The sequence below is a fragment of the Enterobacter sp. BNK-34 genome (assembly GCF_048684445.1).
In the GTDB taxonomy this organism is placed as follows: Bacteria; Pseudomonadota; Gammaproteobacteria; order Enterobacterales; family Enterobacteriaceae; genus Enterobacter; species Enterobacter pseudoroggenkampii.
Genome location: NZ_JBLQUA010000001.1, coordinates 1364522 through 1421729 on the forward strand (window position 1 = coordinate 1364522; position 57208 = coordinate 1421729).

Sequence of the window (57208 nt, forward strand, 5' to 3'; positions counted from 1 at the left end):
GCATCTTTCGATGCCCCTGCTCAGCCCACCATTGAGATGTAGCAAAGCATGCTGCACAAAATGTGCCGCCGATAAGATAAGCCGGGATGCTAAACCCGGCACCTGATTTTGCAGGTGCGAAGAGAACTTACTGCTCATCAAAACAGGCGGCAACAGATTTGAGCTATGCCACTGAGGATATTACCATTTCTGGAAAGAGACTCGCAAAATTACCGCAATGAAAAGCATACTGCGGGCAGAGGTCTTACAGCGACGCTATGGTCCGGCTGTAAATCGCTGAGGCGTTTCCTGTAGGCCGGGGCGAGGCGCATGGATGCGCCGAGAGGGCGGGCTTTACAGGGATGTTACCTCCGCCCGTCCCCGATAAGCCGGAAGGAATAAGCCGAAGGTACCGCGTAGCGGCGATTTACCGCCGGGAGCCCGGGTAGCCAGGGTGGTGGCGACTGAGCCACCCTGGCACGTTCACGGGTATTGTCGTTACAGAGTAGCAAGGAACATAAAGTGAACGGAATGACCACCAGAGCCGTATGCTCCCCCTCACCCTAACCCTCTCCCCAAAGGGGCGAGGGGATTGTTCACTGCTCGCATTAATTTGTGGGGATCCCTCAGCCCAAAGGGAGAGGGAGTATAAGTCGTCCAAAATTTAACCTTGAAACCGTCAACACATTACCGCTATCCTTATCGCGTTAACTTTCTCGCGCTGGAGCGCCCCCCAAAAATGAACAAACACGACTGATGAATTTCGATCCTTGCTAAACGCCATCGCGTCGGCAGGGGATGTTTTGATTTCATTCAGGAGTGCTTATGGCTCATTTTGCGCAGCCCCCTTCTTTTATTTTGCATCAGGTCACCTGTCAGTTTCCGACGGGCGATATTCTTTTTGGTCCGCTGAATCTCACGCTGGAACCCTCCCTGTGCGCGCTGGTTGGCCGCAACGGCAGCGGGAAAACGCGTCTGCTGCGTCTGCTGGCGGGGATGGACGAACCGGCTACCGGTCATATTGAACGCTTTGGCTCGCATGCCTGGGTGGCGCAGCAGCACGCTATTTCTCCGCAGACGGCGCTGGCTGAACTGCTCGGGTATGACGCGATTTTTAAGGCGCGTAAGCGCATCGACAGCGGCGATTACCAGCCTGACGATCTGGCGTTGCTCGATGGCCACTGGGATGTCGCTGAGCGCCTGGGCGAGGCGTTTATGAATGCGCAGCTCCCACCGTTTGATCCGGATAAGCCCGCCATTGAACTCAGCGGCGGCGAGCGCATTCGCGCCCTGCTGTGTGGGGCGTTTACGGCGAAAGCGGATTTCCTGCTGCTGGACGAACCCACTAACCATCTGGATCGACAAGGCCGGGCGTGGTTCTACGACCAGTTGAGTCGGTATCAGGGCGGAGTACTGGTGGCCTCCCATGACCGTGAGTTACTGGCTCAGGTACCCCGTATCCTTGAGCTGAGCGCCTCGGGTCTGCGCAGCTACGGCGGGAATTATGCGGATTATCAAACCCAGCGCGATGCCGAACAGCAGGCGGCCCGCGCGGCGCTGGAGCATGCTGCAACCGAGCGAAAACGCACTCGGGTACGCATGCAAAAAGAGCATGACGACAGCCAGCGGCGTTCGGCAAAGACATTGCGCACCGTCGATACCCTGAATATCGCGTCGTTCGAGCGGGTCAAATATAAAGGCGCGGCAAAGGAGCGGATCGGCTCCTGGAAAAAACAGCACAGCGAGCAAAATGAAGCGCTGAACGCCGCGGTTAACAAGGCGCGTGAACGCGTTGAAGACGATAACCCGGTCATGTTCACCCTGCCGGGGAGTCAGATCCCGGAGGGGAAGCAGGTATTGGTGCTGGAGGATCTGGTGCTGCCGCATGTGCCTGTTCCTCCGCTCAACTGGCGGATGGATGGACCGATGCGCGTGGCGTTAAAGGGGCCGAACGGCTGCGGCAAATCGACGCTGTTAAAAACCCTCCTCGGCGAGATTGCTCCCCGTTCGGGTACCTGTAAGGTATCCGTCAGCTGCGCTTATCTCGACCAACATCTGTCCCGGCTCGATCTTTTGCAGTCGGTCATGACGCATCTCAACCTGAGTCATACGCCTCTGGAAGAGGGGGTATTACGAACCCGTCTGGCGCAGCTTCAATTGGGAGCTGACAAAGTGATGCTCCCGCTGGCGGAGCTCAGCGGCGGCGAGCGTCTTAAGGCCGCCCTGGCCTGCGTGCTGTGGCGCGCGGAGGCCACGCAGCTTCTGCTGCTGGATGAACCGACCAACCATCTGGATCTGGCCTCGGTCCAGGCCATTGAAGCCGCGCTGGCCGGTTTCCCCGGGGCTCTGCTGGTGGTATCACACGATGAGGCTTTTCTAAGAGGATTAACATTAACGCATGAGCTGGTGTGGGAAGAGGCGGGCTGGCGTTGTGATAGCCTTTAAAACACAAGCCCCCGCAAAGGCGGGGGCATTCAATCTTCACTACGCTATCTGTTTGCTGAGTGCAGGGTTGGCCTGAATCAGGCGCATCAGCCTTAACTCGGTTGGGGTGGGTTTCTCACGTTTTGACTCCCACTCCTGCACCATAGCCACGCTGACACCCATCGCTCTGGCGAATTCTTCCGTTTTCAGTCCTGTCCCTTTGCGCAATTGCTCATATTCTGTAAAGGGATTGGATTTTTGTTGCAGGGTAATCGTCTGCGGTACATCTTTAAAAATGATCTGTTCCAGACTGCTCAGCAGTTCAAACTCAGGATCTTTATATTCCATTGAGGACTCCTCTTAAATCTCACATCGTGATCAAGAACATCAGAGAGCCAATTAAGAATAGTCCCTAATACCAACCCAGGATCGTCACGGGTGTGATTAATCGTGCGGTCAAGCTCGCTTTACCCGATTCAGCGATATGGATAGTTATGCTAATTCCCTGATTAGTCATATGTCGGCTTCGCCAGGTATTTTTTTGTAAATGGTAAGAAATAAATCGGCAATAGCCGTTTTGCATGAAAAGAGTATCTTGCAAGGCTGACCTGGACTATCCTTGTCAGCGTCGGGCACGCGTGTGCCGGTGTGCGCTTTTTTGGGTGAAAGGAGTAATAAAATGGCGACAGGAAAGTCCTGCTCTCGCTGGTTTGCGCCTATTGCGGCGTTGTTGATGGTTGTTAGCCTGAGTGGGTGTTTTGATAAAGAAGGCGATCAGCGCAAAGCGTTTATCGATTTTCTGCAGAATACAGTGATGCGCAGCGGCGAACGGTTGCCGACGCTGACTGCGGATCAGAAAAAACAGTTTGGCCCCTTCGTGTCCGATTACGCCATTCTATATGGTTATTCACAGCAGGTGAGCCAGGCGATGGATTCCGGTATCCGTCCCGTGGTGGATAGCGTGAACGCCATTCGCGTTCCGCAGGATTATATGACGCAGCGTGAACCGCTTCGCCAGTCCAACGGTGCGCTTGGCGTGCTGAGCCAGCAGTTGCAGAATGCGAAAATGCAGGCTGACGCGTCACGTTCTGCGCTGAAGCAGGGCGACGATCTCAAACCGGTCTTCGACAAAGTGTATGAGAAAGTGGTGACCAAGCCGTCTGAAGCGCTGCAACCGCTGATCCCGGCCGCGCAAATCTTCACGCAGCAGCTGGTCCAGGTGGGTGACTTTATCGCCCAGCAGAATACGCAGGTGAGCTTTGTTGCCAACGGTATTCAGTTCCCGACCTCGCAGCAGGCAAGCCAGTACAATACGCTGATTGGGCCGCTGGCCTCCCAGCATCAGGCCTTTAGCCAGGCCTGGAGTGCCGCAGTCACTGCCACAGAATAAACCGAAAAACCCCGCTTCTGGCGGGGTTTTTTATGCATAGCGAAAATAACGCTTGTCATTCCTCTACCACATCGGTATAACTATCCCCGTCGGTTTGTTACACAGACCTAAAGCAGTTTAGTAAAGCAGTCCAGATTGTTATCCATAGATACCCTTCGTTGTGACCCTTCCTTCATCGCTTAAAAATCTGTAACGCAATCCATCAAGCCGGAAGGCACAATATATTTGTTAATAAGGTAATTTCTATGTCTGCTAAAATGACTGGTCTGGTTAAATGGTTCAACGCTGATAAAGGTTTCGGCTTCATCACTCCTGACGATGGCTCTAAAGACGTGTTCGTACACTTCTCTGCTATCCAGAACGATGGCTACAAATCTCTGGACGAAGGTCAGAAAGTGTCTTTCACCATCGAAAGCGGCGCTAAAGGCCCAGCAGCTGGTAACGTTGTAAGCCTGTAAGCTTCCAACCCAGTAGCACAAAATTCAAAAACCCGCCTTCTGGCGGGTTTTTTCGTTTCTATCGTTGCACCTGCGGGTTCACGCAGTTTATCTCCACCTTTCCGCTAAGGGCGGCGATGAGATTATCGACCGCAGTGGCCGCCATGTTGTAGCGCGTCTCATGGGTGGCTGAGCCGATGTGCGGCAGCGCAACCACGTTAGGCAGCGAAAGCAGTGGCGAATCCACCGGCAGCGGCTCCTGCTCAAAGACGTCCAGACCTGCTGCATGGATCTCACCTTTCTGCAGGGCCTCAATCAGCGCCTTCTCATCTACCACCGGGCCACGACCCGCGTTGATGAAAATGGCTGACGTCTTCATCTTTTCAAAAGCCTCTTTGCCAATCAGATGACGGGTTTCGTCCGTCAGCGGCAGGACAAGGCAGACAAAATCGGCCTCCTGCAGCAGGGTATCCAGCTCGCAGTAACGGGCGTTGAAGCGTTCTTCGGCTTCACTGTGGTGGCGACGCGCGTTATACAGAATCGGCATGTTAAAACCAAAATGCGCGCGCTGCGCCAGTGCCAGCCCGATACGCCCCATACCGACAATGCCCAGCGTTTTACCGTGAACGTCCACGCCGAACCAGTCCGGACCAATGCTTTTTGTCCACTCGCCCGCTTTGACGCGCTCGGCGACTTCCACTACGCGACGGGCCGTGGTGAGCATCAGCGCCATCAGCGTGTCGGCCACGGTTTCCGTCAGGGCATGCGGCGTATGCATCAGCAGGATCTTGCGGACGTTAAGGGCGTCCACATCAAAGTTGTCGTAACCCACGGAAACGGTAGAGGTAGCACGAAGCTTCGGCATTTTCTCCAGCAGGGCGACATCCACTTTCTCGCTTGAACCCAGCAGGCCTTCGGCGCTGGCGAACGCGTCGGCGTGCTGCGCCACGGTTTCCGGGCGCAGGTTCTTCACCTGGGTGACGGTGAAGTGTTCTTCAAGACGTTTCTGCAGATCTTCCGGCAGTGCTTTATACAAAATGACGGACGGCTTCATGCTAATCTCCGTTGATTTTTAAGGATTCAGGCGTGTCGAGCGCCGACAGGGTGTTGTTGATTATTAGCAGGCTTAACAACCAGAGTAAGCCACACAGAGGCGAAAAGCGCCACCCCCATAAAGATGTACGATGCGGACGGACTGCCGGTGGCACCGTTCAGGTAACCGACGAACCAGGAGCCGCAGAACGAGCCCAGTGCACCCATGCTGTTAATCAATGCCATTGCACCACCCGCAACGTTACGCGGCAGCATCTCCGGGATGATGGCAAAGAACGGTCCGTAAGGGGCGTACATGGCCGCACCGGCAATCACCAGCAGGGTATAAGAGGCCCAGAAATGGTTTGCGCCCACGGCCCAGGAGCCAATAAAGGCGAAGGCAGCAATCAGCAGCAGCGGCCAGACAAACAGCTTGCGGTTCTGCAGCTTGTCCGACGCCCAGGAAACGATAATCATCGCGATGGTTGCCGCCAGATACGGTACGGATGACAGCCAGCCTACTTCGACCATGCCGAGGTTTTCACCGCCGCTGCGGATAATGGACGGCAGCCACAGCACAAAACCGTACACGCCAATGCTCCAGGTAAAGTACTGCGCGCAGAGCAGGATCACGTTGCGCGAGCGGAAGGCTTCACCATAGTTACGTACCGCCTTCAGACCTTGCTGTTCTTTGTCCAGCTGCGCCTGCAGCGCCGCTTTTTCATCTTCGGAAAGCCATTTCGCCTGGGCAGGTTTATCTTTCACCAGCACCCACCAGCAGAAGGCCCAGATAATCGCCGGCACCCCTTCGATGATAAACATTTCGCGCCAGCCGAAGGACTGGATCAGGTAGCCGGACACCACCGACATCCACAGTACCGTGACCGGGTTACCGAGGATCAGGAAGGTATTCGCGCGCGAGCGTTCAGATTTGGTAAACCAGTTGCTGATGTAGATCAGCATCGCGGGCATAACCGCCGCCTCAACGACGCCGAGGATAAAGCGAATGGCGGCCAGGGCAGGAATATTGTTCACCATGCCGGTCAGTGACGCGCAGGCGCCCCACAGGATCAGACAGATGAAGATCAGCTTACGCACGCTGCGGCGTTCCGCATAAATCGCGCCGGGGATCTGGAAGAAGAAGTAGCCCAGGAAGAAAAGGGCACCCAGCAGGGAGGAGATACCTTTTGTGATGCCAAGGTCCTCTGTGATCCCCGCCGCGGACGCGAAGCTGAAGTTGGCACGGTCAAGGTACGCCAGGCTGTACGTGATAAACACGATTGGCATGATGTACCACCAGCGTTTTACTGCATTGGTCGAACTGTTCATAGGCTTGCCTCTGTTGTTGAGGTTGTTACCGCCGTTGTCTGTAGGGTACACGGTGGCTTAATTATCTGGTGCGGCTTGTTGCCCTCACCCTGGCCCTCTCCCACCGGGAGAGGGAATTCATACTCCGAGCTGTGCTCGGGTGGGTAATCCTTCGCTGTCGCCCTGCACCTGAATGGCCAGCGAGCCAATCTTGTTGCCCCGCGCGACGGCCTTCTGCAGCGTTTTGCCTTCCAGCAGGGCGCTAATTACGCCAACGGCAAAACCGTCGCCCGCGCCGACCGTGTCGACAACGTTCTCAACCTTCACCGCCGCGACCGCGCCCTGTTCGCCGTTGGCCGTCTTGAACCATGCGCCATCGGCACCGGTCTTCAGCACTACCGCTTTTACCCCTTTATTCAGATAGAAATCAGCAATGCCTTCCGGCGTATTTTCACCCGTCAGGATCATCCCTTCTTTCAGCCCCGGCAGAACCCAGTCCGCTCTGAACGCCAGACGGTTCAGTTTCTCCACCATTTCCGCTTCGCTTTTCCACAGCACCGGACGCAGGTTAGGATCGAACGAGATCGTTTTTCCCTGGGCTTTCAGAGTGGCTGCCGCATGATCCAGCAGTTCATACGAGCTGGCAGAGAGCGCTGCCGCCACGCCGCTCAGGTGCAGGTGGCGCGCGGAGGCGAAATAGTCGGCGTGGTAATCCGCAACAGAGAGGTGGCTTGCGGCCGATCCTTTGCGGAAATACTCCACAATGGGATCGGTTCCATTTTCGACCTTGGATTTAAGCTGAAACCCGGTAGGGAAGCGTCCGTCAAGGGTGACGCCTGCAGCATCGATACCCTCTTTTTTCAGCGAATCGAGAACGAAATGGCCAAAGCTGTCATCCCCCACGCGGCTGACCCAGCCCACGTTCAGGCCGAGACGCGCCAGGCCGGTCGCGACGTTGAGCTCTGCGCCTGCGACGCGCTTGATAAAGTGCTCTACCGCGCTCAGTTCGCCCGTTTCAGTGGCGACAAACATCGCCATGGCTTCGCCGATCGTGATGACATCCAGCGTCTTGTGCATGATTTACTCCTCGCGCAGCAGGTTGACGTAATGGCGGGTAACGGCGGTTAAATCCGTCCCTTCCAGCGGGAACTCGATCCCGCGTGGGGCATCGGCAGGCAGCTGGCCGAGCAGATCCAGCCAGCGTGCATCGGCGTGGTCCGGTGCCACGGCGCGGAAGTTATCTTTATGCGGCACGGCGGCTTTAACGTGGATATAGCTCACCGCAGGGGCCAGATGACGTGCGGCTTCTTCAGGCGAATCGCCAACCCACAGCCAGTTGCCCATGTCGAAGGTCAGCGTGACGGGGAGCGCCATTTCCCGGCAGGCGGCCTGGAAGCGCTGCATGGGGGCGAGCTGTCCGCAGTCGGTCTGATCGTTCTCCACGACCAGCGCCATGCCGCTTGCGTTCAGCAGGCTACGCAGGGCGTCGAGAGGCTGCGCGTCGAGGAAATGGCCCAGGGAAACCTTCAGCCACAGGGCGTTCAGAGTGCTGGCCTCAGAGAGATAGCGGGTCAGGTCCGGGTTGAGGGTGCCGTCTGGCATAAACAGGGCGGCGGGGGCGGAGTAGCACGCCAGCAGGCCGAGCAGCTCAATGGATTCTCCCAGCGCCGGCAGCGCCAGCAGCTCGTCGCTGCTGAACAGTTCCCGGCGGATCTCCACGCCGTCTGCCCCTGCGCCTGCAATAACGGGCAGCATCGCCCGCTGACCGCCCGCCTGTCGCACCTGTTCCGCACCGTACGCGGCGGTGACCACCATAATTTTCCTGCCCATCTTCGGACTCCATCGCAACATATCAATACTATTACGCTAGATGGAACCGGTTCCAAAGAAAAGGTCAGGATGTTGAATTTATGATCGCTATCACAAGGGAAATTTAACGCGCGGTGGAGCCGCGAACGATCAGCTCGCCGGAGAAGACCTGCTCGCGAACGGCATCGCTGGTGCCTTCAATACGACGAACCACTTGTTCAACAGCGGCATAGCCAATCTGCCAGGTGGGTTGTTTGAGTGTCGTAATGCCGACGCCGGCCAGCTCCGCCCACTCCAGCTCATCAAACCCCAGCAGACCGATATCGCTGCCCCAGTGCAGGCCAATACGCTTGAGCGAGCGGGCGACCTGGAGCGTCAGCGCCCCGTTGGCGGAGATAACGGCTTTGCGCATCCCGCGATGGCGCGTATGGAACTGACGCAGGGTGTTGTCGAGCTGCCCCGCCTCGTGAAGCGGCGTTTCGGCATTTTCGGCGATCACGCCGGGATATCGCTCCAGCGTGGCACGAAATGCGCTCAGGCGCTCGCGACGGGTGTTGACCATCCCCAGCGGTTCACTCAGAAACAGAATGGCCTCGAAGCCCTGTTCGATCAGATGTTCGGTGGCGGTCGTGGCGGCCTGGGTGTTATCCAGCCCGACGACATCGCAGGCAAATTCCGGGATTTTACGGTCGATAAGGACCATCGGCAGGGAGGATTGCTGCAGGCGGTTTAACCCCTCTTCGCGCATGCCCACCGCGTTAACCACGATCCCTTCCACCTGATAGCTGCGCAGCAGGTCGAGGTAATGCAGCTCCTGATCGACTTCGTTGTTGGTATTACAGACCAGCGGCGTGAAACCCTTCTCGCGACAGGCGGCTTCAATACCGCTAAGCACGTTCACGGAATAGGGGTTGGTGATATCGGCGATGATAAGCCCGATAAGGCGGGTGCGACCACGTTTGAGCCCGCGCGCCATGAGGCTGGGACGGTAGTCGAGATCGGCAATGGCTTGTTCAATACGCGCCAGCAGTGCGTCGGACAACAGGTGTTTCTCGCCATTGAGGTAGCGCGAAATGCTGGTTTTACCGGTTTTGGCGGCTTTCGCCACGTCGCTGATGGTGGCCCGGGCTGGTTTGCTCATCGCTGATTTCCCTGAATTTAGTGAGAATACCTTAGCGGGAAAATCGGACGAATCAAGTAATTTGCCTGGTGGCGCTGCGCTTACCTGGGGTGTGGTCTGGTGCCCTCACCCCAACCCTCTCCCACGGGGAGAGGGGGAAATGCGATTACTGAATTGGGCTTAACGTAATCTCAACGCGGCGGTTCTGCGCTTTGCCTTCCGCCGTGCTGTTGCTGGCGATAGGGTTGGCAGGGCCCATGCCGCTGGTGCGGATGCGGTTCGCTTCAACGCCCTGGGTAATCAGCGAGCTGGCCACGGCGTCGGCGCGCTGCTGGGACAGACGCATGTTCAGATCCTGGCTGCCGGTGCTGTCGGTGTAGCCCATCACGTTTACAGCGGTCTTGTTGTACTCTTTCAGCACCATCGCCACGCCGGTCAGGGTATTCGCACCAGCCGGTTTCAGCGTTGCGCTGCTGCTGTCGAAGGTCACGTTGTTCGGCATGTTCAGGATGATGTTATCGCCGCTGCGCGTCACGCTCACGCCGGTTCCCTTCATTTTGTCGCGCAGCTTCGCTTCCTGCACGTCCATGTAATAGCCTACGCCGCCGCCAAGCGCTGCGCCTGCCGCTGCGCCAATCAGCGCGCCTTTGCCGCGGTCTTTCTTGGAGGAGGAGAGCGCCCCAACGCCTGCGCCGACTAGCGAGCCGATACCTGCGCCAATGCCGGATTTACCCGCTTCGCGTTCACCGGTGTAAGGGTTGGTTGTGCAGCCAGAAACAGCCAGGGCACCGCTCACCAGAGCGGCAATAACGAGTACGCGTTTTTTCATCTTCTTTCCTTAATCCTTTTTATTCTTTGCCACGGCGAGCGTGGCAGTTGATTATGACGTCCAGATACGGAGAAAATTCCGGGTATAACTCTGAAATTTGTGACAAACCATAAACTGCCTCAGCAAGAAGGCCGTAAAACCTGCACGCAACCAGGAGCGCACGCTTGAGCACCTCAACGAAAACCATTCTGACCGCCGCCCACTGGGGACCGATGCTGGTCGAAACTGATGGCGAAAATGTTCTGTCGTCCCGCGGGGCATTGCCAACACAACATCCCAACTCGTTACAGACCGTCGTTCGCGATCAGGTGCATAGCAAAACGCGTGTGCGCTGGCCGATGGTGCGTAAAGGTTTTCTGGCCTCGCCGGACAAGCCGCAGGGAGTTCGCGGTCAGGATGAGTTTGTTCGCGTGAGCTGGGATGACGCGCTGGCGCTTATCCACGCCCAGCACAAGCGCATTCGCGACAGTTACGGTCCGTCGTCCATTTTCGCCGGGTCCTACGGCTGGCGTTCTAACGGGGTGCTGCATAAGGCTTCAACGCTGCTGCAGCGCTATGTGAGCCTGGCAGGAGGCTATACCGGTCATCTGGGGGATTACTCCACCGGTGCGGCGCAGGCGATCATGCCGTACGTCGTGGGGGGGAACGAAGTGTACCAGCAGCAAACCAGCTGGCCGCTGGTGCTGGAGCATACCGATGTGGTCGTGCTCTGGAGCGCTAACCCCCTTAACACATTGAAAATTGCCTGGAATGCCAGCGACGAGCAGGGCATTGGATATTTCGACGCGCTGCGCAAAAGCGGTAAGCGCATCATCTGCATTGACCCCATGCGCTCTGAAACCATGGATTTCTTCGGCGACAGCGCCGAGTGGATTGCCCCCCATATGGGCACCGACGTGGCAATGATGCTGGGTATCGCCCATACGCTGGTCGAAAACGGCTGGCACGATGTCGAATTCCTGACGCGCTGTACCACCGGCTTCGATAAGTTCGCCGACTACCTGACGGGCCAGTCCGATGGGGTGGCGAAAACGGCAGAGTGGGCAGCAGCGATTTGTGGCGTTACAGCGGAAAAACTCCGCGAACTGGCGGCGTTGTTCCATAAAAACACCACGATGTTAATGTCCGGCTGGGGGATGCAGCGCCAGCAGTTTGGCGAGCAAAAACACTGGATGCTGGTGACCCTTGCCGCGATGCTTGGGCAGATCGGTACGCCGGGCGGCGGTTTTGGTCTCTCCTATCATTTTGCCAATGGCGGTAACCCCACGCGTAAAGCGGCGGTGCTGGCGTCTCTGCAAGGCTCGGTGCAGGGCGGCGTGGATGCTGTGGATAAAATCCCGGTGGCGCGTATTGTTGAAGCCCTGGAGAATCCGGGCGGTTTTTATCAGCACAACGGTCTGGACCGCCACTTCCCGGATATTAAATTTGTCTGGTGGGCGGGCGGGTCGAACTTCACGCACCATCAGGATACCAACCGCCTGATCCGCGCCTGGCAAAAGCCGGAGCTGGTGGTGATTTCCGAGTGCTTCTGGACCGGCTCGGCCAAACACGCCGACATCGTGCTCCCGGCGACCACCTCGTTTGAGCGTAACGATCTCACCATGACCGGCGACTACAGCAACCAGCATATGGTCCCGATGAAGCGCGTAGTGGCCCCGCGAGATGAAGCACGTGATGATTTTGACGTGTTTGCTGAACTGAGCGAGCTGTGGGAAGCGGGCGGTCGCGCGCGTTTTACCGAAGGGAAAAGCGATCTGCAATGGCTGGAGACCTTCTACCAGATTGCCGGACAGCGCGGCGCGGCGCAGGGCGTGACGCTTCCGCCCTTTGCTGAGTTCTGGGAGGCGAACCAGATCGTCGAGATGCCGGAGAGTGAACAGAACGCGAAGTTTGTCCGTTTTGCCGATTTCCGCCGCGACCCCGAGAACCACCCGCTGAGAACCGAGAGCGGAAAGATTGTGATCCACAGCGAGCGCATCGCCAGCTTTGGCTATGCCGACTGCCCGCCACACCCTATGTGGCTTGAGCCGGACGAGTGGCATGGTAACGCCCAGCCGGAGCAGCTGCAGGTGTTGTCAGCGCATCCCGCGCACCGTTTGCACAGCCAGCTTAACTATACCTCTCTGCGCGAGCGGTATGCGGTCGCCGGGCGAGAGCCGATCACGCTGAATACCCTCGATGCGCAAGCCCGCGGGATTGCGGACGGCGACGTGGTGCGCGTCTGGAACTCGCGCGGGCAGGTGCTGGCAGGGGCGGTGGTGAGCGACGGGATTAAACAGGGCGTGATCTGTATTCATCAGGGCGCATGGCCTGACCTTGAGCTTGCCGAAGGCGGTATCTGTAAAAACGGGGCGGTTAACGTGCTGACCAAAGATCTCCCCAGCTCGAAGCTGGGGAACGGTTGCGCAGGGAATACGGCCCTGGCCTGGGTCGAGAAATATCAGGGGCCCGCACTTACCTTAACGGCGTTTGATCCGCCTGCCAGCTCATGATCCACGTCGGGTGCTGGGTGTCATCCTGCCAGGCGCTGTCTTCAATGCGAAAGCCCTGCGCATGGTAGAAGTTCACCGCCCGAACATTTTTCTGGTACACCTCCAGGCTTAAGTGCGGGAAGCGCTGTTGAACATAGTTCAGCAGCGCGCGCCCGATGCCTTTCCCGATGCATGACGGTGCGACAAACAGCGCGCCGACAAACTGAGACTGCATCACGCTGATAAATCCGCAAGGTTTGCCATCCTGTTCCCAGACCCAGGTTTCGGCTGACGGCAGGTAAACATCCCGCACCATGGCCTCGTTCTCTTTCCAGTAACCTGGCTCGATAAACGGATGTGCTTCCGTGGTGCTTTCAAGCCACAGGCTCAGAAGCGGAGCGGTATTTTCACTTTGCCATTTGCGGATCATGATGGCCTCCCGGATGACAGAAGCAGCCGGTAACGTGGTCGTTGACCAGGCCACAGGCCTGCATAAAGGCGTAGCAGATGGTGGAGCCGACAAACTTAAAGCCGCGTTTTTTCAGGGCCTTCGAGAGCGCATCCGAGGCCGGGGTGGAGGCCGGGATTTCCGCGAGCGTGGCGGCCTGGGTAACCTGAGGATCGTTGTTCACAAACGTCCAGACAAAATCTGAAAATGATTCGCCGTTTTGCTCCATCGCCAGATAAGCGCGTGCGTTACCGATGATGGCCTGGATCTTACCGCGATGGCGGATGATGCCGGCATCCTGCACCAGTCGCTCGACGTCCTCATCGGTCATCGCAGCGACGGCGACAGGATCGAACTGGTGAAAGGCGTTGCGATAGTTTTCGCGTTTTTTCAATACGGTAATCCACGATAACCCCGCCTGCTGGCCCTCCAGGCAGATCATCTCAAAGAGTTTTTTGCCATCCGTTTCGGGCACGCCCCATTCCCGATCGTGATAGTCGATATAAAGCTGATCCTGGCTCACCCAACCGCAACGTTCCATCCGTCATCTCCCTTATTGATACTGATTTCGCAAAAATTTCGTTCTGACTGGCTTGACGTGTTTACTATAAAGACAATAGTTAATACAGGGCTATACCCGTCATACTTCAAGTTGCATGTGCGTTGGCTGCGCTCGTTCACCCCAGTCACTTACTTATGTAAGCTCCTGGGGATTCACTCCCTTGCCGCCTTCCTGCAACCCGAATTATTTAGGGTATACATGCTCTCTAAAGTCTTCCTGAATAACGACAAATATCGCCGAATTCGGCTCTCTCTGGGGTCGCGTTGATGATGATAAAAAAAATCAGTGGTCGCCATGCTGCTTCTGGCCTGGTGGGAATTTCAGCCTGCCTGTTTTTTTGTAATACAGCGTCTGCCTGGCAACAGGAATATATCGTTTCAGACGCCCAAAATAATATGGCGGAACGCTATACATGGGACGCGGATCACCAACCGCGTTATGAGGATATTCTGGCGGAGCGTATCCAGTCTTCGCAAAACGCGCCAGGTCTTGCCCTGAATATTCCGTCAGGCGGCACCACGGAAGGGGCGATGAGCATGGGCTGGAATTTTCCGGTTTCAGCGCGTATCACCACCGGGCCGGTAGTGGCGTGGCGGTACGACGGCACGGCTCCCATGATGATCAACGAGTTTGGTGATAGCGCGTCGACGCAGGCACTCACCGACCCGCTCTGGCATGCCAGCGTCAGCACGCTGGGGTGGCGTGTAAATACTCAGTACGGCGATCTCCGTCCCTGGGCGCAGATCAGCTATAACCAGCAGTTTGGTGAAAATCAGTGGAAATCGCAGTTTGGCATGCCGCAAACGCCAGCCCCTGCCCAAAACGGTAGCTGGATGGATGTCACCGTGGGAACGGATATTCCCTTTAATACGCACATGGCGGCGTATGCGTCGCTGGCTCAGGGGGAACACACCTCCACCGGTGAGGAGTTTTTATACACCCTTGGCGTCAGCGCAAATTTCTAGAGTTGTTACTTTTTTAAACGTTACGATAACATCTCGAATACAACAACCACGGGCTTTACAGCGATAGCAGATACTAACACGCTATCGCTTTATTCCCATGCCAGGCCATTCATTCCCGATTCCAGGCATTTCATTCCGTTCCGCCTGCATTTCATGCCGTTTTACCCCAGGCATATTAAGGTTTTGTTTATCGTTGTCCTCAGCGAACTTCCTTAATTTCTCTTGCAGGACAACTGCCATGAACACACCAACTTATAACCGCACGCGCTGGCTCACGCTCTTTGGTACCATCGTCACCCAGTTTGCGCTGGGGTCGGTCTATACCTGGAGCCTGTTTAACAGCGCGCTTTCCGACAAACTCGGCGCCCCGGTCAGCCAGGTCGCGTTCTCCTTTGGTCTGCTGAGCCTGGGTCTGGCGATTTCGTCTTCCGTCGCGGGCAAGCTGCAGGAGCGTTTTGGCGTGAAGCGCGTGACCATGGCGTCCGGCATTCTGCTGGGGCTGGGCTTTTTCCTGACGGCGCATTCCAGCAACCTGATGATGCTGTGGCTGAGCGCCGGCGTGCTGGTGGGGCTGGCCGATGGCGCGGGGTACCTGCTGACGCTGTCAAACTGCGTGAAGTGGTTCCCGGAACGTAAAGGCTTAATCTCCGCGTTTGCCATTGGTTCTTACGGTTTGGGCAGCCTCGGGTTCAAATTTATCGACTCCCACCTGCTGGCGTCCGTTGGCCTCGAAAAAACCTTTATGATCTGGGGCGCAATTGTTCTGGTGATGATTCTGTTCGGCTCCACGCTGATGAAAGATGCGCCGCAGCAGGAGGTTAAATCCGTGAACGGCGTGGTGGAGAACGACTTTACCCTCGCGCAGTCCATGCGTAAGCCACAGTACTGGATGCTGGCGGTGATGTTCCTGACGGCCTGCATGAGCGGTCTGTATGTCATCGGCGTGGCGAAAGATATCGCGCAGGGGATGGTGAAACTGGATGCCGCCACGGCGGCCAACGCGGTGACCGTGATCTCCATTGCTAACCTCTCGGGTCGTCTGGTCCTCGGTATTCTGTCTGACAAAATTGCCCGCATCCGCGTGATTACGATTGGGCAGGTGGTCTCGCTGGTCGGTATGGCGGCGCTGCTGTTCGCTCCACTGAATGAAGCCACCTTCTTCGCGGCGATTGCCTGCGTGGCCTTTAACTTCGGCGGCACCATTACCGTCTTCCCGTCACTGGTGAGCGAGTTCTTTGGCCTGAACAATCTGGCGAAAAACTACGGCGTTATCTATCTGGGCTTCGGGATCGGCAGTATCTGCGGCTCGCTGATTGCCTCCCTGTTCGGCGGGTTCTACGTGACCTTCTGCGTGATATTTGCCTTGCTGATTATCTCCCTGGCGCTCTCGACCACGATTCGTCAGCCGCAGCGCGAAGTGTTCAAAGAGGTGCATGCTTAATGACGATGAAAAAGGCCGGTTATCCGGCCTTTTTCTTGTGTGAAAACTGATGATCTGGCTAAACCGTCTCGTTCTTAATTTTTTGTAAATATCTGTACCGATCACACACTCTGCTGCCACTTTTTCTTTTCCCTGTGGTCTACTTACCACGCGGGTAGACGTTTCCGATAACGACTTCTTAAGCGATTCTTTAACCTATTCATTTTTAAAACAAAAATGATCGGTGATTTCGTCCCTTTTTCCGGGTAGTTTGCATGAAATACATTAAATCGATGGCACAACAAAAGCTCTGCTTTTTGCTGGCGTTGTACATCGGCCTGTTTATGAATGGCGCAGTTTTCATCCGTCGGTTTGACGGTTACGCGCATGATTTTACCGTCTGGAAAGGAATTGCAGCGGTTGTCGAATTGGTCGCTGCTGTACTGGTCACCTTCTTTTTATTCCGTATTCTTACCCTGTTTGGCCGTCGCGTGTGGCGAGTGCTGGCTACGTTTATCGTGCTGTGCTCGGCGGGTGCCAGCTATTACATGACCTTTATGAACGTGGTGATTGGCTACGGCATTATTGCCTCAGTGATGACCACGGATATCGACCTCTCTAAAGAGGTTGTAGGGCTGCACTTTATTCTCTGGCTGGTAGCCGTCAGTGCCTTACCGCTGCTGCTCATCTGGAGCAACCGTTGCCGGTACACGCTAGTGCACCAGATTCGCACGCCAGGCAAACGTTTCAGAAGCGTCGCGATAGTCCTGCTGGCCGGTTTGATGGTCTGGGGACCAATTCGTCTGCTGGAAGTGAAGCAAAAGCATGATGAGCGTACCTCAGGCGTGGATATGCCAAGCTACGGCGGTGTAGTGGCGAACTCGTATTTACCGTCTAACTGGATTTCCGCGCTGGGGCTGTATGCGTGGGCGCAGGTGGATGAATCCTCTGGTAACAAATCGCTGATGAACCCGGTGAAGAAGTTTACCTACGTCGCACCAAAAGATATCGACGATACCTATGTCGTCTTTATTATCGGAGAAACCACGCGCTGGGATCATATGGGTATTCTTGGCTATAACCGTGATACCACGCCGAAACTGGCGCAGGAGAAAAACCTGATTGCCTACCGTGGCTATTCTTGTGATACCGCCACCAAGCTCTCACTGCGCTGTATGTTTGTGCGCGAGGGCGGGGCGAGCGACAACCCGCAGCGTACGCTGAAAGAGCAAAACGTCTTCTCGGTGCTGCATCAGCTTGGGTTCACGTCTGCCCTCTATGCGATGCAGAGCGAAATGTGGTTCTACAGCAATACCATGGCGCAGAACATTGCATACCGTGAGCAGATCGGTGCAGAGCCGCGTAACCGTGGCAAATCTGTCGATGACATGCTGCTGATTGATGAGATGAAACTGTCCCTGAGCGATAATCCTGATGGTAAGCATCTGATTATCCTTCATACCAAAGGGTCGCACTTTAACTACACCCAACGTTACCCGCGTAACTTTGCCAAATGGAAGCCTGAGTGCGTCGGGGTGGATAAAGACTGTACCAAAGCGCAGCTGATCAACTCCTACGACAACTCCGTACTGTATGTGGATCACTTTATTGATTCGGTGATTGACCAAGTACGCGATAAGAAAGCGATTGTGTTCTATGCGGCGGACCACGGTGAATCCATCAATGAGTATGAGCATCTGCACGGTACGCCGCGCAAGATGGCACCGCCGGAGCAGTTCCGTGTACCGATGATGGTGTGGATGTCTGACAAGTATCTGGAAGACCCGGAGAAAGCGAAGATGTTTGCTCAACTGAAGAAAGAGGCGGAGATGAAGGTGCCGCGTCGTCACGTTGAGCTGTACGACACCATTATGGGTTGTCTCGGCTATACCTCACCGAATGGTGGGATTAACGAAAACAACAACTGGTGCAAACTCCCTGATAACACCGCAAAAGCCGCGCAGTAGCTGCTCTGGCGAGAATATCGCCAGTTGAATGGCTTTTTGAAAATAAGGGATTGACGGGGGCGCACCTCAGCAGTAAGATGCGCTCCGCATTCGGCGAGTAGCGCAGCTTGGTAGCGCAACTGGTTTGGGACCAGTGGGTCGGAGGTTCGAATCCTCTCTCGCCGACCACATTCTGAAAAGGGCTAACCGTAAGGTTAGCCCTTTTTGCATTATGACCTTATCTCGTCAGAGTATCCAAAACGCCCCTTAGACCTGCTTCCACCTGCCTGTTAACGATTTTGTGACATAATCCATTGTATTTTTTTATATATAGATTGATCTTTTTTCGCGTTGCTTATGGATAACCTCAGCATTTTTCGCTGTGCGTTTTAACGTTCGCGGTATTTAGTGCTCAGATAATCACCATTCTGCAAGAAAATTTACCCATTCTGAATAAAAGTTAATCACTGATTGTGGCGAAATAGGGAGAGAGTTGTGCTGCAACATGGCGAGTAGCATAAATTTCCCTGCTGAAAACTGGCGTACATAGTTTTTTTAATCTTTGTTTGCGGTTTCTCACACTCAGCGTAAATCCCCGTCACCTGTATTGACGTTTTCACATTCTGTTGACAGATTGTAGGGCATGAGGGGCATTTCAGGGACGATCTGCGCTGCAACTCAAACGCTCTTCTGAAAGGATTCTCCATCCCTTTAAAGCCTTCGGGCATCACCGACCGGACCGGGTAAAAAATAAATAAAGGTCTGGCGGCGTAACACAACAAAGCAAAACATCACATTGGAGCAGAATAATGAGTATTTCCTTGAAGAAGTCAGGGATGCTGAAGCTTGGTCTGAGCCTGGTGGCTATGACCGTGGCAGCAAGCGTACAGGCAAAAACCCTGGTTTACTGTTCTGAAGGCTCGCCGGAAGGCTTTAACCCACAGCTCTTTACCTCTGGTACGACTTACGACGCAAGCTCTGTACCGATCTATAACCGTCTGGTTGAATTCAAAACCGGTACCACGGAAGTGATTCCGGGTCTGGCCGAGAAGTGGGACGTCAGCGAAGACGGTAAAACCTATACCTTCCACCTGCGCCAGGGCGTGAAGTGGCAGGACAGCAAAGAGTTCAAACCAACGCGTGACTTTAACGCCGACGACGTGGTGTTCTCCTTCGACCGTCAGAAAAACGCCCAGAACCCGTACCACAAAGTGTCTGGCGGCAGCTATGAATACTTCGAAGGGATGGGTCTGCCGGACCTGATCTCTGAAGTGAAAAAAGTGGACGATAATACCGTTCAGTTCGTGCTGACGCGTCCGGAAGCACCGTTCCTGGCTGACCTGGCCATGGACTTCGCCTCAATCCTCTCCAAAGAGTACGCGGACAACATGCTGAAAGCCGGTACGCCGGAGAAAGTCGACCTGAACCCAATCGGTACCGGTCCATTCCAGCTGCTGCAGTACCAGAAAGACTCCCGCATTCTGTATAAAGCGTTCGAAGGCTACTGGGGCACCAAGCCGAAGATCGACCGCCTGGTCTTCTCCATCACGCCTGATGCGTCAGTGCGTTATGCAAAACTGCAGAAAAATGAATGCCAGGTGATGCCTTACCCGAACCCGGCTGACATCGCCCGCATGAAGCAGGACAAGAACATCAACCTGCTGGAGCAGGCTGGCCTGAACGTGGGCTATCTCTCCTTCAACACCGAGAAGAAACCGTTTGATGACGTGAAAGTGCGTCAGGCGCTGACCTACGCGGTGAACAAAGAAGCGATCATCAAGGCGGTTTACCAGGGTGCAGGCGTTGCAGCCAAAAACCTGATTCCACCAACCATGTGGGGCTATAACGACGACGTTAAAGACTACAGCTACGATCCTGAGAAAGCGAAAGCGCTGCTGAAAGAAGCGGGCCAGGATAAAGGCTTTACCGTTGAGCTGTGGGCGATGCCGGTACAGCGTCCGTACAACCCGAACGCACGCCGTATGGCAGAAATGGTTCAGGCAGACTGGGCTAAGATTGGCGTTCAGGCCAAGATTGTGACCTACGAGTGGGGCGAGTACCTGAAGCGCGCCAAAGCGGGTGAGCACCAGGCAGTCATGATGGGCTGGACCGGTGATAACGGGGATCCGGACAACTTCTTCGCCACCCTGTTCAGCTGCGCGGCGGCAAAAGACGGTTCTAACTACTCTCGCTGGTGCTACAAGCCGTTTGAAGACCTGATCCAGCCGGCGCGTGCGACCGACGATCACAACAAACGTATTGAACTGTACAAGCAGGCTCAGGTTGTTATGCACGATCAGGCTCCGGCGCTGATTGTTGCTCACTCCACCGTGTACGAGCCAGTGCGTAAAGAAGTGAAGGGCTACGTGGTTGATCCACTGGGCAAACACCACTTCGAAAACGTATCTGTTGAATAATAAGTAGGGTGTTCTCCCTCTCCCTCTGGGAGAGGGCAGGGGTGAGGGGCGTGCATGCATCCCCTCACCCTAACCCTCTCCCGAAGGGAGAGGGAATTTACATTTGTGAGCAATACAGACGTCACGCCACTGGTCGTGCGTCATCAGAGAGAATCCGGGTTATGTTGCAGTTCATCCTCCGACGTCTGGGACTTGTTATCCCCACGTTTATCGGTATCACCCTTCTCACTTTTGCCTTCGTCCATATGATCCCCGGCGACCCGGTAATGATTATGGCGGGCGAGCGTGGTATTTCCCCTGAGCGCCATGCACAGCTGCTGGCGGAACTCGGTCTCGATAAGCCGATGTGGCAGCAGTACCTCCACTATATATGGGGCGTGTTGCACGGTGATTTAGGGATTTCGCTGAAAAGCCGTCTTCCGGTGTGGGACGAGTTCGTGCCGCGTTTTAAAGCGACACTGGAGCTTGGCGTCTGCGCCATGATTTTCGCCACTGCGGTGGGTATTCCTGTCGGGGTACTGGCTGCCGTCAAGCGTGGCTCTATTTTCGACCATACCGCCGTGGGCCTGGCGCTGACCGGCTACTCCATGCCTATCTTCTGGTGGGGCATGATGCTGATCATGCTGGTCTCGGTGCAGCTTAACCTGACACCGGTCTCCGGGCGCGTCAGCGATATGGTCTTCCTGGATGACACCAACCCGCTCACCGGCTTTATGCTGATTGATACGGCTATCTGGGGTGAAGAGGGCAACTTCATGGATGCCGTCGCGCATATGATCCTGCCTGCCATGGTGCTGGGCACCATTCCTCTGGCGGTGATCGTGCGTATGACCCGTTCATCGATGCTGGAAGTGCTGGGCGAGGATTACATCCGCACCGCCCGCGCCAAGGGCCTGACGCGTATGCGCGTCATTATCGTCCATGCACTGCGTAACGCCATGCTGCCGGTTGTGACCGTTATCGGTCTCCAGGTGGGGACGTTGCTGGCGGGGGCGATCCTGACCGAAACCATCTTCTCATGGCCGGGCCTGGGACGCTGGCTGATTGACGCGCTGCAGCGCCGTGATTATCCGGTAGTGCAGGGCGGTGTACTGCTGGTCGCGACGATGATTATCCTCGTCAACCTGCTGGTCGATTTGCTGTACGGCGTGGTGAACCCGCGTATTCGTCATAAGAAGTAAGGGGCCATCATGTCACAGGTTTCTGAAAACAAAGTTGTTGCTGCACCGGTTCCGATGACGCCGATGCAGGAGTTCTGGCACTACTTCAAGCGCAACAAAGGCGCGGTGGTAGGGCTGGTGTATGTCGCAATCATGATCCTGATTGCGGTGTTTGCAAACGTGCTTGCGCCGTATAACCCGGCGGATCAGTTCCGCGATGCGCTGCTTGCGCCACCTGCGTGGCAGGATGGCGGCAGCCTGGCGCACCTGCTGGGTACCGATGATGTGGGGCGCGATGTGCTGTCCCGTCTCATGTACGGCGCGCGTCTGTCGCTGCTGGTCGGCTGCCTGGTTGTTGTGCTGTCGCTGATCATGGGCGTCGTACTCGGCCTGGTTGCCGGCTACTTCGGCGGCATCGTTGATAACATCATCATGCGTATCGTCGACATCATGCTGGCGCTGCCAAGCCTGCTGCTGGCGCTGGTGCTGGTGGCGATCTTCGGCCCGTCGATCGGTAACGCCGCGCTGGCGCTGACCTTCGTGGCGCTTCCTCACTACGTGCGTTTAACCCGCGCGGCGGTGCTGGTGGAAGTGAACCGCGATTACGTCACCGCGTCTCGCGTGGCGGGTGCCGGTGCGATGCGCCAGATGTTCGTTAATATCTTCCCTAACTGCCTTGCGCCGCTGATTGTTCAGGCGTCGCTCGGTTTCTCTAACGCCATTCTTGATATGGCCGCTCTTGGCTTCCTGGGCATGGGTGCGCAGCCGCCAACACCGGAGTGGGGCACCATGCTCTCCGACGTGTTGCAGTTCGCACAAAGCGCCTGGTGGGTTGTCACCTTCCCGGGTCTGGCAATCCTGCTGACGGTGCTGGCATTTAACCTGATGGGTGATGGCCTGCGTGATGCGCTTGATCCCAAACTGAAGCAGTAAGAGGCACGAGATGGCGTTATTAAATGTAGATAAATTATCGGTGCACTTTGGCGACGAAGGCACTCCGTTTCGCGCCGTGGACCGCATCAGCTACAGCGTAAATCAGGGCGAAGTGGTTGGTATCGTCGGGGAGTCCGGTTCAGGTAAGTCAGTGAGCTCACTGGCGATCATGGGGCTGATTGATTACCCGGGCCGCGTGATGGCGGAAAACCTGCAGTTCAACGGTCAGGACCTGAAGCGCATTTCTGAAAAACAGCGCCGCCAGCTGGTGGGCGCGGAAGTGGCGATGATTTTCCAGGATCCGATGACCAGCCTGAACCCATGCTACACCGTCGGTTTCCAGATTATGGAAGCGATTAAGGTGCATCAGGGCGGGAATAAGAAAACCCGTCGTCAGCGCGCGATCGATCTGCTCAACCAGGTAGGTATTCCTGACCCGGCTTCGCGTCTGGACGTTTACCCGCACCAGCTCTCAGGCGGGATGAGCCAGCGCGTGATGATCGCGATGGCGATTGCCTGTCGACCAAAACTGCTGATTGCGGATGAACCGACGACGGCGCTGGATGTGACCATTCAGGCGCAAATCATCGAACTGCTGCTGGAGCTGCAGCAGAAAGAGAACATGGCGCTGGTGCTGATTACGCACGATCTGGCGCTGGTGGCCGAAGCCGCGCACAAAATCATCGTGATGTATGCCGGCCAGGTGGTCGAGACCGGAAATTCGCACGATATCTTCCGCGCGCCGCGTCACCCGTATACCCAGGCGCTTTTACGCGCGCTGCCGGAGTTTGCTCAGGATAAAGCGCGTCTGGCGTCGCTGCCGGGTGTGGTACCGGGTAAATATGACCGTCCGCAGGGCTGCCTGCTCAATCCGCGCTGTCCGTATGCGACGGACAAATGCCGGGCAGAAGAGCCAGAGCTGAACCAGCTTGCTGACGGCCGTCAGTCGAAATGCCACTACCCACTCGATGATGCCGGGAGGCCAACACTATGAGTACGCAACAGGCCACCACGCAACAACCGCTGTTGCAGGCCATCGATCTGAAAAAATACTACCCGGTGAAGAAGGGATTGTTTGCCCCTGAACGCCTGGTGAAAGCGCTGGACGGCGTCTCTTTTAACCTTGAACGCGGTAAAACGCTGGCGGTGGTGGGGGAGTCAGGCTGCGGCAAATCCACGCTGGGTCGTCTGCTGACGATGATTGAAGTGCCGACTGGCGGGGAGCTCTATTATCAGGGCCAGGATCTGCTCAAGCACGATCCGCAGGCGCAGAAGCTGCGCCGCCAGAAAATCCAGATTGTGTTCCAGAACCCGTATGGTTCTTTGAACCCGCGTAAAAAAGTGGGACAGATTCTGGAAGAGCCGCTGCTGATCAACAGTAATCTGAGCAAGGAGCAGCGCCGCGAAAAAGCGCTGGCGATGATGGCGAAGGTCGGCCTCAAAACCGAGCATTACGATCGCTATCCGCACATGTTCTCCGGCGGCCAGCGTCAGCGTATCGCGATTGCTCGCGGGCTGATGCTCGATCCGGACGTGGTGATTGCCGATGAGCCGGTCTCCGCGCTCGACGTATCCGTACGTGCGCAGGTGCTGAACCTGATGATGGATCTCCAGCAGGAGCTGGGGCTATCTTACGTGTTCATCTCCCACGACCTGTCGGTGGTGGAGCATATTGCTGATGAGGTAATGGTGATGTACCTGGGGCGCTGCGTGGAGAAGGGGACCAAAGACCAGATCTTTAATAACCCTCGCCATCCGTACACCCAGGCGCTGCTGTCTGCGACGCCGCGTCTGAACCCGGACGATCGTCGCGAGCGTATTAAGCTGACGGGCGAACTGCCAAGTCCGCTGAATCCACCGCCGGGATGTGCATTCAACGCCCGCTGCAGCCGTCGTTTTGGCCCCTGCACCCAGCTACAGCCGCAGCTGAAGGATTATGGCGGCCAACTGGTTGCCTGCTTTGCGGTCGATCAGGATGAAAATGGCGAGAAGCCACAGGCATAACGAAAAAACCGGCGCTAAGCCGGTTTTTTTTATGTCTGCTTGATTATTTCCGCAGGCGAATCTGGTCGACGGCGTGCTTCTCGCTCTTGGTGAGGATCAGGCTCGCGCGCTCGCGCGTCGGCAGGATGTTCTCTTTGAGGTTCACGTAGTTGATCTCATTCCACAGCCCCGTTGCCACATTGATCGCTTCTTCTTCAGAAAGCTGGGCGTAATGGTGGAAATAGGAGTCCGGGTCGGTGAACGCCCCTTCGCGGAACTTCAGGAAGCGGTTGATGTACCAGTTCTGCAGCAGGTCTTCCGGCGCATCGACATAGATAGAGAAATCGACGAAATCCGAGACGAAGACGTGATGCGGATCGTGAGGATAGTCCATCCCGCTTTGCAGTACGTTCAGACCTTCCAGAATCAGGATGTCCGGCTGGACCACCGTTTTATCCCCACCCGGGATGCGATCGTAGATCAGATGCGAATAGACGGGTGCAGTGACGTGCGGTACGCCGGATTTCAGGTCAGAGACAAATTTCACCAGACGATGCATATCATAAGAAAGCGGGAAGCCCTTCTTCTTCATCAGCCCGCGTTCTTTTAACACTTCGTTCGGGTGCAGGAAGCCGTCGGTGGTGATCAGCTCCACGCTGCGGTGTTCTGGCCAGCGGCTCAACAGCGCCTGCAGGACACGCGCGGTGGTACTTTTACCCACGGCCACGCTGCCTGCGATACTAATGATATAAGGAATGCGTTGACCGTTCGTCCCGAGAAACTGCTCCAGCACGGCCTGGCGGCGCAGGTTCGAGCTGATATAGAAGTTAAGCAAGCGAGAGAGGGGGAGATAAATTTCTGCCACCTCTTCCAGGGACAGATCTTCGTTTATCCCTTTTAACCGTGCGATTTCACCTTCCGTCAGCGTCATAGGGACGGAATCACGCAGGGCAGCCCACTGGCTGCGGTTAAAGTGAAGATAAGGCGTCATTAACGTTTGCTCTTTTTTGCTCATAAGCATGCTTCAGTGAGCCAGCGCTACACTGCCGGATCGTGGCTCATCACACAGTTAATTTTGGACAATGGGCAGGAGGTTAACACCAGATGGCAGGAATAATAAGAAAAAAGATGGATAGCGCTGCGTTACGCGGAAACCGTCACGCTATGGTGTATACGGTGTAAATCACGCGTGCATGTTGATTATTTGACCCGTAATGACTACTTTTACAGCGCTTAGCGCTTCGTTCGCATAAAATGTGAGCGAAAGAACGTTTTATGCAAATTTTTAGTTGCATGACCGCGCAGGTATCCATAGAATGCGCGCTACTTGATGCCGACTTAGCTCAGTAGGTAGAGCAACTGACTTGTAATCAGTAGGTCACCAGTTCGATTCCGGTAGTCGGCACCATCAAGTCCGGTGGGGTTCCCGAGCGGCCAAAGGGAGCAGACTGTAAATCTGCCGTCACAGACTTCGAAGGTTCGAATCCTTCCCCCACCACCACTTTCTGGCAGCGTAAATGCCGCCGGAGCTGGTTGGAAAAATTAGCCAGCTCAAACTGAAAAAGAGAGAAATCTCTTTTTTTGTTACAGAAAGAACTGGGTAGCCGAGTTTCAGGATGCGGGCATCGTATAATGGCTATTACCTCAGCCTTCCAAGCTGATGATGCGGGTTCGATTCCCGCTGCCCGCTCCAATACGTGCTGATATGGCTCAGTTGGTAGAGCGCACCCTTGGTAAGGGTGAGGTCCCCAGTTCGACTCTGGGTATCAGCACCACTTCACTTCTCCTTCCCGTTTCTCTCTGTTTCAATTTTACTGTATTCAACAATTCAGGCATTTCGCCTGGTTGATGTGGTGATATCACCGATTTATCCGTGTCTTAGAGGGACAATCGATGTCTAAAGAAAAGTTTGAACGTACAAAACCGCACGTTAACGTCGGTACTATCGGCCACGTTGACCATGGTAAAACAACGCTGACCGCTGCAATCACTACCGTTCTGGCAAAAACCTACGGTGGTTCTGCTCGCGCATTCGACCAGATCGATAACGCACCAGAAGAAAAAGCTCGTGGTATCACCATCAACACCTCTCACGTTGAGTACGACACCCCGACTCGCCACTACGCACACGTAGACTGCCCAGGCCACGCCGACTATGTTAAAAACATGATCACCGGTGCTGCGCAGATGGACGGCGCGATCCTGGTTGTTGCTGCGACTGACGGCCCAATGCCTCAGACTCGTGAGCACATCCTGCTGGGTCGTCAGGTAGGCGTTCCTTACATCATCGTGTTCCTGAACAAATGCGACATGGTTGATGACGAAGAGCTGCTGGAACTGGTAGAGATGGAAGTTCGTGAACTGCTGTCTCAGTACGATTTCCCAGGCGACGATACCCCAATCGTTCGTGGTTCTGCTCTGAAAGCGCTGGAAGGCGAAGCAGAGTGGGAAGCGAAAATCATCGAACTGGCTGGCTTCCTGGATTCTTACATCCCAGAACCAGAGCGTGCGATTGACAAGCCATTCCTGCTGCCAATCGAAGACGTATTCTCCATCTCCGGTCGTGGTACCGTTGTTACCGGTCGTGTAGAGCGCGGTATCATCAAAGTTGGCGAAGAAGTTGAAATCGTTGGTATCAAAGAGACTGCGAAGTCTACCTGTACTGGCGTTGAAATGTTCCGCAAACTGCTGGACGAAGGCCGTGCTGGTGAGAACGTTGGTGTTCTGCTGCGTGGTATCAAACGTGAAGAAATCGAACGTGGTCAGGTTCTGGCGAAGCCAGGCTCAATCAAGCCACACACCAAGTTCGAATCTGAAGTGTACATCCTGTCCAAAGACGAAGGCGGCCGTCATACTCCGTTCTTCAAAGGCTACCGTCCACAGTTCTACTTCCGTACAACTGACGTGACCGGTACCATCGAACTGCCAGAAGGCGTTGAGATGGTAATGCCAGGCGACAACATCAAGATGGTTGTGACTCTGATCCACCCAATCGCGATGGACGACGGTCTGCGTTTCGCAATCCGTGAAGGTGGCCGTACCGTTGGCGCGGGCGTGGTTGCTAAAGTTCTCGGCTAATCGCTGATAACATTTGACGCAATGCGCATGAAAAGGGCATCATTTGATGCCCTTTTTGCACGCTTTCACATCAGAACCTGGCTCATCAGTGATTATTTTTGTCATAATCATTGCTGAGACAGGCTCTGCAGAGAGCGTATAATCCCAAGGGATTATTTCGATTTGGCTCGCCTCGCAATCGCGGGGTGAAATTATTTGTAGAATTCTTCTGACAGGTTGGTTTATGAGTGCGAATACCGAAGCTCAAGGGAGCGGGCGCGGCCTGGAAGCGATGAAGTGGGTCGCTGTTGCCGTGCTGCTGATTGTGGCAATCGTTGGCAACTATCTTTATCGTGACATGATGCTGCCGCTCCGCGCGCTGGCAGTGGTGATTCTGATTGCTGCAGCGGGCGGTGTCGCGCTGTTGACGACTAAAGGTAAAGCAACCGTTGCTTTTGCACGTGAAGCGCGTACCGAAGTCCGTAAGGTCATTTGGCCGACTCGCCAGGAAACATTGCACACCACGCTGATCGTAGCGGCGGTTACCGCTGTAATGTCACTGATCCTGTGGGGACTGGATGGTATTCTGGTTCGCCTGGTTTCCTTTATTACTGGCCTGAGGTTCTAAGATGTCTGAAGCCCCTAAAAAGCGTTGGTACGTCGTTCAGGCGTTTTCCGGTTTTGAAGGCCGCGTAGCAACGTCGCTGCGTGAGCATATCAAATTACACAATATGGAAGAGTTATTTGGCGAAGTTATGGTTCCGACCGAAGAAGTGGTTGAGATCCGTGGCGGCCAACGTCGCAAAAGCGAGCGTAAATTCTTCCCGGGTTACGTGCTGGTTCAGATGGTGATGAACGACGCGAGCTGGCACCTGGTGCGCAGCGTACCGCGCGTGATGGGCTTTATCGGCGGCACGTCTGACCGTCCGGCGCCAATCAGCGACAAAGAAGTTGATGCGATTATGAACCGCCTGCAGCAGGTGGGTGATAAGCCGCGTCCTAAAACGCTGTTTGAACCGGGTGAAATGGTCCGTGTTAGCGACGGTCCGTTTGCTGACTTTAATGGCGTCGTTGAAGAAGTGGACTACGAGAAGTCCCGCCTGAAAGTTTCTGTTTCTATCTTCGGTCGTGCGACCCCGGTAGAGCTGGACTTTGCGCAGGTCGAAAAAGCCTAAGCAGCGATCAAAAAAGCGGCGATTTAATCGTTGCACAGGGCGCGAGATTGGAATACAATTTCGCGCCTTTTGTTTTTATGGGCCCCGGCCCGTAAAACGAATTTTATTCACGGGGAGCCTCCCTGAGGCGCTATCACCCAATCAGAGGATTTTAGAATGGCTAAGAAAGTACAAGCCTACGTCAAGCTGCAGGTTGCAGCTGGTATGGCGAACCCAAGTCCACCAGTTGGTCCAGCTCTGGGTCAGCAGGGTGTGAACATCATGGAATTCTGTAAAGCGTTCAACGCCAAAACCGAATCCCTGGAAAAAGGTCTGCCAATCCCAGTCGTAATCACTGTTTACGCTGACCGGTCTTTCACTTTCGTTACCAAAACCCCTCCAGCAGCAGTTCTGCTGAAGAAAGCGGCTGGTATCAAGTCTGGTTCCGGTAAACCGAACAAAGACAAAGTGGGTAAAATTTCCCGCGCTCAGCTGCAGGAAATCGCGCAGACCAAAGCTGCCGACATGACTGGTGCCGACATTGAAGCGATGACTCGCTCAATCGAAGGTACTGCACGTTCCATGGGCCTGGTAGTGGAGGACTAAGAAATGGCTAAACTGACCAAGCGCATGTCCGTGATCCGTGACAAAGTTGATGCGACCAAACAGTACGACATCAACGAAGCTATCGCTCTGCTGAAAGAACTGGCAACTGCTAAGTTCGTTGAAAGCGTTGACGTTGCCGTTAACCTCGGCATCGACGCGCGTAAATCCGATCAGAACGTTCGTGGCGCAACTGTACTGCCACACGGTACTGGCCGTTCCGTACGTGTAGCTGTATTTGCTCAGGGTGCAAACGCTGAAGCTGCTAAAGCTGCTGGCGCTGAACTGGTAGGTATGGAAGATCTGGCTGATCAGATCAAGAAAGGCGAAATGAACTTTGACGTTGTTATTGCTTCTCCAGATGCAATGCGCGTTGTTGGCCAGCTCGGCCAGGTTCTGGGTCCACGCGGCCTGATGCCAAACCCGAAAGTTGGTACTGTAACTCCTAACGTTGCTGAAGCGGTTAAGAACGCTAAAGCAGGTCAGGTTCGTTATCGTAACGACAAAAACGGCATCATCCACACCACCATCGGTAAAGTGGACTTTGACGCTGACAAACTGAAAGAAAACCTGGAAGCTCTGCTGGTTGCGCTGAAAAAAGCAAAACCAACTCAGGCAAAAGGCGTGTACATCAAGAAAGTTAGCATCTCCACCACCATGGGTGCAGGTGTTGCAGTTGACCAGGCTGGCCTGAGCGCTGCTGCAAACTAATGCCTTTACGTGGGCGGTGATTTTGTCTACAATCTTACCCCCACGTTTGCTAACGAAAGTTAGCGGCTAAAAGATTTGTTCGTTGGAGCCTGGCCTAATCCAGGCCTCCGTCGAAGACCGCAGGTGTTTCGCAAGAGACTTAATCCCCTGCGTAGACGGTGACAGAACGCTAAGATTATTTTGGATACTCTGGCTTGTTTCTGCTCACCGTATTAAGACGCTCTTTCCGTTGGGAAGAGTGAAGTGAGTTCCGGAACATGAGTTCCGGCAAACATCCAGGAGCAAAGCTAATGGCTTTAAATCTTCAAGACAAACAAGCGATTGTTGCTGAAGTCAGCGAAGTAGCCAAAGGCGCGCTGTCTGCAGTAGTTGCGGATTCCCGTGGCGTTACTGTAGACAAAATGACTGAACTGCGTAAAGCAGGTCGTGAAGCTGGCGTATACATGCGTGTTGTTCGTAACACCCTGCTGCGTCGCGTAGTTGAAGGTACTCAGTTCGAGTGCCTGAAAGACACGTTTGTTGGTCCGACCCTGATTGCATACTCTATGGAACACCCGGGCGCTGCTGCTCGTCTGTTCAAAGAGTTCGCGAAAGCGAATGCAAAATTTGAGGTCAAAGCTGCAGCCTTTGAAGGTGAGTTGATCACGGCATCGAACATCGATCGCCTGGCAACCCTGCCGACCTACGAAGAAGCAATTGCACGCCTGATGGCAACCATGAAAGAAGCTTCGGCTGGCAAACTGGTTCGCACTCTGGCTGCTGTTCGCGATGCGAAAGAAGCTGCTTAATCGCAGTTATCTTTATAAAGCATTTGCTTACGTATAAACTTATTCTGATTTTCAGGAACAATTTAAATGTCTATCACTAAAGATCAAATCATTGAAGCAGTAGCAGCTATGTCCGTAATGGACGTTGTAGAGCTGGTTTCTGCAATGGAAGAAAAATTCGGTGTTTCTGCTGCTGCTGCTGTAGCTGTAGCTGCGGGCCCGGCTGAAGCTGCTGAAGAAAAAACTGAATTCGACGTAATTCTGAAAGCTGCTGGCGCTAACAAAGTTGCTGTTATCAAAGCAGTACGTGGCGCAACTGGCCTGGGTCTGAAAGAAGCTAAAGACCTGGTAGAATCTGCTCCAGCTGCGCTGAAAGAAGGCGTGAGCAAAGACGACGCAGAAGCACTGAAAAAATCTCTGGAAGAAGCTGGCGCTGAAGTTGAAGTTAAATAAGCCAACTTTTCTGGTTGCAGCCTAAGTAATTAGGCTGATGGCTGGTGACTTTTTAGTCACCAGCCTTTTTGCGCTGTAAGGCATCAGTAGCATTTCACACTGTTTGACTGCTGATTGTCCTGACAATGCATGTTTCTATCGACGACTTAATATATTGCGACAGGGTGCTCGCTCTGTGTAAATCGCGACGAAATGATTTAAGCGTGATAGCAACAGGTATTGCGGAAAGTATTCAATTTTCCGGTCCACAAAATGGTGTTGCACAAACTGTCCCTTCGTCGGACAGATGGGTCGACTTGTCAGCGAGCTGAGGAACCCTATGGTTTACTCCTATACCGAGAAAAAACGTATTCGTAAGGATTTTGGTAAACGTCCACAAGTTCTGGACATTCCATATCTCCTTTCTATCCAGCTTGACTCGTTCCAGAAGTTTATCGAGCAAGATCCTGAAGGGCAGTACGGTCTGGAAGCAGCCTTCCGCTCCGTGTTCCCGATTCAGAGCTACAGCGGTAACTCCGAGCTGCAGTACGTCAGCTACCGCCTTGGCGAACCGGTGTTCGACGTTCAGGAATGTCAGATCCGTGGCGTGACCTATTCCGCACCGCTGCGCGTAAAACTGCGTCTGGTGATCTACGAGCGCGAAGCGCCGGAAGGCACCGTAAAAGACATTAAAGAACAAGAAGTCTACATGGGTGAAATTCCACTCATGACTGACAACGGTACTTTCGTTATCAACGGTACTGAGCGTGTTATCGTTTCCCAGCTGCATCGTAGCCCGGGCGTCTTCTTCGACAGCGATAAAGGTAAAACACACTCTTCCGGTAAAGTACTGTATAACGCACGCATCATTCCTTACCGTGGTTCATGGCTGGACTTCGAGTTCGATCCTAAAGACAACCTGTTTGTCCGTATCGACCGTCGTCGTAAACTGCCTGCAACCATCATTCTGCGTGCACTGAACTATACCACTGAGCAGATCCTGGACCTGTTCTTTGAGAAAGTGATCTTTGAAATCCGCGACAACAAGCTGCAGATGGAGCTGGTGCCGGAACGTCTGCGTGGTGAGACCGCGTCGTTCGACATCGAAGCCGACGGCAAAGTGTATGTGGAAAAAGGTCGCCGTATCACCGCGCGCCACATCCGCCAGCTGGAAAAAGATGATATCAAACTCATCGAAGTTCCGGTTGAGTACATTGCAGGAAAAGTAGCCGCGAAAGATTACGTTGACGAGTCAACGGGTGAGCTGATCTGCCCGGCGAACATGGAGCTGAGCCTGGATCTGCTGGCTAAGCTGAGCCAGTCTGGCCACAAACGTATCGAAACGCTGTTCACCAACGATCTGGACCACGGTGCGTATATCTCTGAGACTATTCGCGTCGACCCAACCACCGATCGTCTGAGCGCGCTGGTAGAAATCTACCGCATGATGCGTCCTGGTGAGCCACCAACTCGCGAAGCGGCGGAAAGCCTGTTCGAGAACCTGTTCTTCTCCGAAGACCGCTACGATCTGTCCGCGGTTGGTCGTATGAAGTTCAACCGTTCTCTGCTGCGCGACGAAATCGAAGGTTCCGGTATCCTGAGCAAAGACGACATCATCGAAGTGATGAAGAAGCTCATCGATATCCGTAACGGTAAAGGCGAAGTGGACGATATCGACCACCTCGGCAACCGTCGTATCCGTTCCGTAGGCGAAATGGCGGAAAACCAGTTCCGCGTTGGCCTGGTACGTGTAGAGCGTGCGGTGAAAGAGCGTCTGTCTCTGGGCGATCTGGATACCCTGATGCCTCAGGATATGATCAACGCCAAGCCGATTTCTGCAGCAGTGAAAGAGTTCTTCGGTTCAAGCCAGCTGTCTCAGTTCATGGACCAGAACAACCCGCTGTCTGAGATTACGCACAAACGTCGTATCTCTGCACTCGGCCCAGGCGGTCTGACCCGTGAACGCGCAGGCTTTGAAGTTCGAGACGTACACCCGACTCACTACGGTCGCGTATGTCCAATCGAAACGCCTGAAGGTCCAAACATCGGTCTGATCAACTCCCTGTCCGTGTACGCACAGACTAACGAATACGGTTTCCTTGAGACCCCGTATCGTAAAGTGACCGACGGTGTTGTAACCGACGAAATTCATTACCTGTCTGCTATCGAAGAAGGCAACTACGTTATCGCTCAGGCGAACTCCAACCTGGATGACGAAGGCCACTTTGTAGAAGATCTGGTTACCTGCCGTAGCAAAGGCGAATCCAGCTTGTTCAGCCGCGACCAGGTTGACTACATGGACGTATCCACCCAGCAGGTGGTATCCGTCGGTGCGTCCCTGATCCCGTTCCTGGAACACGATGACGCCAACCGTGCATTGATGGGTGCGAACATGCAACGTCAGGCCGTTCCAACTCTGCGCGCTGATAAGCCGCTGGTTGGTACCGGTATGGAACGTGCTGTTGCCGTTGACTCCGGTGTTACTGCGGTTGCTAAACGTGGCGGTACTGTTCAGTACGTCGATGCATCCCGTATCGTTATCAAAGTTAACGAAGACGAGATGTATCCGGGCGAAGCAGGTATCGACATTTATAACCTGACCAAATACACCCGTTCTAACCAGAACACCTGTATCAACCAGATGCCTTGCGTATCTCTGGGTGAGCCAGTTGAGCGCGGCGACGTGCTGGCAGACGGTCCGTCCACCGACCTCGGTGAACTGGCGCTCGGTCAGAACATGCGCGTAGCGTTCATGCCGTGGAACGGTTACAACTTCGAAGACTCCATCCTCGTCTCCGAGCGTGTGGTTCAGGAAGATCGTTTCACCACCATCCACATTCAGGAACTGGCATGTGTGTCCCGTGACACCAAGCTGGGGCCAGAAGAGATCACCGCTGACATCCCTAACGTGGGTGAAGCTGCGCTCTCCAAACTGGATGAATCCGGTATCGTTTACATCGGTGCGGAAGTGACCGGCGGCGACATTCTGGTTGGTAAGGTTACGCCTAAAGGTGAAACCCAGCTGACGCCAGAAGAGAAACTGCTGCGTGCAATCTTCGGTGAGAAAGCGTCTGACGTTAAAGACTCTTCTCTGCGCGTACCAAACGGTGTTTCCGGTACGGTTATCGACGTTCAGGTCTTCACCCGTGACGGCGTTGAGAAAGATAAGCGTGCGCTGGAAATCGAAGAGATGCAGCTCAAACAGGCGAAGAAAGACCTGTCTGAAGAACTGCAGATCCTCGAAGCGGGTCTGTTCAGCCGTATCTATGCGGTGCTGGTTGCCGGTGGCGTTGAAGCTGAGAAGCTCGACAAACTGCCACGCGATCGCTGGCTGGAACTGGGCCTGACCGACGAAGAGAAACAAAATCAGCTGGAACAGCTGGCTGAGCAGTATGACGAACTGAAACACGAGTTCGAGAAAAAACTCGAAGCGAAACGCCGCAAAATCACTCAGGGCGACGATCTGGCACCAGGCGTGCTGAAGATTGTTAAGGTGTATCTGGCTGTTAAACGTCAGATCCAGCCTGGTGATAAGATGGCAGGTCGTCACGGTAACAAGGGTGTTATCTCTAAGATCAACCCGATCGAAGATATGCCGCACGATGCTAACGGTACACCGGTAGATATCGTACTGAACCCGCTGGGCGTACCGTCTCGTATGAACATCGGTCAGATCCTGGAAACCCACCTGGGTATGGCTGCGAAAGGTATCGGCGACAAGATTAACGCCATGCTGAAGCAGCAGGAAGAAGTCGCGAAACTGCGCGAATTCATCCAGCGTGCCTACGATCTGGGTACCGACGTGCGTCAGAAAGTCGACCTGAATACCTTCAGCGATGAAGAAGTGCTGCGCCTGGCTGAGAACCTGAAAAAAGGTATGCCAATCGCAACGCCGGTCTTCGACGGTGCGAAAGAAGCTGAAATTAAAGAGCTGCTGCAACTGGGTGGTCTGCCAACGTCTGGTCAGATTACGCTGTTTGACGGCCGTACCGGTGAACAGTTCGAGCGTCCGGTAACCGTAGGTTACATGTACATGCTGAAACTGAACCACCTGGTCGACGACAAGATGCACGCTCGTTCTACCGGTTCTTACAGCCTGGTTACTCAGCAGCCGCTGGGTGGTAAGGCGCAGTTCGGTGGTCAGCGCTTCGGGGAGATGGAAGTGTGGGCGTTGGAAGCATACGGCGCGGCATACACCCTGCAGGAAATGCTCACCGTTAAGTCTGATGACGTGAACGGTCGTACCAAGATGTATAAAAACATCGTGGACGGCAACCATCAGATGGAACCGGGCATGCCAGAATCCTTCAACGTACTGTTGAAAGAGATTCGTTCGCTGGGTATCAACATCGAACTGGAAGACGAGTAATTCTCGCTCAAACAGGTCACTGGTGTCGGGTTAACCCCCGGCACCGGATTGTGCTAACTCCGACGGGAGCAAATCCGTGAAAGATTTATTAAAGTTTCTGAAAGCGCAGACTAAAACCGAAGAGTTTGATGCGATCAAAATTGCTCTGGCTTCGCCAGACATGATCCGTTCATGGTCTTTCGGTGAAGTTAAAAAGCCGGAAACCATCAACTACCGTACGTTCAAACCTGAGCGTGACGGCCTTTTCTGTGCGCGTATTTTCGGGCCAGTAAAAGATTACGAGTGCCTGTGCGGTAAGTACAAGCGCCTGAAACACCGTGGTGTGATCTGTGAGAAGTGCGGCGTTGAAGTGACCCAGACCAAAGTGCGTCGTGAGCGCATGGGCCACATCGAGCTGGCGTCTCCGACCGCTCACATCTGGTTCCTGAAATCTCTGCCGTCCCGTATCGGTCTGCTGCTGGATATGCCGCTGCGCGATATCGAACGCGTTCTGTACTTCGAATCTTATGTGGTTATCGAAGGCGGGATGACGAACCTGGAACGTCATCAGATCCTGACCGAAGAGCAGTATCTGGACGCGCTGGAAGAGTTCGGTGACGAATTCGACGCGAAGATGGGTGCGGAAGCTATTCAGGCCCTGCTGAAGAGCATGGATCTGGAGCAAGAGTGCGAGCAGCTGCGTGAAGAGCTGAACGAAACCAACTCCGAAACCAAACGTAAAAAGCTGACCAAGCGTATCAAACTGCTGGAAGCGTTCGTTCAGTCTGGTAACAAACCAGAGTGGATGATCCTGACCGTTCTGCCGGTTCTGCCGCCAGACCTGCGTCCACTGGTTCCGCTTGATGGTGGTCGTTTCGCAACGTCCGATCTGAACGATCTGTATCGTCGCGTTATCAACCGTAACAACCGTCTGAAACGTCTGCTGGATCTGGCTGCGCCGGACATCATCGTACGCAACGAAAAACGTATGCTGCAGGAAGCGGTAGATGCCCTGCTGGATAACGGTCGTCGCGGTCGTGCGATCACCGGTTCTAACAAACGTCCTCTGAAATCTTTGGCCGATATGATCAAAGGTAAACAGGGTCGTTTCCGTCAGAACCTGCTCGGTAAGCGTGTTGACTACTCCGGTCGTTCTGTAATCACCGTAGGTCCATACCTGCGTCTGCATCAGTGCGGTCTGCCGAAGAAAATGGCACTGGAGCTGTTCAAACCATTCATCTACGGCAAGCTGGAACTGCGTGGCCTCGCCACCACCATCAAAGCCGCGAAGAAAATGGTTGAGCGTGAAGAAGCTGTCGTTTGGGATATCCTGGACGAAGTTATCCGCGAACACCCGGTACTGCTGAACCGTGCACCAACCCTGCACCGTTTGGGTATCCAGGCATTTGAGCCAGTCCTGATCGAAGGTAAAGCTATCCAGCTGCACCCGCTGGTTTGTGCGGCATATAACGCCGACTTCGATGGTGACCAGATGGCTGTTCACGTACCGCTGACGCTGGAAGCCCAGCTCGAAGCGCGTGCGCTGATGATGTCTACCAACAACATCCTGTCTCCAGCGAACGGTGAGCCAATCATCGTTCCTTCTCAGGACGTTGTATTGGGTCTGTACTACATGACCCGTGACTGTGTTAACGCCAAAGGCGAAGGCATGGTGCTGACTGGCCCGAAAGAAGCTGAGCGTATTTACCGCGCTGGCCTGGCCTCTCTGCATGCGCGCGTTAAAGTGCGTATCACCGAATACGAAAAAGATGAAAACGGCGAATTCGTTGCGAAAACCAGCCTGAAAGACACGACCGTTGGCCGTGCGATTCTGTGGATGATCGTACCGAAAGGTCTGCCTTTCTCCATCGTCAACCAGGCGCTGGGCAAGAAAGCGATCTCCAAAATGCTGAACACCTGTTACCGCATTCTGGGTCTGAAGCCGACCGTTATCTTCGCTGACCAGACAATGTATACCGGCTTTGCTTATGCAGCGCGTTCAGGTGCATCTGTTGGTATCGATGACATGGTCATCCCAGAGAAGAAACACGAGATCATCTCTGAAGCGGAAGCCGAAGTTGCTGAGATCCAGGAGCAGTTCCAGTCTGGTCTGGTTACCGCGGGCGAACGCTATAACAAAGTTATCGATATCTGGGCAGCGGCGAACGATCGTGTATCCAAAGCGATGATGGATAACCTGCAGACCGAAACCGTGATTAACCGTGACGGCGTAGAAGAGCAGCAGGTTTCCTTCAACAGCATCTACATGATGGCCGACTCCGGTGCGCGTGGTTCCGCAGCACAGATTCGTCAGCTGGCAGGTATGCGTGGTCTGATGGCGAAGCCAGATGGCTCCATCATCGAAACGCCAATCACCGCGAACTTCCGTGAAGGTCTGAACGTACTCCAGTACTTCATCTCCACGCACGGTGCTCGTAAAGGTCTGGCGGATACCGCACTGAAAACAGCGAACTCCGGTTATCTGACGCGTCGTCTGGTTGACGTTGCCCAGGATCTGGTTGTGACCGAAGACGATTGTGGCACCCTCGAAGGTATCACCATGACCCCTGTTATCGAGGGTGGTGATGTTAAAGAGCCACTGCGCGATCGCGTTCTGGGTCGTGTGACCGCGGAAGACATTCTGAAGCCGGGTACTGCAGACATTCTGGTTCCACGCAACACGCTGCTGCACGAGCACTGGTGTGACCTGCTGGAAGCGAACTCTGTTGACTCAGTGAAAGTGCGTTCCGTTGTATCCTGTGACACCGACTTTGGTGTATGTGCGCACTGCTACGGTCGTGACCTGGCGCGTGGCCACATCATCAACAAAGGTGAAGCAATCGGCGTTATCGCGGCACAGTCCATCGGTGAGCCGGGTACACAGCTGACGATGCGTACGTTCCACATCGGTGGTGCGGCATCTCGTGCGGCTGCTGAATCCAGCATCCAGGTGAAAAACAAAGGTAGCATCAAGCTCAGCAACGCGAAGTCTGTTGTTAACTCCGCAGGCAAGCTGGTTGTGACCTCTCGTAACACCGAGCTGAAACTGATCGACGAATTCGGTCGTACCAAAGAGAGCTATAAAGTGCCTTACGGTGCGGTTATGGCGAAAGGTGATGGCGAGCAGGTTGCCGGCGGTGAAACCGTTGCAAACTGGGATCCACACACCATGCCGGTTATCACCGAAGTAAGTGGTTTCATCCGCTTTACTGACATGATCGACGGCCAGACCATTACTCGTCAGACCGACGAGCTGACCGGTCTGTCTTCTCTGGTGGTTCTGGATTCTGCTGAACGTACTACCGGTGGTAAAGATCTGCGTCCTGCGCTGAAAATCGTTGATGCTCAGGGTAACGACGTTCTGATCCCTGGTACCGACATGCCTGCTCAGTACTTCCTGCCGGGTAAAGCGATCGTTCAGCTGGAAGATGGCATTCAGATCGGTGCGGGTGATGCTCTGGCGCGTATTCCACAGGAATCCAGCGGTACCAAGGACATCACCGGTGGTCTGCCACGCGTTGCGGACCTGTTCGAAGCACGTCGTCCGAAAGAGCCTGCAATCCTGGCTGAAATCAGCGGTATCATCTCCTTCGGTAAAGAGACCAAAGGGAAACGCCGTCTGGTTATCACTCCAGTAGATGGTAGCGAACCGTACGAAGAGATGATTCCTAAGTGGCGTCAGCTCAACGTGTTCGAAGGTGAACGTGTAGAACGTGGTGACGTGGTTTCCGATGGTCCAGAAGCGCCGCACGACATTCTGCGTCTTCGTGGCGTACACGCGGTAACGCGTTACATCACCAACGAAGTGCAGGACGTTTACCGTCTGCAGGGCGTTAAGATTAACGATAAGCACATCGAAGTTATCGTTCGTCAGATGCTGCGTAAAGCAACCATCGAAAACGCAGGCAGCTCTGAGTTCCTGGAAGGCGAGCAGGTTGAATACTCACGCGTCAAGATCGCTAACCGCGAACTTGAAGCGAACGGCAAAATCGGTGCGACCTTCTCGCGCGATCTGCTGGGTATCACCAAAGCGTCTCTGGCAACCGAGTCCTTCATCTCTGCAGCATCGTTCCAGGAAACGACTCGTGTCCTGACCGAAGCCGCTGTTGCTGGTAAGCGTGATGAACTGCGCGGTCTGAAAGAGAACGTTATCGTGGGTCGTCTGATCCCGGCCGGTACCGGTTATGCGTACCACCAGGATCGTATGCGTCGTCGTGCTGCGGGCGAACTGCCAGCTGCACCGCAGGTGACTGCTGAAGATGCATCCGCGAGCCTGGCAGAACTGCTGAACGCAGGTCTGGGCGGTTCCGACAACGAGTAATCGTTGAGTCGCTAATAAAAAACCCGCCTCGGCGGGTTTTTTTACATCTGCATGTTTTCAATTCACCAGCGGGATCCGTCGATAAAGCTCAATCATATCGCCCGCCAGATCCTGAATGACCATCGCGTTCATCAGGTGATCCTGAGAGTGAACGGTGATCAGATTAACCGGAAGCTTCCCGGTTCCCTCATCAAGACCGATAAGCTGCGTCTGGATCGTGTGCGCATGCTTCACATATTCACGCGACTCTTCCATCGCTTTTTCAGCTTCATCAAACTCACCTTTACGCGCCATCTGTAACGCCGTCAGGGCCGCACTGCGCGCCGCGCCTGCGTTGACCAGCAGTTCCATAATCGTGGTTTCTAAGTCTTCCATTATGACTCCAGAAGTTTGAGCGCTTTTTCCAGTACGGCATCACCTTTCATCATGCCGTAATCCATCATGTCGATCACCGCGACCTTTTTACCTAGCGGCTCGGCCTGTGCCTGGAGTTTGGCCTGCTCGTATTTAACCTGTGGCCCCAGCAATACGATGTCGGCCGTCGCGATGTTGTCTTTAAACTCCGCAACCGGAACGGCTTTAATCGTGACTTCAACCCCTTTTTTCTGCGCGGCGTCTTTCATACGTTGAACCAGCATGCTGGTTGACATTCCCGCTGCACAGCATAAAACGATGTTCTTCATAATCAGCCTCGATCTACATGTGTTTATTGATAATTATCCCGTGCAGACCGCTTCAACAACCGGTTTACCGCGATTGTGTGTCAGGCATCACAAAGAAACCGGCGATTTTCTGAAACCGGTTACAATTTTGCATTGTCGGGTACCCGGCCCGTGGAAACGGGCAGGGTGAAAGAGGGGGGATTAGCTGATGGACGTTCGGTTGATGCGGTTTTTGCCCTGCTGTTTGGCGCTGTATAGGGCGTTATCAACGCTTCCGATAAAGTGCTCCAGCGGTTCAAAATGCCACTCCCCAAGACCGCCGCTGAACGTAACCCGCAGGTTTTCTTCCCGCCAGACACGTTTTTCAACAGCGGTACGCCATGCTTCCAGTAATGAGAGCGCAGAAGTCATCTGCTCAGCCTGGAAAATTACCGCAAACTCTTCTCCACCATAACGGTAAAGCGAGACGTGATGTGGCTGCATGATCTGGATCCCTTCGCGGGCCACGTTACGCAGAACGATATCACCGGTCAGGTGGCCCAGCGTGTCGTTAATCGACTTAAAGTTATCGATATCCACCAGCGCCATCGCGAAAGGCTGCTGGGTATTCAGCAGCTCCGCGATATCGCTATCGAACGCGCGGCGGTTTTTACAGCCCGTCAGCGCATCGTGGGTGGCCTGGCGCACATACGCCATTTCGCGCTCCTTATTGGACTGAATCGTGTGGCTCAGCATCGCTTCCAGGCGCGGCGCCTCGCTGACGTCGCCGGTTTTGATGGCATTGATAATATGCATCAGCACGCTACGCGAGGCGTGGCGGAGGTATAAGCCGAAGAGGATGATGATGATGGCCGCCAGCGCAAACCCCCAGCCAACAATCGTCGTTTCGTGGCGGGTAATATCGGTGAGCGTCGCATCCGATACCCGGTAAATGACAAACCAGTCCGGGTTGGTAAACGAGTAGTAGTAATACCAGGCGTTGCTTTTCTTGTCGTAAAGGTGGCCTTCACCGCTGGTCATTTTGTCCATCAGCGCTTCGCTCACGTACTGTTTGAAGAGCGCGCCGGTATCCGGATGCAGCACCACAGCACCGTCACGCTCGACGACGAAGAATTCCCCCTGAACGGGCGCCACCATCTGACGCAGGGTGTAGCCCATTGATGTCAAATCGAGATGAAACGCGAGCGTTCCCTTCAGTCTGCCTTCTGGTGAAATCACTGGCTTATAAAGAGTGACCGTGGGGTGCCCCGTAAAGTAATCCATGTAAGGACGGGTATAGTGGCTGAAGATGCTGGCTTCCGCCTGAGCGACAAACCATGGTCGCGTCCGGGGATCGAAGGTTTTACTCGTCTCCGTGGGGAGCACTTCCGGTGCGCGGAGGTAATGCCCCTGCGTGTCCGCCAGCGAGATGGAGGAGACGGTCGGCATCAGGTTCTGCAAATGCATCATCATCTGCAACCCCTGCGTCGGGTTGACGTTGAGCGTCTCGTTTAGCCTGTCGTCGCGCGCAAAGTACATCGCGGAACGGCCCAGGATATAGTCGTTTTCACGCAGGATAGATTCGGTGTAGTTCACCGCCAGGTTGTGCGTGAAATTGCTATTGATCTTATGATAATCCTCAAGAAAATCCTTTCGTTGCGAAAGCGTCACCGCGATCGCGATCACCGCAAAACTGCAGAGGATCCCCGCGAAGCTGAGCATGATTGGCCGGGTAAAAGAGAGCTTTTTGCTGTGAAGTGCCATGAGCTGTACATCGTTCCTGATGATGGTGAATACTGTTCGTCTGCCGATATCCTCTCAGCATAGTCGCTGTCCTGCGGTTAGCGGTGAATTATACGGCACACGATTTCTGACGGGATGATTTATCTTAAGAACCATTAAGAAAATACTTATTCACCAGGCTGGAGCCGTTTGTGCAATGAACCAGAGGCAGGGCGAAACGAGGAAGAAGCTTTTCGCCCTGGTCAGCATCCGTTGCTGACCGTTTGACAATAAAAAACCGGACGATCGCTGACAATCCTCCGGTTTTGCCTTTTCGTCGCGCCTCGACAATTTTTTATGATGTTGCAGTGCGTTTCAACGTCACTGCGAGGCTCTTCCCAGCCAGCTGTCCCAGTCTTTCCAGACAGGCTGAAGACCCTGCGCCGTCAGAGCGGCGGCGACCACTTCCGGACGTCGTCCATCATGCGGCGCAAACTGCTCGAGCTCCGGATGATCGTCGGCGTAACCGCCAGGCTGTGTTTTGGAAAACGCGCTGACGTTGTTAATCGCAAGCGGGATAACGCGATCGCGAAACGCCGGGGACTCACGCGTTGAGAGCGATAATTCCACTTCCGGAGCGAGCAGGCGAAACGCGCAGATGGTTTGCACCAGCTGGCGTTCATCCATCAGCGAAGCCGGTTCAATTCCGCCCGCGCAGGGCCTCAGACGCGGGAAGGAGATGGAATAACGGCTCTGCCAGTAGCGCTGCTGAAGCCACAGCAAATGTTCCGCCACCATGTAACAATCCACCCGCCAGCTGTCGGAGAGCCCGATCAGCGCACCCAGACCGATTTTGTCGATGCCCGCGCGACCCAGCCTGTCCGGTGTTTCCAGCCGGAAAAAGAAATCCTGTTTCTTACCCTTCAGGTGGTGCCGGGCGTACGTCGCCTCGTGGTAGGTTTCCTGGTAGACCATGACCCCGTCCAGCCCGAGCGTTTTGAGCTCCGCGTACTCCTCCTGCGCCAGGGGCTGTACTTCCATATGCAACGACGCAAACTGACGACGGATGGCGGGAAGGTGCTGACGGAAATAGTCCATTCCCACTTTTCCCTGATGTTCGCCCGTGACCAGCAGAAGATGTTCAAAGCCCATTTCACGAATAGCCGCACACTCACGGGCAATCTCACCTTCATCGAGCGTTTTACGTTTGATGCGGTTGCTCATGGAGAAGCCGCAATAGGTGCAGTCATTGGCGCACAGGTTTGAGAGATAGAGCGGCACGTAGAAACTCACCGTGTTGCCAAAACGCTGGCGGGTGAGCCGCTGTGCTCGCTGGGCCATCGGTTCGAGGTACGCACTGGCCGCCGGGGAGAGCAGGGCCATCAGATCCTCGCGGGTCAGATGGCGGGCATTCAGCGCACGCTCCACGTCAGCCGCCGTTTTGCTGTTGATGCGCAGGGCAATGTCGTCCCAGTTAAGCTGCCGCCAGCGCTCGGTAAACGTGCTCATGAGATCGCCTCCAGAAAACCGGTCAGCGGGCTGGTGGCCTGCGCCTGGAAACTGCGCGAGCCGGGGCCGGACTCCCTTGCCAGCAACCCAGCCTCTACGGCCATGCGGAACGCGCGCGCCATCATGACCGGATCGTCGGCAACCGCGATGGCCGTATTCACCAGCACCGCGTCGGCGCCCATCTCCAGCGCCTGTGCGGCATGGCTGGGCACGCCAATGCCCGCATCAACCACCACCGGCACGGTAGCCTGCTCAATAATGATTTCCAGCATCGCACGGGTCTCCAGCCCCTGGTTGGAGCCAATGGGGGCGCCCAGCGGCATGACGGCGGCGCAGCCGACCTCTTCCAGCCGTTTGCACAGAACAGGGTCGGCGCCGCAGTAAGGGAGGACGGTAAACCCTTGCTGCACCAGCTTTTCTGCCGCTTTCAGCGTTTCGATAGGGTCGGGCAGCAGCCAGCGGGCGTCAGGATGAATTTCCAGCTTCAGCCAGCGGGTGCCGAGCGCCTCGCGGGCCAGCTGCGCGGCGAAAATCGCCTCTTCGGCCGTTTTGGCACCGGAGGTGTTGGGCAGCAGCGTGACGCCTGCCTCCAGTAAAGGAGCCAGAATGGCATCGCTGTGATGACGCAGATCCACGCGCTTGAGCGCCAGCGTCACCAGCTGGCTGCCGCTTTCGCGAATGGCATCCACCATCAGCTGCGGCGAGGCGAATTTTCCGGTTCCGGTAAACAGATGTGAATCAAAGACTTTATCGGCAATACGTAACATCTCAGCCCCCTGCGATAACCTGAAACAGCAGGATCTGGTCGCCGTCATTGACCTGCTGATGTTCCCACTGCTCGCGCGGCAGGATCTGTTGATTGAGCGCCAGCGCCGTTCCCGGTTTGAGCTGACGCAGCTTGTCGAGCAGTACCGCAACGGTGAGCCCGTCTTCGCATCTCATCGGCTCATCGTTAAACAGAATGCGCATCGCGGCCTCCACATACCGGGCAGCGGCTGGCGCGGCGTAACGCCAGCTGGCGCCAGCCGGCTGAGCGGGCATCAAACAGCCGCAGCGTATTGCGTTCCGTCTCCATGCCGCTGAGCAGCTTGATGGCTTCCAGCGCCTGCATGGTGCCCATTACGCCGACCACCGGACCCAGAATACCCGCCGTCCGGCAGTTGCGCGCTGGCTCGGCATCATCCGGCCACAGACAGCGATAGCAGCCCTGCGTCCACGGTGGCGTCAGAACCATCATCTGCCCGCCGAACCCCACCGCGCTGGCGGTGATAAGCGGCGTATGATTTGCCACGCACGCGGCGTTAATCGCCTGGCGCGTCGCCATGTTGTCGGTACAGTCCAGCACCACATCGGCAAGGGCGACTTCACGGTGCAGGCTTTCACCGCTAAGACGCTCCTGTAAGGCAATCAGCTCGATATCCGGGTTTAGCTGGTTCAGCCGCTGCCGGGTGATTTGCGCTTTCGGCTGGTTGATATCCTCGGTGGTAAAGAGGATTTGTCGCTGCAGGTTGCTGAGGTGAACCTCGTCGTCGTCGGCCAGCACCAGCGTACCGATACCTGCACCTGCCAGATAAAGCGCGGCGGGCGCGCCTAATCCGCCCAGACCGACAATCAGCACCCGGCTGGCGAGCAGCTTTTGCTGCCCATCGATGGCGATATCTTCCAGAAGGATCTGACGGCTGTAGCGCATAAAATCACGATCGTTCATCGTCAGCTCCTGCCAGCTGTAACAGCTGTTCGGTGGCGGACTGCCAGTCTGCAGCCTGGGTGATGGCGCTGACGACGGCGATGCTGCCGACGCCGGTCTCCAGCACCGCCGGGGCGCGTTCAAGGCTGATTCCGCCGATGGCGACGGTGGGGTAATCGGCAAGGCGTTTAACGTGACTCGCCAGCTGCGTCAGACCCTGCGGTGCGGAGGGCATCTGCTTGGTTTGCGTCGGGAAGACGTGGCCCAGCGCGATGTATGAGGGACGGGCCGCCAGGGCCACGTCGATCTCCATGTCATCGTGCGTTGACACGCCAAGACGCAGCCCGGCTTCACGGATAGCGCTCAGATCCGTTGTTTCGAGGTCTTCCTGACCCAGATGCACGCCGTACGCCCGGTGCTTAACGGCCAGCCGCCAGTAATCGTTGATAAACAGGCGGGCGTTATACCGACGCCCCAGCGCGATGGCGGCAACCACATCGGCTTCCACCTCGTCATCGCGCTTATCCTTGATGCGCAGCTGGAGGGTGCGAACGCCTGCCTCCAGCAGTCGCTCTATCCACGCCACGCTGTCCACCACCGGATAGAGCCCTAAACGGTAGGGGACGGGTGGGAAATCGGGCTGGTACATTACGCCTCCTCTTTTTTGAGGTAGATTTCGCCGCCTTTGGCGCGGAAGGTTTCAGACATGTCCGCCATGCCCACTTCAATGGTTTGCGCGGCGGCGTAGTCACGCACTTCCTGGCTGATTTTCATCGAGCAGAATTTTGGCCCGCACATAGAGCAGAAGTGCGCGACTTTGCCTGATTCCTGCGGCAGGGTCTCGTCGTGATAGGCGCGGGCGGTGAACGGATCCAACGCCAGGTTGAACTGGTCTTCCCAGCGGAATTCAAAGCGCGCCTTCGACATGGCGTTATCGCGGATTTGCGCCCCCGGGTGGCCTTTGGCCAGATCCGCCGCGTGGGCGGCAATTTTGTAGGTAATCAGCCCCTGCTTCACGTCCTCTTTGTTTGGCAGGCCGAGGTGCTCTTTCGGCGTCACGTAGCAGAGCATGGCGCAGCCGAACCAGCCGATCATCGCCGCGCCAATGCCTGACGTGAAGTGGTCATAGCCCGGCGCAATATCGGTGGTCAACGGTCCCAGGGTATAGAACGGGGCCTCATGGCAGTGCTCCAGCTCTTCGGTCATGTTGCGGCGGATCATCTGCATCGGCACGTGTCCCGGGCCTTCAATCATCACCTGCACGTCATACTCCCAGGCGATTTTAGTCAGCTCGCCCAGCGTGTGCAGCTCGGCAAACTGCGCTTCGTCGTTGGCGTCGCGGATGGAGCCCGGACGCAGGCCGTCGCCCAGCGACAGGGAGACGTCATAGGCGGCGCAGATTTCGCAGATCTCGCGGAAGTGTTCATAGAGGAAGTTTTCCTGGTGATGGGACAAGCACCACTTCGCCATGATGGAACCGCCGCGCGAGACGATACCGGTCAGACGCTTCGCCGTCATCGGCACGTAGCGCAGCAGCACGCCCGCGTGAATGGTGAAGTAGTCCACGCCCTGCTCGGCTTGCTCCAGCAGCGTGTCGCGGAACGCTTCCCAGGTCAGGTCTTCGGCAATGCCGTTGACCTTCTCCAGCGCCTGATAAATCGGGACGGTGCCAATCGGCACCGGGCTGTTACGCAGGATCCATTCGCGGGTTTCGTGAATATAGCGGCCGGTGGAGAGGTCCATTACCGTGTCCGCGCCCCAGCGCGTGGACCAGACCAGCTTTTCCACCTCTTCTTCGATGGAGGAGGTGACGGCCGAGTTACCGATGTTCGCGTTGACCTTCACCAGGAAGTTGCGGCCGATAATCATCGGCTCGGATTCCGGGTGGTTAATGTTGGCGGGGATAATCGCGCGCCCGGCGGCCACTTCGTCACGCACAAACTCCGGCGTGATGTTCTCCGGCAGGCGAGCGCCAAAGCCTTCACCCGGATGCTGATAGCGCAGCACTTCGCTACGGATGCGCTCGCGACCCATGTTTTCGCGGATGGCGATGAATTCCATTTCCGGCGTGACGATGCCCTGGCGGGCGTAGTGCAGCTGGGTCACGCATTTGCCCGCTTTAGCGCGTTTTGGCGTCAGCAGGCCGGTAAAGCGCAGCTCGTCCAGACCGTCGTCGGCCAGGCGCTCTTTGGTGTACGCAGAGCTGCGCACGCTCAGTTCCTCGCAGTCGTTGCGCGCATCAATCCACGGCTGGCGCAGCTTAGCCAGACCCTGCTGGACGTTGATGGCAACATCAGGGTCGCCGTACGGACCGGAGGTGTCATACACCGGCACGGCTTCGTTGTCTTCGTACTGCGGATTCTCTTTGCTGCCGCCGATAAGCGTCGGGCTGAGCTGGATTTCGCGCATCGGGACGCGGATATCGGCCTGCGAGCCGGAAATGTAGATGCGTTTCGAGTTCGGGAAAGCGGTGCCTTCCAGGGTGTCGATGAAGTGTTGGGCCTGTGCGCGCTGTTCGCGGCGGGTCAGTTTTGCAGTAGACATAGCTCATTCCAAAAGTGAAGGACATGGCTTGTCAGACGACGGATGAAGCAAGAGAGGATCGCCCGGGGGGCGATACAACAGCAGTGTGACTCTTGTTCCCTTCGCAGGTATTAACCTGATCAGGTTCCGCGGATCCCGAATTAACGGTCTCAGCCCGCGCTTTCAGGCGCTGGGCACTCCGACAAGAAAAATCCCCCTCGTGAGAGGGGCGAATGGTTGTAAATTACTCGTTAACGGTGAAGAACTCAAGCAGGGCGCGCGACGTTCTCTTCGTTACTGATGTTCAAATCATTGTCCAGTACAAGGGCGATCAGCTTATCTTCCAGCGTGAATCGCTCTTCCAGCGCTTCACCGAGGTCGGATAGCGCCCGCTGAAACTCAAGATAGTTATCGTGATCGATGGCGTTCTCGAGCGCGGAATCATAGTAATCCATGATCTGCTGGGTGTTGGCTTCCAGCAGCGGATAGAGCTTGCTGGCTGCTAAATACGGTGTTGTCCCTTCCATTTCGCGGATAATGCGTTCATAAATATTGAAATGGCCGTCGGACAGATAGTCGACCAGGCCCTGACAAAAATCATCCAGCGCTTTTTCATTCAGTCGCATAAACGATTCTTTGCCAGGCTTAATGCCGACCAGATTGTAATAAGCCACGAGTAGATGCTTGCGCACATGTAGCCAGCGATCCACCAGTTTGTTACTTCCTCTAACGCGCTCAGTCAGGCTTTCCAGCTGGTTTAACATGGTCGACTCCGCAAAATGTAGGATTGAATCTGCTTATCCAGAATGTAACCACAATGCTAACAACATGTCAGTGAAGCGAAGGTAGTGCAATAGATATGGATCGTATTATTGAAAAATCAGATCTTGGTTGGTGGATCGTCAGTCACGAACAAAAATTATGGCTTCCTGCCGGGGAAATCCCCTATGGCGCAGCTGAGGCGTTCGATCTTGCTGGCCAGCCAGCGCTACAGATCGGCGAGTGGCAGGGTGAGCCCGTGTGGTTGATCCAACAGCCCCGCCGCCAGGATATGGGATCTGTGCGCCAGGTGCTGGATCTGGACGTGGGGCTGTTCCAGCTGGCGGGGCGCGGCGTGCAGCTGGCGGAGTTTTACCGCTCGCATAAATACTGCGGCTATTGCGGCCATACCATGCGTCCGAGCAAAACCGAATGGGCGATGCTCTGCAACCACTGCCGCGAACGCTACTATCCGCAGATTGCGCCGTGCATCATCGTCGCTATCCGCCGGGAGGATTCCATCCTGCTGGCGCAGCATACCCGCCATCGCAACGGCGTTCACACCGTGCTGGCCGGCTTCGTCGAAGTGGGCGAAACGCTGGAGCAGGCGGTGGCGCGCGAGGTGATGGAGGAGAGCGGGATCAAAGTGAAGAACCTGCGCTACGTCACTTCCCAGCCGTGGCCGTTCCCGCAGTCGCTGATGACGGCCTTTATGGCCGAATATGACAGCGGCGAGATCGTTATCGATCAGAAAGAGCTGCTGGATGCGAACTGGTATCGCTACGACGATTTACCGCTGTTACCTCCGCCGGGCACCGTGGCGCGTCGGCTGATAGAAGATACCGTGGCGATATGTCGGGCCGAGTATGAGTAGTGTTACACTGAGGCCATGACGCTTAAGGAACTGCAAAAATGACCGAACTGAAGAACGATCGTTATCTGCGTGCGCTGCTGCGCCAGCCCGTTGATGTCACCCCGGTGTGGATGATGCGCCAGGCGGGACGCTATCTGCCAGAGTACAAAGCCACGCGCGCGCAGGCGGGCGATTTTATGTCGCTGTGCAAAAACGCCGAGCTGGCCTGTGAAGTGACGCTCCAGCCGCTGCGCCGCTTCCCGCTGGATGCTGCGATCCTCTTCTCGGATATTCTGACCATTCCGGATGCCATGGGCCTTGGCCTGTACTTCGAAACCGGTGAAGGCCCGCGTTTCACCTCTCCGATCAAAAGCAAAGCCGACGTGGACAAGCTGCCGATCCCCGATCCGGAAGGCGAGCTGGGCTACGTGATGAACGCCGTACGCACCATTCGCCGCGAGCTGAAAGGCGAAGTGCCGCTGATTGGCTTCTCCGGCAGCCCGTGGACGCTGGCAACCTATATGGTGGAAGGAGGCAGCAGCAAAGCCTTCACCCTGATTAAAAAGATGATGTACGCCGAGCCGCTGGCCCTGCATGCGCTGCTCGACAAGCTGGCGAAGAGCGTCACCCTCTATCTGAACGCGCAGATTAAGGCGGGTGCGCAGTCGGTGATGATTTTCGATACCTGGGGTGGTGTGCTGACCGGACGCGATTATCAACAGTTCTCCCTGTATTACATGCACAAAATCGTCGACGGCCTGCTGCGTGAAAACGAAGGTCGCCGCGTGCCGGTGACGCTGTTCACTAAAGGTGGCGGTCAGTGGCTGGAAGCGATGGCGGCCACCGGCTGCGACGCGCTGGGTCTCGACTGGACCACCGATATTGCCGATGCGCGTCGTCGCGTGGGTGACAAAGTGGCGCTGCAGGGCAATATGGACCCGTCCATGCTCTATGCGCCGCCAGCCCGCATTGAAGAAGAAGTGTCGACTATACTGTCTGGTTTCGGCCAGGGGGAAGGCCACGTCTTTAACCTCGGCCACGGTATTCATCAGGATGTACCGCCAGAGCACGCAGGCGTATTTGTGGAGGCGGTGCATCGGCTTTCTGCCCAGTATCACAAGTAAGGAGTTGTTATGGATCTCGCGTCGCTACGCGCTCAACAAATCGAACTGGCCTCATCGGTGATCCGCGAGGATCGTCTGGATAAGGATCCTCCGCAGTACATTGGCGGAGCAGACGTCGGGTTCGAGCAGGGTGGGGAAGTGACGCGAGCGGCGATGGTGGTACTGAAATACCCTTCGCTTGAGCTGGTGGAGTACAAGGTCGCGCGTATCGCGACCACCATGCCGTATATCCCGGGCTTTCTCTCCTTCCGCGAATATCCCGCACTGCTGGCAGCGTGGGAGCAGCTCTCGCAAAAACCTGACCTGCTGTTTGTCGATGGGCACGGGATCTCACACCCGCGCCGTTTAGGCGTTGCCAGCCACTTTGGGCTGCTGGTGGATGTGCCGACCATTGGCGTTGCCAAGAAACGCCTGTGCGGCGCGTTTGAGCCACTCTCCGCCGAGCCGGGCGCGCTGGCACCGCTTATCCATAAAGGCGAGCAGCTGGCGTGGGTCTGGCGCAGCAAGGCTCGCTGTAATCCGCTATTCATCGCCACCGGCCATCGGGTGAGCATGGACAGCGCTCTGGCGTGGGTACAGCGCTGCATGAACGGCTACCGCTTACCGGAGCCGACGCGCTGGGCTGACGCGGTGGCCTCTTCGCGTCCGGCTTTTGTTCGTTGGCAGGAAATTCAGCGGTGATTCAGGTAAACTGCGCCTAATTTTCGATTCGAGAGATCATCATGCTACAAAACCCGATTCACCTGCGCCTTGAAAAGCTGGAAAGCTGGCAGCACGTCACCTTTATGGCTTGCCTGTGCGAGCGCATGTATCCCAACTATGCCGCGTTCTGTAAGCAGACGGGCTTTGGTGATGGCCATATCTACCGCCGCATTCTGGATCTGATCTGGGAAACGCTGACGGTGAAAGACGCGAAGGTGAATTTCGACTCTCAGCTCGAAAAGCTCGAAGAGGCGATTCCGGTGGCGGATGATTTTGACCTGTACGGCGTCTACCCGGCGATTGATGCCTGCGTGGCGTTAAGCGAACTGCTTCACTCCCGTCTGAGCGGTGAGACGCTGGAGCACGCTATTGAAGTCAGTAAGGCATCTATTACGACCGTGGCGATGCTGGAAATGACCCAGGAAGGTCGCGAAATGACCGATGAAGAGCTGCGTGCAAACCCGGCCGTGGAGCAAGAATGGGACATTCAGTGGGAAATTTTCCGCCTGCTGGCAGAGTGTGAAGAACGCGATATTGAACTGATAAAAGGGCTGCGTGCGGACTTACGTGAGGCCGGTGAGAGTAATATTGGTATAATTTTTAACCAATGAGATAAGAAAACTTGAGATAACGCCCGTTTTGTCGCTCCTCGACTCTTCCCTTTCGCCCCTTGTCTGGTCTACATTTGGGGGGCGAAAAAAAGTGGCTATCGGTGCGTGTATGCAGGAGAGTGCTTTTTTGGCATTTTCGTCGCACTCGATGCTTAGCAAGCGATAAACACATTGAAAGGATAACTTATGAACAAGACTCAACTGATTGATGTAATTGCGGACAAGGCTGATCTGTCTAAAGTGCAGGCTAAAGCTGCTCTGGAATCTACCCTGGCTGCTATTACTGAGTCTCTGAAAGAAGGCGATGCTGTACAACTGGTTGGTTTCGGTACCTTCAAAGTGAACCACCGCGCTGAGCGTACTGGCCGCAACCCGCAGACCGGTAAAGAAATCAAAATCGCCGCAGCGAACGTGCCGGCATTTGTTTCTGGTAAAGCACTGAAAGACGCAGTTAAGTAAGACGCGTGGCAGTGAACAGTTTTAGCGAAGGGGCGGCAACGCCCCTTTTGTCTTTCTGGCGCGGAACGCTCGCGCTGGCAGGCATGCTGCTGCTGTCCGCCTGCAGCCACGACACCTCCCTGCCGCCGTTTACCGCCAGCGGCTACGCGGACAACCAGGGTGCAGTCAGGATCTGGCGCAAAGATTCCGGCGGCGAAGTGCATCTGCTTTCTGCCTTTAGCCCGTGGCATAACGGCAATACGTCGACGGCGGAATATCGCTGGCAGGGAGATGACCTGTCGCTGATTGAACTGAACGTCTACAGCAAGACCCCCGAACACGTGAAAGTGCGTTTTGACGACCATGGCGAGCTGAGCTTTATGCAGCGCGAAGTCAGTGGTCAAAAACAGCAGCTTTCCAGCGATCAAATCGCCCTCTACCGTTATCGTGCCGAACAAATTCGCCAGACCAGCGATGCGCTTCGTCTGGGACGCGTTGTGCTGCGCCAGGGGCGCTGGCATAACGACGGGACGGTAACCACCTGCGAAGGGCAAACGGTCAAGCCTGAGCTTGAATCCTGGGCGACCGAACACATTCAACGCCGTCAGCGTCATTCCTCAATGGAAGTGAGTGTGGCGTGGCTGGAAGCGCCGGAAGGCTCTCAGCTGCTGCTGGTGGCGAACGAAGACTTCTGTACCTGGCAGCCGACAGAGAAGAGTTTTTGAGGTAAATCCCCTCTCCCTTGAGGGAGAGGGTGAGGGCGAGGAGGAATTACTCCCCCTGCTCGCGCGCAATCGCGCGATAGCCGATATCCTGACGGCTAAAGCTACCGTTCCAGTGAATATCCGCCATCAGCGCATAGGCGCGCTTCTGCGCTTCTGCCACGGTATGACCCAGCGCGGTCGCACACAGCACGCGTCCGCCGTTGGTCAGAACGCGATCGTCTTCAGCCAGCTTCGTACCGGCATGGAACACCTTCGCACCGTCAATCTCTTCCAGCGGCAGACCGTGGATCTCATCCCCGGTGTTGTAATTACCCGGATAACCACCCGCAGCAATCACCACACCCAGAGATGCACGCTCGTCCCACTCTGACGTTTTCTCGTCCAGCTTGCCTTCGCAGGCTGCCAGACACAGATCCACCAGATCGGATTTCATGCGCAGCATGATGGGCTGAGTTTCCGGATCGCCAAAGCGGCAGTTGAATTCGATAACCTTAGGGTTACCCTGCTTGTCGATCATCAGGCCCGCGTAGAGGAAACCGGTGTAGGTGTTACCTTCCGCCGCCATCCCTTTCACGGTTGGCCAGATGACGCGATCCATGGTGCGCTGGTGGACTTCGTCAGTCACGACCGGAGCAGGGGAGTAGGCGCCCATTCCGCCGGTATTCGGGCCGGTATCGGCATTACCCACACGCTTGTGGTCCTGGCTGGTGGCCATCGGCAGAACGTGCTCGCCGTCGACCATCACGATAAAGCTGGCTTCTTCACCGTCGAGGAACTCTTCAATCACGATACGGTGGCCCGCATCGCCGAAAGCGTTACCTGCCAGCATGTCCTGAACCGCGGCTTCGGCTTCTTCGAGCGTCATCGCGACGATCACGCCTTTACCGGCGGCCAGACCGTCGGCCTTGATAACAATCGGCGCGCCCTTCTCACGTAAGTAGGCCAGAGCAGGCTCCACTTCAGTGAAATTCTGATATTCCGCCGTCGGGATATTATGACGCGCGAGGAAATCTTTGGTGAAGGCTTTGGAGCCTTCCAGCTGCGCGGCCCCTTGTGTTGGCCCGAAGATTGTCAGGCCCGCCGCGCGGAACGCGTCAACGACGCCAATCACCAGCGGCGATTCCGGGCCGACGATGGTCAGGTCGATTTTCTCGCTCTGGGCAAAACTCAGCAGCGCCGGAATGTCAGTCACGCCGATAGCCACGTTCTGCAGCGCGGGTTCCAGTGCGGTACCGGCGTTGCCCGGTGCCACGAAGACCGTTTTCACCAGCGGAGACTGCGCCGCTTTCCACGCCAGCGCGTGCTCGCGTCCGCCGTTACCAATCACTAATACTTTCATTTTCAGCTCCGGGAATTAATGGCGGAAGTGGCGCATGTCGGTGAAAATCATCGCAATGCCGTGTTCGTCGGCGGCGGCAATCACTTCGTCGTCGCGGATTGAGCCGCCAGGCTGGATCACGCAGGTGATGCCGACAGCAGCTGCCGCATCGATACCGTCACGGAACGGGAAGAACGCGTCAGAAGCCATGGCGGAGCCTTTCACTTCCAGACCTTCATCGCCTGCTTTAATGCCCGCGATTTTCGCGGAGTAGACGCGGCTCATCTGGCCAGCACCTATTCCGATGGTCATATTCTCTTTCGCGTAGACGATGGCGTTGGATTTGACGAACTTCGCCACTTTCCAGCAGAACAGCGCGTCACGTAGTTCCTGTTCGGTCGGCTGACGTTTGGTCACCACGCGCAGGTCGGCTTCTGTCACCATACCCAGATCGCGATCCTGAACCAGCAGGCCGCCGTTGACGCGTTTGAAGTCCAGGCCCGGCACGCGTTCTGCCCACTGGCCGCAAACCAGTACGCGCACGTTCTGTTTTGCCGCGGTAATTTTGAGCGCCTCTTCGGATGCGGATGGCGCGATGATCACTTCAACGAACTGGCGGGAGATGATGGCCTGAGCCGTTTCAGCATCCAGCTCGCGGTTGAAGGCGATAATGCCGCCGAACGCAGAGGTCGGGTCGGTTTTGTAGGCGCGATCGTAGGCATCCAGAATAGAGGTACTCACGGCAACGCCGCATGGGTTCGCGTGCTTGACGATAACGCAGGCCGGCTCGCTGAACTCTTTTACGCATTCCAGCGCGGCGTCGGTGTCGGCAATGTTGTTATAGGAGAGGGCTTTGCCCTGAACCTGCTGAGCGGTCGCAACAGAGGCTTCTTTTACCTCTTCTTCTATATAGAAGGCTGCTTGCTGGTGGCTGTTCTCACCGTAACGCATATCCTGCTTCTTAATGAAGTTCAGGTTCAGGGTGCGCGGGAAGCGGCCTGAAGGATCTTTGCTTTCACCGTGGTAAGCCGGTACCAGGCTACCGAAGTAGTTGGCGATCATGCTGTCGTACGCGGCGGTGTGTTCGAAGGCTTTGATGGCGAGGTCGAAACGCGTTTCCAGGGTCAGCGACCCTTCGTTGGCATCCATCTCATTAATAATGGTTTCGTAATCGCTGCTCTTTACGACGATGGCCACATCTTTATGGTTCTTGGCCGCGGAGCGCACCATGGTCGGGCCGCCGATATCAATATTCTCTACCGCATCTTCCAGAGAGCAGCCTTCGCGGGCAACGGTCTGGGCAAACGGGTAGAGGTTAACAACCACCATGTCGATTGGTGCGATGTCATGCTGTTCCATAATGGCGTCGTCCTGACCGCGACGGCCAAGAATACCGCCGTGGACTTTTGGATGCAGGGTTTTGACGCGTCCATCCATCATTTCCGGGAAACCGGTGTAATCGGACACTTCGGTTACCGGCAGACCTTTATCTGCTAACAGGCGAGCGGTACCGCCTGTAGAAAGCAGCTCCACACCGCGTGCGGAAAGTGCCTGAGCGAATTCGACGATACCGGCTTTATCAGAAACACTGAGCAGAGCGCGGCGGACTGGACGACGTTGTTGCATGGTAAATCCCCTGGATTTCACGATTACAGAGAGCGTTAGATGAATTTTCCTGTGAAAAACTCATCTAACACACCTGACGAGGCATCCTTGTTAAGCGCGAGCATTTTAACGAAAACGTTTGCGCAACGCTCGCACATTTTCACTTTTTCGTATCATTGTGGATAAGTCTGTGTGTAAAAAGGTATAAGGCGGGGTTTTGCTGTGGAATGCAGCAGTCAGTCATTTTTCTGTCATTTAGCGGTTGCGGCCTGCGGAGAACTCCCTATAATGCGCCTCCATCGACACGGCGGATGTGAATCACTTCACAAACAACCCGGTCGGTTGAAGAGAAAAAATCCTGAAATAACGGGTTGACTCTGAAAGAGGAAAGCGTAATATACGCCACCTCGCAACGGTGAGCGAAAGCCGCGTTGCACTGCTCTTTAACAATTTATCAGACAATCTGTGTGGGCACTCAAAGTGACATGGATTCTTAACGTCCTCGGACGAAAAATGAATACCAAGTCTCTGAGTGAACATACGTAATTCATTACGAAGTTTAATTCACGAGCATCAAACTTAAATTGAAGAGTTTGATCATGGCTCAGATTGAACGCTGGCGGCAGGCCTAACACATGCAAGTCGAGCGGTAGCACAGAGAGCTTGCTCTCGGGTGACGAGCGGCGGACGGGTGAGTAATGTCTGGGAAACTGCCTGATGGAGGGGGATAACTACTGGAAACGGTAGCTAATACCGCATAACGTCGCAAGACCAAAGAGGGGGACCTTCGGGCCTCTTGCCATCAGATGTGCCCAGATGGGATTAGCTAGTAGGTGGGGTAACGGCTCACCTAGGCGACGATCCCTAGCTGGTCTGAGAGGATGACCAGCCACACTGGAACTGAGACACGGTCCAGACTCCTACGGGAGGCAGCAGTGGGGAATATTGCACAATGGGCGCAAGCC

49 protein-coding genes, 5 tRNA genes, 1 rRNA gene and 1 riboswitch (1 of these 56 only partly in view) are annotated in these 57208 nt (G+C 55.4%); of the genes, 33 read left to right on the forward strand and 22 right to left on the reverse strand.

The features are described 5' to 3' along the window. Positions 1-804 precede the first annotated feature (804 nt). Positions 805-2424, forward strand: a complete 1620-nt coding sequence (locus ACMGG5_RS06750) for an ABC-F family ATP-binding cassette domain-containing protein (RefSeq protein ID WP_420277637.1) — start codon at positions 805-807, stop codon at positions 2422-2424. A 39-nt stretch (positions 2425-2463) separates the two neighbouring features. On the opposite strand, the gene ACMGG5_RS06755 is transcribed toward ACMGG5_RS06750, so the two are convergent. Beyond that, positions 2464-2751, reverse strand: coding sequence for an HTH-type transcriptional regulator (locus tag ACMGG5_RS06755; RefSeq protein WP_008502755.1), 288 nt, complete (start codon positions 2749-2751; stop codon positions 2464-2466). 331 nt (positions 2752-3082) lie between these two features. Between ACMGG5_RS06755 and ACMGG5_RS06760 the strand changes: the two genes are divergently transcribed. Next, a complete protein-coding gene (locus tag ACMGG5_RS06760) occupies positions 3083-3793 on the forward strand; it encodes a DUF3053 domain-containing protein (RefSeq protein WP_024909075.1) in 711 nt (236 codons plus the stop codon). Between the two features lie 245 nt (positions 3794-4038). Continuing rightward, complete coding sequence (gene cspE, locus ACMGG5_RS06765; protein WP_003860775.1) at positions 4039-4251, forward strand: RNA chaperone/antiterminator CspA; 213 nt, start codon at positions 4039-4041, stop codon at positions 4249-4251. Between the two features lie 58 nt (positions 4252-4309). Here the strand turns inward: cspE and ghrB are convergent, their stop codons facing one another. The 6 genes from ghrB to ACMGG5_RS06795 all read right to left on the reverse strand — a co-directional run bounded on the left by ghrB (position 4310) and on the right by ACMGG5_RS06795 (position 10328). Beyond that, entirely contained in the window at positions 4310-5284 is a 975-nt protein-coding gene (gene ghrB / locus ACMGG5_RS06770) for a glyoxylate/hydroxypyruvate reductase GhrB (protein WP_420277638.1), read from the reverse strand. A 26-nt stretch (positions 5285-5310) separates the two neighbouring features. After that, positions 5311-6591: an MFS transporter gene (locus ACMGG5_RS06775; protein WP_024909077.1), complete on the reverse strand. Its 1281-nt coding sequence runs from the start codon at positions 6589-6591 to the stop codon at positions 5311-5313. Between the two features lie 117 nt (positions 6592-6708). Continuing rightward, complete coding sequence (locus ACMGG5_RS06780; RefSeq protein ID WP_267215398.1) at positions 6709-7647, reverse strand: sugar kinase; 939 nt, start codon at positions 7645-7647, stop codon at positions 6709-6711. Between the two features lie 3 nt (positions 7648-7650). Further along, positions 7651-8400, reverse strand: a complete 750-nt coding sequence (locus ACMGG5_RS06785) for a sugar phosphate isomerase/epimerase family protein (RefSeq protein WP_420277639.1) — start codon at positions 8398-8400, stop codon at positions 7651-7653. A gap of 103 nt (positions 8401-8503) precedes the next feature. Continuing rightward, a complete protein-coding gene (locus ACMGG5_RS06790) occupies positions 8504-9520 on the reverse strand; it encodes a LacI family DNA-binding transcriptional regulator (protein ID WP_008502761.1) in 1017 nt (338 codons plus the stop codon). A gap of 145 nt (positions 9521-9665) precedes the next feature. Then, positions 9666-10328 (reverse strand): OmpA family lipoprotein, encoded by a 663-nt coding sequence (locus tag ACMGG5_RS06795; RefSeq protein ID WP_024909080.1) that lies wholly within the window; start codon positions 10326-10328, stop codon positions 9666-9668. Positions 10329-10540: 212 nt separating this feature from the next. Here ACMGG5_RS06795 and ACMGG5_RS06800 point away from each other — a divergent pair, with 212 nt between their 5' ends. Further along, a complete protein-coding gene (locus tag ACMGG5_RS06800; protein WP_420278608.1) occupies positions 10541-12820 on the forward strand; it encodes a molybdopterin guanine dinucleotide-containing S/N-oxide reductase in 2280 nt (759 codons plus the stop codon). Here the strand turns inward: ACMGG5_RS06800 and ACMGG5_RS06805 are convergent. Together ACMGG5_RS06805 and tag are read right to left on the reverse strand one after the other, a co-directional pair. Further along, positions 12783-13229, reverse strand: coding sequence for an N-acetyltransferase (locus ACMGG5_RS06805; protein WP_024909082.1), 447 nt, complete (start codon positions 13227-13229; stop codon positions 12783-12785). The genes ACMGG5_RS06800 and ACMGG5_RS06805 overlap by 38 nt on opposite strands. Next, entirely contained in the window at positions 13207-13788 is a 582-nt protein-coding gene (gene tag / locus ACMGG5_RS06810) for a DNA-3-methyladenine glycosylase I (RefSeq protein WP_024909083.1), read from the reverse strand. The genes ACMGG5_RS06805 and tag overlap by 23 nt, the downstream gene beginning before the upstream one ends. Positions 13789-14075: 287 nt before the next feature. On the opposite strand from tag, the gene ACMGG5_RS06815 reads away from it, so the two are divergent. From ACMGG5_RS06815 to dppF, 9 genes are all read left to right on the forward strand, one after another. Beyond that, positions 14076-14774: an autotransporter domain-containing protein gene (locus ACMGG5_RS06815; protein ID WP_420277640.1), complete on the forward strand. Its 699-nt coding sequence runs from the start codon at positions 14076-14078 to the stop codon at positions 14772-14774. 238 nt (positions 14775-15012) lie between these two features. Next, positions 15013-16215, forward strand: a complete 1203-nt coding sequence (locus ACMGG5_RS06820) for an MFS transporter (protein WP_024909085.1) — start codon at positions 15013-15015, stop codon at positions 16213-16215. 254 nt (positions 16216-16469) lie between these two features. Further along, on the forward strand, positions 16470-18161 hold the full coding sequence (gene eptB / locus ACMGG5_RS06825) for a kdo(2)-lipid A phosphoethanolamine 7''-transferase (RefSeq protein ID WP_024909086.1): 1692 nt from the start codon (positions 16470-16472) through the stop codon (positions 18159-18161). A 91-nt stretch (positions 18162-18252) separates the two neighbouring features. After that, a tRNA-Pro gene (locus ACMGG5_RS06830) sits at positions 18253-18329 on the forward strand. 620 nt (positions 18330-18949) lie between these two features. After that, positions 18950-20557, forward strand: a complete 1608-nt coding sequence (gene dppA, locus ACMGG5_RS06835; RefSeq protein ID WP_023334096.1) for a dipeptide ABC transporter periplasmic-binding protein DppA — start codon at positions 18950-18952, stop codon at positions 20555-20557. Positions 20558-20718: 161 nt separating this feature from the next. After that, positions 20719-21738 (forward strand): dipeptide ABC transporter permease DppB, encoded by a 1020-nt coding sequence (gene dppB, locus ACMGG5_RS06840; RefSeq protein WP_024909087.1) that lies wholly within the window; start codon positions 20719-20721, stop codon positions 21736-21738. A gap of 9 nt (positions 21739-21747) precedes the next feature. Next, the gene (gene dppC, locus ACMGG5_RS06845) at positions 21748-22650 is read left to right on the forward strand and encodes a dipeptide ABC transporter permease DppC (RefSeq protein ID WP_024909088.1); all 903 of its coding nucleotides are present in this window, start codon (positions 21748-21750) and stop codon (positions 22648-22650) included. 10 nt (positions 22651-22660) lie between these two features. After that, positions 22661-23644 (forward strand): dipeptide ABC transporter ATP-binding protein, encoded by a 984-nt coding sequence (dppD, locus tag ACMGG5_RS06850; RefSeq protein ID WP_008502772.1) that lies wholly within the window; start codon positions 22661-22663, stop codon positions 23642-23644. Next, entirely contained in the window at positions 23641-24654 is a 1014-nt protein-coding gene (gene dppF / locus ACMGG5_RS06855; protein WP_023309965.1) for a dipeptide ABC transporter ATP-binding subunit DppF, read from the forward strand. The genes dppD and dppF overlap by 4 nt, the downstream gene beginning before the upstream one ends. 43 nt (positions 24655-24697) lie before the next feature. Here the strand turns inward: dppF and coaA are convergent, their stop codons facing one another. Further along, positions 24698-25648, reverse strand: a complete 951-nt coding sequence (gene coaA / locus ACMGG5_RS06860; RefSeq protein WP_021242480.1) for a type I pantothenate kinase — start codon at positions 25646-25648, stop codon at positions 24698-24700. Positions 25649-25965: 317 nt separating this feature from the next. On the opposite strand from coaA, the gene ACMGG5_RS06865 reads away from it, so the two are divergent. From ACMGG5_RS06865 to rpoC, 13 genes are all read left to right on the forward strand, one after another. Beyond that, positions 25966-26041 (forward strand) — tRNA-Thr (locus ACMGG5_RS06865). Positions 26042-26049: 8 nt separating this feature from the next. After that, a tRNA-Tyr gene (locus tag ACMGG5_RS06870) sits at positions 26050-26134 on the forward strand. A gap of 117 nt (positions 26135-26251) precedes the next feature. Then, positions 26252-26326, forward strand: a tRNA-Gly gene (locus tag ACMGG5_RS06875). A 6-nt stretch (positions 26327-26332) separates the two neighbouring features. Beyond that, positions 26333-26408: transfer RNA gene (locus ACMGG5_RS06880), tRNA-Thr, on the forward strand. A gap of 118 nt (positions 26409-26526) precedes the next feature. Continuing rightward, positions 26527-27711 carry an elongation factor Tu gene (gene tuf, locus ACMGG5_RS06885; protein WP_023326212.1) on the forward strand — a complete coding sequence of 395 codons (1185 nt, stop codon included), beginning with the start codon at positions 26527-26529 and terminating at the stop codon, positions 27709-27711. 223 nt (positions 27712-27934) lie between these two features. Next, complete coding sequence (gene secE, locus ACMGG5_RS06890) at positions 27935-28318, forward strand: preprotein translocase subunit SecE (RefSeq protein WP_014068449.1); 384 nt, start codon at positions 27935-27937, stop codon at positions 28316-28318. A gap of 1 nt (position 28319) precedes the next feature. Further along, the gene (gene nusG, locus ACMGG5_RS06895) at positions 28320-28865 is read left to right on the forward strand and encodes a transcription termination/antitermination protein NusG (RefSeq protein WP_002438628.1); all 546 of its coding nucleotides are present in this window, start codon (positions 28320-28322) and stop codon (positions 28863-28865) included. Positions 28866-29021: 156 nt separating this feature from the next. Continuing rightward, positions 29022-29450, forward strand: a complete 429-nt coding sequence (gene rplK / locus ACMGG5_RS06900) for a 50S ribosomal protein L11 (protein WP_008503452.1) — start codon at positions 29022-29024, stop codon at positions 29448-29450. Between the two features lie 3 nt (positions 29451-29453). Then, positions 29454-30158, forward strand: a complete 705-nt coding sequence (gene rplA, locus ACMGG5_RS06905; RefSeq protein WP_006810530.1) for a 50S ribosomal protein L1 — start codon at positions 29454-29456, stop codon at positions 30156-30158. A 290-nt stretch (positions 30159-30448) separates the two neighbouring features. Beyond that, positions 30449-30946: a 50S ribosomal protein L10 gene (gene rplJ / locus ACMGG5_RS06910; RefSeq protein WP_005132895.1), complete on the forward strand. Its 498-nt coding sequence runs from the start codon at positions 30449-30451 to the stop codon at positions 30944-30946. A gap of 66 nt (positions 30947-31012) precedes the next feature. Then, positions 31013-31378 carry a 50S ribosomal protein L7/L12 gene (gene rplL, locus ACMGG5_RS06915; RefSeq protein ID WP_002445276.1) on the forward strand — a complete coding sequence of 122 codons (366 nt, stop codon included), beginning with the start codon at positions 31013-31015 and terminating at the stop codon, positions 31376-31378. 319 nt (positions 31379-31697) lie between these two features. Further along, on the forward strand, positions 31698-35726 hold the full coding sequence (rpoB, locus tag ACMGG5_RS06920; RefSeq protein WP_024908260.1) for a DNA-directed RNA polymerase subunit beta: 4029 nt from the start codon (positions 31698-31700) through the stop codon (positions 35724-35726). A gap of 76 nt (positions 35727-35802) precedes the next feature. Then, positions 35803-40026, forward strand: a complete 4224-nt coding sequence (gene rpoC, locus ACMGG5_RS06925; RefSeq protein ID WP_023309968.1) for a DNA-directed RNA polymerase subunit beta' — start codon at positions 35803-35805, stop codon at positions 40024-40026. Between the two features lie 57 nt (positions 40027-40083). On the opposite strand, the gene ACMGG5_RS06930 is transcribed toward rpoC, so the two are convergent. From ACMGG5_RS06930 to ACMGG5_RS06975, 10 genes are all read right to left on the reverse strand, one after another. After that, on the reverse strand, positions 40084-40401 hold the full coding sequence (locus ACMGG5_RS06930; protein ID WP_008503455.1) for a PTS lactose/cellobiose transporter subunit IIA: 318 nt from the start codon (positions 40399-40401) through the stop codon (positions 40084-40086). Then, on the reverse strand, positions 40401-40709 hold the full coding sequence (locus ACMGG5_RS06935; RefSeq protein WP_023334100.1) for a PTS sugar transporter subunit IIB: 309 nt from the start codon (positions 40707-40709) through the stop codon (positions 40401-40403). Before ACMGG5_RS06935 ends, ACMGG5_RS06930 begins: the two co-directional genes overlap by 1 nt. Before the next feature lie 180 nt (positions 40710-40889). Beyond that, entirely contained in the window at positions 40890-42431 is a 1542-nt protein-coding gene (locus tag ACMGG5_RS06940) for a sensor domain-containing diguanylate cyclase (protein WP_420277641.1), read from the reverse strand. 339 nt (positions 42432-42770) lie between these two features. Continuing rightward, positions 42771-43898 (reverse strand): 2-iminoacetate synthase ThiH, encoded by a 1128-nt coding sequence (gene thiH / locus ACMGG5_RS06945; protein ID WP_420277642.1) that lies wholly within the window; start codon positions 43896-43898, stop codon positions 42771-42773. Beyond that, positions 43895-44665, reverse strand: coding sequence for a thiazole synthase (gene thiG / locus ACMGG5_RS06950; protein ID WP_023334103.1), 771 nt, complete (start codon positions 44663-44665; stop codon positions 43895-43897). The genes thiH and thiG overlap by 4 nt, the downstream gene beginning before the upstream one ends. A gap of 1 nt (position 44666) precedes the next feature. Beyond that, entirely contained in the window at positions 44667-44867 is a 201-nt protein-coding gene (gene thiS, locus ACMGG5_RS06955; protein WP_024908257.1) for a sulfur carrier protein ThiS, read from the reverse strand. Further along, a complete protein-coding gene (locus tag ACMGG5_RS06960) occupies positions 44851-45606 on the reverse strand; it encodes a HesA/MoeB/ThiF family protein (protein WP_024908256.1) in 756 nt (251 codons plus the stop codon). The genes thiS and ACMGG5_RS06960 overlap by 17 nt, the downstream gene beginning before the upstream one ends. Beyond that, complete coding sequence (thiE, locus tag ACMGG5_RS06965) at positions 45593-46234, reverse strand: thiamine phosphate synthase (protein WP_024908255.1); 642 nt, start codon at positions 46232-46234, stop codon at positions 45593-45595. Before thiE ends, ACMGG5_RS06960 begins: the two co-directional genes overlap by 14 nt. Beyond that, a complete protein-coding gene (gene thiC, locus ACMGG5_RS06970) occupies positions 46234-48129 on the reverse strand; it encodes a phosphomethylpyrimidine synthase ThiC (protein ID WP_148769241.1) in 1896 nt (631 codons plus the stop codon). Before thiC ends, thiE begins: the two co-directional genes overlap by 1 nt. A 79-nt stretch (positions 48130-48208) precedes the next feature. Then, positions 48209-48320: riboswitch (TPP riboswitch) on the reverse strand. A gap of 54 nt (positions 48321-48374) precedes the next feature. Beyond that, on the reverse strand, positions 48375-48872 hold the full coding sequence (locus tag ACMGG5_RS06975; protein ID WP_023334107.1) for an Rsd/AlgQ family anti-sigma factor: 498 nt from the start codon (positions 48870-48872) through the stop codon (positions 48375-48377). A gap of 95 nt (positions 48873-48967) precedes the next feature. Between ACMGG5_RS06975 and nudC the strand changes: the two genes are divergently transcribed. The 6 genes from nudC to ACMGG5_RS07005 all read left to right on the forward strand — a co-directional run bounded on the left by nudC (position 48968) and on the right by ACMGG5_RS07005 (position 53320). Beyond that, positions 48968-49741, forward strand: coding sequence for an NAD(+) diphosphatase (nudC, locus tag ACMGG5_RS06980; RefSeq protein ID WP_420277643.1), 774 nt, complete (start codon positions 48968-48970; stop codon positions 49739-49741). A gap of 38 nt (positions 49742-49779) precedes the next feature. Next, entirely contained in the window at positions 49780-50844 is a 1065-nt protein-coding gene (gene hemE, locus ACMGG5_RS06985; protein WP_024908252.1) for a uroporphyrinogen decarboxylase, read from the forward strand. A 9-nt stretch (positions 50845-50853) separates the two neighbouring features. Beyond that, positions 50854-51525, forward strand: a complete 672-nt coding sequence (nfi, locus tag ACMGG5_RS06990) for a deoxyribonuclease V (RefSeq protein ID WP_032648402.1) — start codon at positions 50854-50856, stop codon at positions 51523-51525. Between the two features lie 41 nt (positions 51526-51566). Further along, complete coding sequence (locus tag ACMGG5_RS06995; RefSeq protein WP_008503468.1) at positions 51567-52157, forward strand: YjaG family protein; 591 nt, start codon at positions 51567-51569, stop codon at positions 52155-52157. A 186-nt stretch (positions 52158-52343) separates the two neighbouring features. After that, on the forward strand, positions 52344-52616 hold the full coding sequence (gene hupA / locus ACMGG5_RS07000) for a nucleoid-associated protein HU-alpha (RefSeq protein ID WP_002445246.1): 273 nt from the start codon (positions 52344-52346) through the stop codon (positions 52614-52616). Between the two features lie 11 nt (positions 52617-52627). Next, the gene (locus tag ACMGG5_RS07005; RefSeq protein ID WP_024908250.1) at positions 52628-53320 is read left to right on the forward strand and encodes a DUF1481 domain-containing protein; all 693 of its coding nucleotides are present in this window, start codon (positions 52628-52630) and stop codon (positions 53318-53320) included. A 46-nt stretch (positions 53321-53366) separates the two neighbouring features. On the opposite strand, the gene purD is transcribed toward ACMGG5_RS07005, so the two are convergent. After that, positions 53367-54659 (reverse strand): phosphoribosylamine--glycine ligase, encoded by a 1293-nt coding sequence (gene purD / locus ACMGG5_RS07010; protein ID WP_420277644.1) that lies wholly within the window; start codon positions 54657-54659, stop codon positions 53367-53369. A gap of 15 nt (positions 54660-54674) precedes the next feature. Beyond that, a complete protein-coding gene (purH, locus tag ACMGG5_RS07015) occupies positions 54675-56264 on the reverse strand; it encodes a bifunctional phosphoribosylaminoimidazolecarboxamide formyltransferase/IMP cyclohydrolase (RefSeq protein ID WP_061716167.1) in 1590 nt (529 codons plus the stop codon). Positions 56265-56824: 560 nt separating this feature from the next. On the opposite strand from purH, the gene ACMGG5_RS07020 reads away from it, so the two are divergent. After that, positions 56825-57208 (forward strand): 16S ribosomal RNA (locus tag ACMGG5_RS07020) (it continues 1156 nt past the right edge of the window).

Bases quoted from the DNA above. Each gene is read 5' to 3' on its own strand.
- ACMGG5_RS06750 (WP_420277637.1), top strand. From the start codon at position 805: ATGGCTCATTTTGCGCAGCCCCCTTCTTTTATTTTGCATCAGGTCACC.
- ACMGG5_RS06755 (WP_008502755.1), bottom strand. From the start codon at position 2,751: ATGGAATATAAAGATCCTGAGTTTGAACTGCTGAGCAGTCTGGAACAG.
- ACMGG5_RS06760 (WP_024909075.1), top strand. From the start codon at position 3,083: ATGGCGACAGGAAAGTCCTGCTCTCGCTGGTTTGCGCCTATTGCGGCG.
- cspE (WP_003860775.1), top strand. From the start codon at position 4,039: ATGTCTGCTAAAATGACTGGTCTGGTTAAATGGTTCAACGCTGATAAA.
- ghrB (WP_420277638.1), bottom strand. From the start codon at position 5,284: ATGAAGCCGTCCGTCATTTTGTATAAAGCACTGCCGGAAGATCTGCAG.
- ACMGG5_RS06775 (WP_024909077.1), bottom strand. From the start codon at position 6,591: ATGAACAGTTCGACCAATGCAGTAAAACGCTGGTGGTACATCATGCCA.
- ACMGG5_RS06780 (WP_267215398.1), bottom strand. From the start codon at position 7,647: ATGCACAAGACGCTGGATGTCATCACGATCGGCGAAGCCATGGCGATG.
- ACMGG5_RS06785 (WP_420277639.1), bottom strand. From the start codon at position 8,400: ATGGGCAGGAAAATTATGGTGGTCACCGCCGCGTACGGTGCGGAACAG.
- ACMGG5_RS06790 (WP_008502761.1), bottom strand. From the start codon at position 9,520: ATGAGCAAACCAGCCCGGGCCACCATCAGCGACGTGGCGAAAGCCGCC.
- ACMGG5_RS06795 (WP_024909080.1), bottom strand. From the start codon at position 10,328: ATGAAAAAACGCGTACTCGTTATTGCCGCTCTGGTGAGCGGTGCCCTG.
- ACMGG5_RS06800 (WP_420278608.1), top strand. From the start codon at position 10,541: ATGCTGGTCGAAACTGATGGCGAAAATGTTCTGTCGTCCCGCGGGGCA.
- ACMGG5_RS06805 (WP_024909082.1), bottom strand. From the start codon at position 13,229: ATGATCCGCAAATGGCAAAGTGAAAATACCGCTCCGCTTCTGAGCCTG.
- tag (WP_024909083.1), bottom strand. From the start codon at position 13,788: ATGGAACGTTGCGGTTGGGTGAGCCAGGATCAGCTTTATATCGACTAT.
- ACMGG5_RS06815 (WP_420277640.1), top strand. From the start codon at position 14,076: ATGATGATAAAAAAAATCAGTGGTCGCCATGCTGCTTCTGGCCTGGTG.
- ACMGG5_RS06820 (WP_024909085.1), top strand. From the start codon at position 15,013: ATGAACACACCAACTTATAACCGCACGCGCTGGCTCACGCTCTTTGGT.
- eptB (WP_024909086.1), top strand. From the start codon at position 16,470: ATGAAATACATTAAATCGATGGCACAACAAAAGCTCTGCTTTTTGCTG.
- dppA (WP_023334096.1), top strand. From the start codon at position 18,950: ATGAGTATTTCCTTGAAGAAGTCAGGGATGCTGAAGCTTGGTCTGAGC.
- dppB (WP_024909087.1), top strand. From the start codon at position 20,719: ATGTTGCAGTTCATCCTCCGACGTCTGGGACTTGTTATCCCCACGTTT.
- dppC (WP_024909088.1), top strand. From the start codon at position 21,748: ATGTCACAGGTTTCTGAAAACAAAGTTGTTGCTGCACCGGTTCCGATG.
- dppD (WP_008502772.1), top strand. From the start codon at position 22,661: ATGGCGTTATTAAATGTAGATAAATTATCGGTGCACTTTGGCGACGAA.
- dppF (WP_023309965.1), top strand. From the start codon at position 23,641: ATGAGTACGCAACAGGCCACCACGCAACAACCGCTGTTGCAGGCCATC.
- coaA (WP_021242480.1), bottom strand. From the start codon at position 25,648: ATGAGCAAAAAAGAGCAAACGTTAATGACGCCTTATCTTCACTTTAAC.
- tuf (WP_023326212.1), top strand. From the start codon at position 26,527: ATGTCTAAAGAAAAGTTTGAACGTACAAAACCGCACGTTAACGTCGGT.
- secE (WP_014068449.1), top strand. From the start codon at position 27,935: ATGAGTGCGAATACCGAAGCTCAAGGGAGCGGGCGCGGCCTGGAAGCG.
- nusG (WP_002438628.1), top strand. From the start codon at position 28,320: ATGTCTGAAGCCCCTAAAAAGCGTTGGTACGTCGTTCAGGCGTTTTCC.
- rplK (WP_008503452.1), top strand. From the start codon at position 29,022: ATGGCTAAGAAAGTACAAGCCTACGTCAAGCTGCAGGTTGCAGCTGGT.
- rplA (WP_006810530.1), top strand. From the start codon at position 29,454: ATGGCTAAACTGACCAAGCGCATGTCCGTGATCCGTGACAAAGTTGAT.
- rplJ (WP_005132895.1), top strand. From the start codon at position 30,449: ATGGCTTTAAATCTTCAAGACAAACAAGCGATTGTTGCTGAAGTCAGC.
- rplL (WP_002445276.1), top strand. From the start codon at position 31,013: ATGTCTATCACTAAAGATCAAATCATTGAAGCAGTAGCAGCTATGTCC.
- rpoB (WP_024908260.1), top strand. From the start codon at position 31,698: ATGGTTTACTCCTATACCGAGAAAAAACGTATTCGTAAGGATTTTGGT.
- ACMGG5_RS06930 (WP_008503455.1), bottom strand. From the start codon at position 40,401: ATGGAAGACTTAGAAACCACGATTATGGAACTGCTGGTCAACGCAGGC.
- ACMGG5_RS06935 (WP_023334100.1), bottom strand. From the start codon at position 40,709: ATGAAGAACATCGTTTTATGCTGTGCAGCGGGAATGTCAACCAGCATG.
- ACMGG5_RS06940 (WP_420277641.1), bottom strand. From the start codon at position 42,431: ATGGCACTTCACAGCAAAAAGCTCTCTTTTACCCGGCCAATCATGCTC.
- thiH (WP_420277642.1), bottom strand. From the start codon at position 43,898: ATGAGCACGTTTACCGAGCGCTGGCGGCAGCTTAACTGGGACGACATT.
- thiG (WP_023334103.1), bottom strand. From the start codon at position 44,665: ATGTTACGTATTGCCGATAAAGTCTTTGATTCACATCTGTTTACCGGA.
- thiS (WP_024908257.1), bottom strand. From the start codon at position 44,867: ATGCGCATTCTGTTTAACGATGAGCCGATGAGATGCGAAGACGGGCTC.
- ACMGG5_RS06960 (WP_024908256.1), bottom strand. From the start codon at position 45,606: ATGAACGATCGTGATTTTATGCGCTACAGCCGTCAGATCCTTCTGGAA.
- thiE (WP_024908255.1), bottom strand. From the start codon at position 46,234: ATGTACCAGCCCGATTTCCCACCCGTCCCCTACCGTTTAGGGCTCTAT.
- thiC (WP_148769241.1), bottom strand. From the start codon at position 48,129: ATGTCTACTGCAAAACTGACCCGCCGCGAACAGCGCGCACAGGCCCAA.
- ACMGG5_RS06975 (WP_023334107.1), bottom strand. From the start codon at position 48,872: ATGTTAAACCAGCTGGAAAGCCTGACTGAGCGCGTTAGAGGAAGTAAC.
- nudC (WP_420277643.1), top strand. From the start codon at position 48,968: ATGGATCGTATTATTGAAAAATCAGATCTTGGTTGGTGGATCGTCAGT.
- hemE (WP_024908252.1), top strand. From the start codon at position 49,780: ATGACCGAACTGAAGAACGATCGTTATCTGCGTGCGCTGCTGCGCCAG.
- nfi (WP_032648402.1), top strand. From the start codon at position 50,854: ATGGATCTCGCGTCGCTACGCGCTCAACAAATCGAACTGGCCTCATCG.
- ACMGG5_RS06995 (WP_008503468.1), top strand. From the start codon at position 51,567: ATGCTACAAAACCCGATTCACCTGCGCCTTGAAAAGCTGGAAAGCTGG.
- hupA (WP_002445246.1), top strand. From the start codon at position 52,344: ATGAACAAGACTCAACTGATTGATGTAATTGCGGACAAGGCTGATCTG.
- purD (WP_420277644.1), bottom strand. From the start codon at position 54,659: ATGAAAGTATTAGTGATTGGTAACGGCGGACGCGAGCACGCGCTGGCG.
- purH (WP_061716167.1), bottom strand. From the start codon at position 56,264: ATGCAACAACGTCGTCCAGTCCGCCGCGCTCTGCTCAGTGTTTCTGAT.